59 protein-coding genes (2 of these 59 only partly in view) are annotated in these 57412 nt (G+C 51.4%); 11 read left to right on the forward strand and 48 right to left on the reverse strand.

The window, feature by feature from the left end; all coding sequences use genetic code 11:
* The 3 genes from FE848_RS02840 to FE848_RS02850 all read left to right on the forward strand — a co-directional run.
* On the forward strand, positions 1-334 hold the 3' end of the coding sequence (locus FE848_RS02840) for an SDR family oxidoreductase (RefSeq protein WP_200201203.1). It extends 428 nt beyond the left edge of the window; 334 of the gene's 762 nt are visible here — the last part of the coding sequence; the start codon falls outside the window, past its left edge; the stop codon is at positions 332-334.
* 71 nt (positions 335-405) lie between these two features.
* On the forward strand, positions 406-648 hold the full coding sequence (locus tag FE848_RS02845) for a helix-turn-helix transcriptional regulator (protein WP_200201204.1): 243 nt from the start codon (positions 406-408) through the stop codon (positions 646-648).
* Complete coding sequence (locus FE848_RS02850) at positions 638-1819, forward strand: type II toxin-antitoxin system HipA family toxin (RefSeq protein ID WP_200201205.1); 1182 nt, start codon at positions 638-640, stop codon at positions 1817-1819. The genes FE848_RS02845 and FE848_RS02850 overlap by 11 nt, the downstream gene beginning before the upstream one ends.
* Here the strand turns inward: FE848_RS02850 and FE848_RS02855 are convergent.
* From FE848_RS02855 to FE848_RS02865, 3 genes are read right to left on the reverse strand one after another with little or no spacing between them, the layout of a single operon-like run.
* On the reverse strand, positions 1779-2096 hold the full coding sequence (locus tag FE848_RS02855; protein WP_200201206.1) for an MGMT family protein: 318 nt from the start codon (positions 2094-2096) through the stop codon (positions 1779-1781). The two genes, FE848_RS02850 and FE848_RS02855, sit on opposite strands and share 41 nt — an antisense overlap.
* Before the next feature lie 5 nt (positions 2097-2101).
* The gene (locus tag FE848_RS02860; RefSeq protein ID WP_227715085.1) at positions 2102-3487 is read right to left on the reverse strand and encodes an AmpG family muropeptide MFS transporter; all 1386 of its coding nucleotides are present in this window, start codon (positions 3485-3487) and stop codon (positions 2102-2104) included.
* A 39-nt stretch (positions 3488-3526) separates the two neighbouring features.
* Entirely contained in the window at positions 3527-4009 is a 483-nt protein-coding gene (locus FE848_RS02865) for a YajQ family cyclic di-GMP-binding protein (protein ID WP_200201207.1), read from the reverse strand.
* A 116-nt stretch (positions 4010-4125) separates the two neighbouring features.
* Here FE848_RS02865 and FE848_RS02870 point away from each other — a divergent pair, with 116 nt between their 5' ends.
* On the forward strand, positions 4126-5097 hold the full coding sequence (locus FE848_RS02870; RefSeq protein WP_200201208.1) for a response regulator: 972 nt from the start codon (positions 4126-4128) through the stop codon (positions 5095-5097).
* 320 nt (positions 5098-5417) lie between these two features.
* Positions 5418-6443, forward strand: a complete 1026-nt coding sequence (locus FE848_RS02875; protein ID WP_200201209.1) for an AraC family transcriptional regulator — start codon at positions 5418-5420, stop codon at positions 6441-6443.
* A gap of 30 nt (positions 6444-6473) precedes the next feature.
* On the opposite strand, the gene FE848_RS02880 is transcribed toward FE848_RS02875, so the two are convergent.
* The 7 genes from FE848_RS02880 to FE848_RS18940 all read right to left on the reverse strand — a co-directional run bounded on the left by FE848_RS02880 (position 6474) and on the right by FE848_RS18940 (position 13176).
* The gene (locus FE848_RS02880) at positions 6474-6830 is read right to left on the reverse strand and encodes a type II toxin-antitoxin system PemK/MazF family toxin (RefSeq protein WP_200201210.1); all 357 of its coding nucleotides are present in this window, start codon (positions 6828-6830) and stop codon (positions 6474-6476) included.
* Entirely contained in the window at positions 6805-7005 is a 201-nt protein-coding gene (locus FE848_RS02885; RefSeq protein ID WP_200201211.1) for a DUF2281 domain-containing protein, read from the reverse strand. The genes FE848_RS02880 and FE848_RS02885 overlap by 26 nt, the downstream gene beginning before the upstream one ends.
* A gap of 222 nt (positions 7006-7227) precedes the next feature.
* Positions 7228-8439 (reverse strand): argininosuccinate synthase, encoded by a 1212-nt coding sequence (locus FE848_RS02890; RefSeq protein ID WP_200201212.1) that lies wholly within the window; start codon positions 8437-8439, stop codon positions 7228-7230.
* Between the two features lie 183 nt (positions 8440-8622).
* Positions 8623-9024: a flagellar export chaperone FliS gene (gene fliS, locus FE848_RS02895; RefSeq protein WP_200201213.1), complete on the reverse strand. Its 402-nt coding sequence runs from the start codon at positions 9022-9024 to the stop codon at positions 8623-8625.
* A 33-nt stretch (positions 9025-9057) separates the two neighbouring features.
* Positions 9058-11019: a flagellar filament capping protein FliD gene (fliD, locus tag FE848_RS02900; protein WP_200201214.1), complete on the reverse strand. Its 1962-nt coding sequence runs from the start codon at positions 11017-11019 to the stop codon at positions 9058-9060.
* A gap of 170 nt (positions 11020-11189) precedes the next feature.
* Complete coding sequence (locus FE848_RS02905; protein WP_200201215.1) at positions 11190-11624, reverse strand: flagellar protein FlaG; 435 nt, start codon at positions 11622-11624, stop codon at positions 11190-11192.
* A 70-nt stretch (positions 11625-11694) separates the two neighbouring features.
* Complete coding sequence (locus tag FE848_RS18940) at positions 11695-13176, reverse strand: flagellin (RefSeq protein ID WP_200201216.1); 1482 nt, start codon at positions 13174-13176, stop codon at positions 11695-11697.
* Positions 13177-13562: 386 nt separating this feature from the next.
* Between FE848_RS18940 and FE848_RS18945 the strand changes: the two genes are divergently transcribed.
* Positions 13563-15422, forward strand: coding sequence for a flagellin (locus FE848_RS18945; protein ID WP_200201217.1), 1860 nt, complete (start codon positions 13563-13565; stop codon positions 15420-15422).
* A gap of 95 nt (positions 15423-15517) precedes the next feature.
* Here FE848_RS18945 and FE848_RS02920 read toward each other — a convergent pair whose 3' ends face one another.
* From FE848_RS02920 to FE848_RS02930, 3 genes are all read right to left on the reverse strand, one after another.
* Entirely contained in the window at positions 15518-15760 is a 243-nt protein-coding gene (locus FE848_RS02920; protein WP_200201218.1) for a DUF2442 domain-containing protein, read from the reverse strand.
* Entirely contained in the window at positions 15741-15971 is a 231-nt protein-coding gene (locus FE848_RS02925; protein ID WP_200201219.1) for a DUF4160 domain-containing protein, read from the reverse strand. Before FE848_RS02925 ends, FE848_RS02920 begins: the two co-directional genes overlap by 20 nt.
* 98 nt (positions 15972-16069) lie before the next feature.
* Positions 16070-17476 (reverse strand): plasmid pRiA4b ORF-3 family protein, encoded by a 1407-nt coding sequence (locus FE848_RS02930; protein ID WP_200201220.1) that lies wholly within the window; start codon positions 17474-17476, stop codon positions 16070-16072.
* A 93-nt stretch (positions 17477-17569) separates the two neighbouring features.
* Here FE848_RS02930 and FE848_RS18995 point away from each other — a divergent pair, with 93 nt between their 5' ends.
* Positions 17570-17746 (forward strand): DUF2281 domain-containing protein, encoded by a 177-nt coding sequence (locus FE848_RS18995; RefSeq protein ID WP_227715125.1) that lies wholly within the window; start codon positions 17570-17572, stop codon positions 17744-17746.
* A gap of 70 nt (positions 17747-17816) precedes the next feature.
* On the opposite strand, the gene FE848_RS02940 is transcribed toward FE848_RS18995, so the two are convergent.
* The 3 genes from FE848_RS02940 to FE848_RS02950 all read right to left on the reverse strand — a co-directional run bounded on the left by FE848_RS02940 (position 17817) and on the right by FE848_RS02950 (position 18818).
* Entirely contained in the window at positions 17817-18071 is a 255-nt protein-coding gene (locus FE848_RS02940; RefSeq protein ID WP_200201222.1) for a BrnA antitoxin family protein, read from the reverse strand.
* Between the two features lie 92 nt (positions 18072-18163).
* A complete protein-coding gene (locus FE848_RS02945; RefSeq protein ID WP_200201223.1) occupies positions 18164-18505 on the reverse strand; it encodes a DUF86 domain-containing protein in 342 nt (113 codons plus the stop codon).
* Complete coding sequence (locus FE848_RS02950; protein WP_200201224.1) at positions 18495-18818, reverse strand: nucleotidyltransferase family protein; 324 nt, start codon at positions 18816-18818, stop codon at positions 18495-18497. Before FE848_RS02950 ends, FE848_RS02945 begins: the two co-directional genes overlap by 11 nt.
* Positions 18819-19005: 187 nt before the next feature.
* On the opposite strand from FE848_RS02950, the gene FE848_RS02955 reads away from it, so the two are divergent.
* Positions 19006-21006: a hypothetical protein gene (locus FE848_RS02955; RefSeq protein WP_200201225.1), complete on the forward strand. Its 2001-nt coding sequence runs from the start codon at positions 19006-19008 to the stop codon at positions 21004-21006.
* Positions 21007-21194: 188 nt separating this feature from the next.
* Here FE848_RS02955 and FE848_RS02960 read toward each other — a convergent pair whose 3' ends face one another.
* From FE848_RS02960 to FE848_RS02970, 3 genes are all read right to left on the reverse strand, one after another.
* Entirely contained in the window at positions 21195-21551 is a 357-nt protein-coding gene (locus FE848_RS02960) for an endonuclease domain-containing protein (RefSeq protein ID WP_200201226.1), read from the reverse strand.
* A gap of 235 nt (positions 21552-21786) precedes the next feature.
* On the reverse strand, positions 21787-23229 hold the full coding sequence (sbcB, locus tag FE848_RS02965) for an exodeoxyribonuclease I (protein WP_200201227.1): 1443 nt from the start codon (positions 23227-23229) through the stop codon (positions 21787-21789).
* A 48-nt stretch (positions 23230-23277) separates the two neighbouring features.
* On the reverse strand, positions 23278-24177 hold the full coding sequence (locus FE848_RS02970) for a hypothetical protein (RefSeq protein ID WP_200201228.1): 900 nt from the start codon (positions 24175-24177) through the stop codon (positions 23278-23280).
* Positions 24178-24453: 276 nt separating this feature from the next.
* Here FE848_RS02970 and FE848_RS02975 point away from each other — a divergent pair, with 276 nt between their 5' ends.
* Positions 24454-25485, forward strand: coding sequence for a response regulator (locus FE848_RS02975; protein ID WP_200201229.1), 1032 nt, complete (start codon positions 24454-24456; stop codon positions 25483-25485).
* 3 nt (positions 25486-25488) lie between these two features.
* On the forward strand, positions 25489-26463 hold the full coding sequence (locus FE848_RS02980; RefSeq protein ID WP_200201230.1) for a GGDEF domain-containing protein: 975 nt from the start codon (positions 25489-25491) through the stop codon (positions 26461-26463).
* Between the two features lie 85 nt (positions 26464-26548).
* On the opposite strand, the gene FE848_RS02985 is transcribed toward FE848_RS02980, so the two are convergent.
* The 11 genes from FE848_RS02985 to FE848_RS03035 form a co-directional block, all read right to left on the reverse strand.
* Positions 26549-26917, reverse strand: coding sequence for a histone-like nucleoid-structuring protein, MvaT/MvaU family (locus FE848_RS02985; protein ID WP_200201231.1), 369 nt, complete (start codon positions 26915-26917; stop codon positions 26549-26551).
* Between the two features lie 172 nt (positions 26918-27089).
* Positions 27090-28496, reverse strand: coding sequence for an MBL fold metallo-hydrolase RNA specificity domain-containing protein (locus tag FE848_RS02990; protein ID WP_200201232.1), 1407 nt, complete (start codon positions 28494-28496; stop codon positions 27090-27092).
* A gap of 77 nt (positions 28497-28573) precedes the next feature.
* Positions 28574-30514 (reverse strand): polysaccharide biosynthesis protein, encoded by a 1941-nt coding sequence (locus FE848_RS02995; RefSeq protein ID WP_200201233.1) that lies wholly within the window; start codon positions 30512-30514, stop codon positions 28574-28576.
* 15 nt (positions 30515-30529) lie between these two features.
* Positions 30530-31303 carry a glucosamine-6-phosphate deaminase gene (gene nagB, locus FE848_RS03000; RefSeq protein ID WP_200201234.1) on the reverse strand — a complete coding sequence of 258 codons (774 nt, stop codon included), beginning with the start codon at positions 31301-31303 and terminating at the stop codon, positions 30530-30532.
* Positions 31304-31313: 10 nt separating this feature from the next.
* Entirely contained in the window at positions 31314-31871 is a 558-nt protein-coding gene (locus FE848_RS03005; protein ID WP_200201235.1) for a sugar transferase, read from the reverse strand.
* A gap of 4 nt (positions 31872-31875) precedes the next feature.
* Positions 31876-32826, reverse strand: coding sequence for a UDP-glucose 4-epimerase family protein (locus tag FE848_RS03010; protein ID WP_413785002.1), 951 nt, complete (start codon positions 32824-32826; stop codon positions 31876-31878).
* A gap of 8 nt (positions 32827-32834) precedes the next feature.
* The gene (locus FE848_RS03015) at positions 32835-33971 is read right to left on the reverse strand and encodes a glycosyltransferase family 4 protein (RefSeq protein WP_200201237.1); all 1137 of its coding nucleotides are present in this window, start codon (positions 33969-33971) and stop codon (positions 32835-32837) included.
* On the reverse strand, positions 33968-35230 hold the full coding sequence (gene tviB / locus FE848_RS03020; RefSeq protein ID WP_200201238.1) for a Vi polysaccharide biosynthesis UDP-N-acetylglucosamine C-6 dehydrogenase TviB: 1263 nt from the start codon (positions 35228-35230) through the stop codon (positions 33968-33970). The genes FE848_RS03015 and tviB overlap by 4 nt, the downstream gene beginning before the upstream one ends.
* Positions 35231-35278: 48 nt before the next feature.
* Positions 35279-36301 carry an NAD-dependent epimerase/dehydratase family protein gene (locus FE848_RS03025; RefSeq protein ID WP_200201239.1) on the reverse strand — a complete coding sequence of 341 codons (1023 nt, stop codon included), beginning with the start codon at positions 36299-36301 and terminating at the stop codon, positions 35279-35281.
* 2 nt (positions 36302-36303) lie between these two features.
* A complete protein-coding gene (locus FE848_RS03030) occupies positions 36304-36480 on the reverse strand; it encodes a hypothetical protein (RefSeq protein WP_200201240.1) in 177 nt (58 codons plus the stop codon).
* A 239-nt stretch (positions 36481-36719) separates the two neighbouring features.
* Positions 36720-37829 (reverse strand): EpsG family protein, encoded by a 1110-nt coding sequence (locus tag FE848_RS03035; RefSeq protein WP_200201241.1) that lies wholly within the window; start codon positions 37827-37829, stop codon positions 36720-36722.
* A gap of 141 nt (positions 37830-37970) precedes the next feature.
* On the opposite strand from FE848_RS03035, the gene FE848_RS03040 reads away from it, so the two are divergent.
* Positions 37971-38933 (forward strand): IS30 family transposase, encoded by a 963-nt coding sequence (locus tag FE848_RS03040; protein WP_068351505.1) that lies wholly within the window; start codon positions 37971-37973, stop codon positions 38931-38933.
* 16 nt (positions 38934-38949) lie between these two features.
* On the opposite strand, the gene FE848_RS03045 is transcribed toward FE848_RS03040, so the two are convergent.
* The 18 genes from FE848_RS03045 to rfaH all read right to left on the reverse strand — a co-directional run.
* Positions 38950-39504: a hypothetical protein gene (locus tag FE848_RS03045; protein ID WP_320159496.1), complete on the reverse strand. Its 555-nt coding sequence runs from the start codon at positions 39502-39504 to the stop codon at positions 38950-38952.
* A 205-nt stretch (positions 39505-39709) separates the two neighbouring features.
* Positions 39710-40603 carry a hypothetical protein gene (locus tag FE848_RS03050; protein WP_200201243.1) on the reverse strand — a complete coding sequence of 298 codons (894 nt, stop codon included), beginning with the start codon at positions 40601-40603 and terminating at the stop codon, positions 39710-39712.
* A gap of 67 nt (positions 40604-40670) precedes the next feature.
* Positions 40671-41729, reverse strand: coding sequence for a glycosyltransferase family 2 protein (locus tag FE848_RS03055; protein WP_200201244.1), 1059 nt, complete (start codon positions 41727-41729; stop codon positions 40671-40673).
* Positions 41719-43209 (reverse strand): oligosaccharide flippase family protein, encoded by a 1491-nt coding sequence (locus FE848_RS03060; RefSeq protein WP_200201245.1) that lies wholly within the window; start codon positions 43207-43209, stop codon positions 41719-41721. Before FE848_RS03060 ends, FE848_RS03055 begins: the two co-directional genes overlap by 11 nt.
* A gap of 121 nt (positions 43210-43330) precedes the next feature.
* Positions 43331-43564, reverse strand: a complete 234-nt coding sequence (locus FE848_RS03065; protein WP_200201246.1) for a phosphopantetheine-binding protein — start codon at positions 43562-43564, stop codon at positions 43331-43333.
* Positions 43565-43575: 11 nt separating this feature from the next.
* A complete protein-coding gene (locus FE848_RS03070; protein WP_200201247.1) occupies positions 43576-44505 on the reverse strand; it encodes a ketoacyl-ACP synthase III in 930 nt (309 codons plus the stop codon).
* A gap of 25 nt (positions 44506-44530) precedes the next feature.
* The gene (locus FE848_RS03075; RefSeq protein WP_200201248.1) at positions 44531-45103 is read right to left on the reverse strand and encodes a hypothetical protein; all 573 of its coding nucleotides are present in this window, start codon (positions 45101-45103) and stop codon (positions 44531-44533) included.
* Positions 45104-45116: 13 nt separating this feature from the next.
* Positions 45117-46061 carry a DapH/DapD/GlmU-related protein gene (locus FE848_RS03080; protein WP_200201249.1) on the reverse strand — a complete coding sequence of 315 codons (945 nt, stop codon included), beginning with the start codon at positions 46059-46061 and terminating at the stop codon, positions 45117-45119.
* Complete coding sequence (locus FE848_RS03085) at positions 46058-47158, reverse strand: DegT/DnrJ/EryC1/StrS family aminotransferase (RefSeq protein ID WP_200201250.1); 1101 nt, start codon at positions 47156-47158, stop codon at positions 46058-46060. The genes FE848_RS03080 and FE848_RS03085 overlap by 4 nt, the downstream gene beginning before the upstream one ends.
* A complete protein-coding gene (locus FE848_RS03090) occupies positions 47159-47677 on the reverse strand; it encodes a histidine phosphatase family protein (RefSeq protein ID WP_200201251.1) in 519 nt (172 codons plus the stop codon).
* Positions 47678-47690: 13 nt separating this feature from the next.
* Entirely contained in the window at positions 47691-48677 is a 987-nt protein-coding gene (locus FE848_RS03095; protein WP_200201252.1) for a nucleotidyltransferase domain-containing protein, read from the reverse strand.
* Between the two features lie 18 nt (positions 48678-48695).
* Positions 48696-49751, reverse strand: a complete 1056-nt coding sequence (locus FE848_RS03100) for an HD domain-containing protein (RefSeq protein WP_200201253.1) — start codon at positions 49749-49751, stop codon at positions 48696-48698.
* 18 nt (positions 49752-49769) lie between these two features.
* The gene (gene rfbA / locus FE848_RS03105; protein WP_200201254.1) at positions 49770-50645 is read right to left on the reverse strand and encodes a glucose-1-phosphate thymidylyltransferase RfbA; all 876 of its coding nucleotides are present in this window, start codon (positions 50643-50645) and stop codon (positions 49770-49772) included.
* Positions 50642-51775, reverse strand: coding sequence for a dTDP-glucose 4,6-dehydratase (locus tag FE848_RS03110; protein WP_200201255.1), 1134 nt, complete (start codon positions 51773-51775; stop codon positions 50642-50644). Before FE848_RS03110 ends, rfbA begins: the two co-directional genes overlap by 4 nt.
* Positions 51772-52746, reverse strand: a complete 975-nt coding sequence (locus FE848_RS03115) for a Wzz/FepE/Etk N-terminal domain-containing protein (RefSeq protein ID WP_200201256.1) — start codon at positions 52744-52746, stop codon at positions 51772-51774. The genes FE848_RS03110 and FE848_RS03115 overlap by 4 nt, the downstream gene beginning before the upstream one ends.
* On the reverse strand, positions 52746-55238 hold the full coding sequence (locus FE848_RS03120) for an SLBB domain-containing protein (protein ID WP_200201257.1): 2493 nt from the start codon (positions 55236-55238) through the stop codon (positions 52746-52748). Before FE848_RS03120 ends, FE848_RS03115 begins: the two co-directional genes overlap by 1 nt.
* Before the next feature lie 76 nt (positions 55239-55314).
* Complete coding sequence (locus tag FE848_RS03125; RefSeq protein WP_200201258.1) at positions 55315-56805, reverse strand: capsule assembly Wzi family protein; 1491 nt, start codon at positions 56803-56805, stop codon at positions 55315-55317.
* 202 nt (positions 56806-57007) lie between these two features.
* Positions 57008-57412: the 3' portion of a transcription/translation regulatory transformer protein RfaH gene (rfaH, locus tag FE848_RS03130; protein ID WP_200201259.1), read on the reverse strand. 75 nt of this gene lie beyond the right edge of the window; the window shows 405 of its 480 coding nt (coding positions 76-480); its start codon lies beyond the right edge, outside the window; the stop codon is at positions 57008-57010.

The raw sequence follows: 57412 nt of genomic DNA on the forward strand, positions 1-57412 counted from the left end.
AGGCGCCATCATCAACATCGCCTCCATTTCCCGCGCCGGCAACATGGGGCAAAGCAATTACTCTGCAGCCAAAGCCGGCGTGTCTGCGCTGGTGCCAGTATGGGCTAAAGAACTCGCCCGCCACGGCATCCGCTGCATGGGCATTGCACCTGGCTTCATCGAAACAGAAATGACCGCCTCCATGAAACCGGAAGCACTGGAGAAAATGACCGCAGGTATTCCGCTGAAGCGCATGGGTAAGCCAGAAGAGATTGCTTCAACAGCCGCGTTTATCTTTGAAAACGACTATCTGTCTGGCCGGATGATTGAAGTGGATGGCGCTTTGAGGCTCTAAAGTGACTAAAATACTTTACAAAACTGAGAAAAATGCTAAATTGTGAAGTATATTGGACACATGGCGGCAATATGGATTACCAGACTCTAGGGCAGACTATCTCAACTTTACGCCAGCAACACGGGGTGTCTCAGCAAAAAATGGCTGAACACCTCGGCATGTCCCGAGCCACCATCAATGCACTGGAAAATGGCCGTTCGGGCGACATTGGCATACGCAAGGTAATGAAAATTCTGGATTATCTGGGCAAGGAACTCAACATTCGAGATAAGTCGCCTTTCCCTACGTTTGAGGAGCTTAGGGATGAGCAGTGAGCTGGACGTATGCGTAGATGGCCATCAAACGGGGAAGCTGTTCAAGGAAACCGCGGATATTGTTTTCAGCTATGGTGATAGCACCTCCCCGGATCAGTTTGTATCCCTCACTATGCCGGTGCGCCGAAAGGAGTACAGCCATCGCTACCTTCACCCAATCTTTGAAATGCACCTGCCTGAAGGTTACTTGCTCTCTACCATCAAAAAGCAGTTTGCTAAAATCACCGATACTGACGACCTGGGCCTTCTGAGACTACTCGCCCCATCAATCCGTGGGCGCATCGAGTACAACCGCCAGGATCAATCTGAAAGCAACCCGCTTCATCTCAATACGCTCTTGCATTCAGACAACCCAGGGCTATTTGAAGAACTGGTTTCACGTTTTGCGTTACGCTCAGCGCTCAGTGGCGTGCAACCCAAAGTGCTGGCTCAGCTGGAGAACAAAGCGACGTTGCGCCTCGACGATTTCATTGTCAAAGCCTGGGGGCAAGACTACCCCGCACTTGCCCTGAATGAATACTGCTGCATGCTGGCCTGCAAATACGCAGACATTCCGGTACCGGAGTTTCATCTCTCTGATGACGAATCTCTGTTTATCATGAAACGGTTTGATCTGAATGAAGACGGCAGTGCGCTGGGCTTTGAGGATATGTGCGTCCTCCAGGCAAAACAGCGGGACGACAAGTACACCGGAAGCTATGAGCAAGTTGCAAAAACAATAAAAACCTTTGCAAGCCCAGTGAGTAAAAGAGCGTCACTGGAGCAGTTCTTCAAAATGATTGTGCTCAACAACGCACTGCAAAATGGTGATGCACACCTGAAAAACTTTGGCCTGACCTACAAGAACACTGACTCAATCAGGCTGGCCCCTGCCTACGATATAGTATGCACGACGGTTTATATAAACCGGGATATCCCAGCACTAACACTTGCCGGCAGCAAAAAATGGATGCCTCGTGCAAAGCTTGAACGCTTCGGAGTGCAGGCCTGCGAGCTGACAGGAGCCAGGGCCACGGCACTTTATGAAGAATGTAGAAACGCCCTGAGAGAACTACTGCCTTACCTAACTATGCGGCTTGCCCAAACCCCTGACACAGACCAAAGAATGGTACTGGAGCACCTGCAAACTCTTATTGCCACCGAAACCGGCGCATCGCTACCCGGCCGTTGACCACTTCCACGCCTTCGGCTTGCAGCCGGCTAACCTGTTCCTGGTAGATTTCCGAACCTTCCGGGAATGCAATCTGGCCATTGCTTCGAATTACCCGGTACCAAGGCACTGAGTGGCCTTTCGGCAGCTTGCCAAGTGCGCGGCCAATGTAGCGGGCCTGCCGGCCAAGTCCCGCCATGTCTGCTACCTGCCCATAGCTGACGACCTTGCCCGGCGGAACAGCCATCACTACCTGCCAGATTTTTTGATCTTTAGTCGGCTCCTCTTGATACCCCATAGCGCCTAACCACCTATTGGTTGGGGAGTATCGGGCTCGTCGCTCCCCGAATGATCCGGCGCCAGTGCATCCAGCCTCGCGCCTTGTCGAATCAGGAACATAGCCAGAAGAATGGCGGGAATGCCCATCAAACCGGCTATAAGAAAGAACTCCGCATAACCATAGCCCGCCACAACCATCCCCGAGAAGCCGCCCAGGAACTTACCCGGCAGGGTCATCAAGGAACTGAACAACGCATATTGAGTGGCCGTAAAAGACGCACTGGTCATACTGGAAAGCCAGGCAATCAACGCCACATTGGCAATACCACCACTGAGATTATCGGCACTCACCACAACCGCCAGGGTTGCCAGATTGGGCGGATACTGCGCCAGAAACACGAACAAAAGATTCGTACTGGCCGTGAGTATGGCCCCCGCCAGCAGAATCTTTCGGGTGCCGTATCGTACAACCAGAACACCACCCGCGAGGGAGCCTGCAATGGTCATAAAAAATCCGAAAATTTTCGTGACATCTGCAACCTGGGTTTTGCTGAAGCCCATAAAATTCAAATAGAAGGGGTTGGCCATCACACCCATGGCAATATCGGAAATACGGTACACCGCCACCATCAACAGAATCGCAATGGAAAGCTCTTTATAACGGCGAAAGAAATCCAGAAAAGGCCCCGCCACAGCAGCATAAAACCAGCCAGCGAAACGGGCTATTCGAGGGCTGAGGTGAGTTCGTTTTGCCGCTTCCTGCTCAATCTTGTGGGCAATATCCTGGGCGGCTGAGAAGTGATTCACCGCCGGCTCCTTCACAACCAGCACCGTTATGGCCCCCACCCCCACCAACGCAGCCATAACCTCATAGGACACCTGCCAAGACCAGAACTCCGCAAGATACAGAGCCCCAGCGCCTGCCACTAAAAGCGCCAGCCGATACCCAAAAATATAAGTAGCTGCCAGCGCTGCCTGAAGTCGCTCTTCGGCAATCTCAATGCGATAGGCATCAATGGCCACGTCCTGAGTAGCAGAGGAAAACGCCACCAGCAGGCCGCACAAGGCCATGGTTTCCGGAACGGCGATCGCATCTACATGAGCCATCAGATACAAGCCGGTGGCGATACCCACTTGAGCGAACAGTATCCAGCTGCGGCGTTTGCCCAGCAGCCTGTCCAGCACCGGCAATTTCAACCGATCCACAACCGGCGCCCAAAACACCTTGATGGAATAGGTGATCCCCAGCCAACTGAAAAAGCCAATAGTGGCCGTTTCTACACCCACATCGGCAAGCCGGGCGTTCAACGTGGAGAAAACCAGCAAAAACGGCAACCCGGCAGAAAAGCCGAGAAACAGCAGAGCAATGACCTGCCAGCGCGTATAGGTGTGTAGCGTGTCCCGGATCAAATCCAGACGGGTGCCGGTTGAAATGGTGGAGCCTCCGAATCAGTCGCGGAAATTATTGAACTGCAGGGGTACGTCTAATTCGGTCTCACGCAGCAGGGCAATCGCAGTTTGCAGATCGTCCCGCTTCTTGCCGGTTACCCGCACTTTGTCACCCTGAATGCTGGATTGCACTTTCAACTTGGCCTCTTTGATCAGCTTCACGATCTTTTTTGCCATATCGGTTTCAAGGCCCTGTTTCAGCACAAAATGCTGCTTGATCAGTTTGCCGGATTTGCTTTCACCGTTCTCTGCAAGTGCACGACCATCAATATCGCGGCTGGCAAACGCCATGCGCAGAATGTCGATCAACTGCTCAAGCTGAAATTCCTGCTCAGCACTCACAGTTACGCCCTTATCATCCATCTCGATATCCGCATCTACATTTTTAAAATCCCAGCGATTACCCAGATCTTTCTTGGCTTTGTCCACCGCATTGGTCACTTCGTGCATATCAATTTCAGAAACAATGTCAAAAGAAGGCATGATCGTTATTCTCCAGGAGCTGTAGCGAGTATACTCGTTGCTTGAAATTAAGGGCCAAGCATACCAAGCCCCGGAAATCCCCGCATCTGACAATGGACTGGTAAAAGTAGGTAACAATGCCGAATCTGGATCTCCCTATCCTCGTAGTAGACGACGCTAAATTCAGCAGTATGGTGGTTGGCCGAACTCTGCGAAATGCCGGGTATCGCGACGTACGCATAGCCAACAATGCCCCTGCGGCGCTCAAGCTGATGGAACAGCGTGCGGTAAGTGTACTGATTGCCGACTGGCTGATGCCCGAAATGGACGGGTTGCAACTAACCGACAAGGTACGCCAACTGGATGAACAAACGAACCACTACACCTATGTAATCCTCCTGACGGCACGGGAAAGCGTAGAAGCCTTGGCATTAGCGTTCGACCGAGGCGTAGACGACTTCATTTACAAATCCGACATGACCAAGCAGCTGATCCCCAGGATTTTTGCTGCGGACCGAATGGCAGATCGACAGAACACGCTACTGCGCGCCAATGCACTGCTCATTGAAAACAATCGCGAGTTGGAATCCAGCAACATCATTGATCTGGAAACCGGCCTGTGTAACAACCGCTACGGCCGTGACCGCCTCACCAAAATGCTTCGGCATGCAGAATCCCGGGGCGGCGCATCAGCCTATGTGCTTTGTGGCATTCGCAACTGGCAGGATTTGAAGCGCAAACACCCGCCCACTGTAATGTCTGAACTGGCGGTTGGCATTGCGCGCAGGCTGAGCACGCTTATTCGCCCTATTGATGTTCTCTGCCGTGTAGGCGATAACCAGTTCGCCCTGATTGCCTATTTCCCGAATAGCGACCATTGCACCACCACAGCCTTTCGCCGGGTATTCGATGGCATTAACCACAAAGCCCTGAAAACAACGGCCGGGTATATTTCAGTTGAGGCCGGCATGGTGCTTTGCAAAGCCGACGCCCAAAACGGCACGCCTTCCATTCGGGATATGGAACAAGCGGCTGTACACGGCCTTGTAGATGCCTACGAAACAAGGCGCTTTACTGAAACTGTGCCGGAGATAGGTGCAAACGCCTGAGCCGGGAACAATATGTAACACTGAGACACACATCACGCACAGACACAGGCAAGCGAAAGCCCTATTCTGAGATTGTGGATTTAAGCAGTATCCCCCATGGCGGAGGGGCCGTGTTGTACCTCCGCCGTCAAATGGGAATCCACCGAATTAACGAATTTTTCAGGCACTTTCGTTTGTTCTCTCTCTTTAGGCCAGCCTTTGCTGGCCTTTTTGTTTTTTGCTCCCCGCAAACCATTCGTTTAAGTTGTTCAGCACAAGTTTCGTTATACTCCCCTGATAACACCTAAAAACAACCGTGCTGTAATCGTGACAAACCCATCATGACAAACCTAGGAACCGCCTCCGTTGCTGCCCTGCGCCAGTATGTGCGCGCCGCCGAATCCATTGGCGCCGATACCTCCGAGCTTTTTACAAAAGCCGGCTTAGACCCCGCTATCCTGGATTCTGACGAAGGCCGCATAAACGGGGATCAGTTTCAGCAGTTCATTCTTCTACTCTGCGAACTCACCAACAACCCTATACTCGGGCTTGAAACCGGCGATTTTGTGCAGCCAGGCTCCTACAGTGTGCTGGGTTACATCACCATGAGCTGTGTAACCCTAGGGGAAGCCGTCGCCCGCATTGCACCCTTTGAAAAGCTCGTAGGCGACATGGGCACAACCGCACTGGCCATGGATAAGGATTCCATAAAGCTCATTTGGAACTGCAACTACAACGACCCGGTTGTGCGACCACAGGTTATCGACAACGTGTTTGCCTCCTGGATCAACTACGCTCGGTGGCTAGCTGATGATGAGACGGCTTCCCCCACCCATGTGCGCCTGATGCGACAATCACCCGGCAGTGAGCTCGAACAAGCCTACCTGAATCGTTGGAACTGCCCTGTGCAGTTTGGTGCTGACGTGGATTCCATCAGCCTCAAAAAGGAACTACTGGAAACCCGCCTGCGACAGCCAGACCCCATGCTGCGAAAAACCCTGGAAGCCCACGCCCTCACCCAGCTGGCTTCACTGGATACAGATACAGACCTGACATCGCAGGTAAAGCAAAGCATTCAACAACAGCTGATGCACGGCATAACCCGGCAAGACATGGTGGCGGATGATTTAGGAATAACGAGCAGAACCCTGCAGCGGAAGCTGAGCCAGGAAGGCGTTTCTTATCAAAAACTGCTGGATGAAGTTCGCCAGAAAATGGCGGAGGATTATCTGCTGAACAGTGACTTGAGCATTCCAGATATCGCATTGAGACTGGGGTACAGCGAAACCACTTCGTTTCACCGTAAATTCAAAACAGTAGCAGGAAAGACGCCCGGAGAGTTCCGGGCGCCAAAGGCTTCCGGTTGAACATGACGCTGTGCCCTCGCCTTCCTTATTTCAAGCTAGGTCCAGCACACTCTGAAGCAGTTCTTTGAGAATCAATTGATCGCTAACACCGAGGGAGCCCATTTTTTTGAGGACAATCTCTTGATCCACTGTCGCTATCAGGGGCTTGAATACCGAAGGCTTAATTAAACCTGCCTGTTTCCAGTCCGCTATCAAAGCCTCACCATAAGTCAGGGGGTCTCTGATCTGGCTAGTAATTGCCAACAATATAACGTCAGGGCGATAAGTTTGGTAAGAGGTAGAACTGAGGATCACTGCCGGGCGCTTCTTTATCGTTTTTAGACTCGTAAAGGGAAAGCCAACAAGCACCACATCCCCAAACTTATAACTCGTCGTAGGCTGAATCATCTTCGTTATCCCATACCTTTTGGAAAGAAGCCTCTGCTCCCTGCGCGAAATCCTTGCGCATACGATGTTCACGATCTTTCTGGCTCAAAAAGTCAATAAAGTCTTCGACTTCCGACAAACGATCTGACGGAAGATGCTCAAGCTTTTTGATCACCTGCTGAACCCTGTCTTCCATTATGACTCCTACCAACCTAACCACTCGTACTTAGTATCGCATAATGGGAGGTAAAACTCCCAAGGGGCTTCTGAGATCCACGCTAGCCTAGAACGACAAAGGCCGGTGCAGCCTCCCAGAAACGTGGAGCGCCAAGGATGGCGCGACCGAGCCCTACACGGATGTATTTACGGGCGTTTTCTGGGAGGCTGCACCGGCCTTGGTCAGGCACAGTGTCAGCTATTAAAGCTTACGACCTTTACCCGCAGCAATCCGCAGACGCAGAGCGTTCAGCTTGATGAAGCCTTCTGCATCCTTCTGGTCGTAGGCACCGTGATCTTCTTCGAAGGTCGCGATGGTTTCATCGAACAGAGAGTCGTCAGACTTACGGCCCACAACATCCACGTTGCCCTTGTACAGCTTCAGGCGAACAACGCCGTTTACGTATTCCTGAGTCTGGTCAATCAGTGCCTGCAGAGCTTCGCGCTCAGGCGACCACCAGTAACCGTTATAGATAACCTCAGCGTAACGCGGCATCAAGCTATCTTTAAGGTGCGCTACTTCGCGGTCCAGAGTGATGGACTCAATCGCACGGTGTGCGCGCAGCATAATCGTGCCGCCCGGTGTTTCGTAACAGCCACGGGACTTCATGCCCACATAGCGGTTCTCAACAATATCCAAACGGCCAATACCGTTAGCGCCAGCAACCTTGTTCAGGTTTTCCAGCACTTCGTGGGCCTTCATCTCCACACCGTCAACGGCAACAATGTCACCCTTGCGGTAAGTCAGCTCAATATAAGTCGGCTTATCGGGAGCAGCTTCCGGAGACACACTCCAGCGCCACATATCATCTTCAGCTTCTGACCAAGGATCTTCCAGGTTCATGCCTTCATAAGAAATGTGCAGCAGGTTGGCATCCATGGAGTAAGGCGACTTGCCCGGCTTCATATCCACCTGAATATTGCGCTCTTTGCAGTACTGCAGCAGCTTCTCGCGGGAGTTCAGATCCCATTCACGCCAAGGCGCGATAACCTTGACACCCGGCTTGAGCGCATAAGCACCCAACTCGAAACGAACCTGGTCATTACCCTTACCCGTTGCACCGTGGGAAATCGCATCGGCGCCGGTTTTGTTGGCAATTTCAATCAAACGCTTGGCAATCAAAGGGCGGGCAATAGACGTACCCAGCAGGTACTCGCCTTCATAAATAGTGTTGGCACGGAACATCGGGAACACGTAATCGCGCACAAACTCCTCGCGCAGGTCCTCAATGTAAATCTCCTTCACGCCCAAGGCTTCCGCCTTTGCACGTGCCGGCTCAACTTCCTCGCCCTGGCCGATGTCGGCGGTAAAGGTTACCACCTCACAGTTATAGGTATCCTGCAACCACCGAACAATAACGGAGGTATCCAGGCCGCCAGAATAGGCCAGAACCACCTTTTTAATATCAGACATATTTTATGCTCCAGACTGAACAGAATGGATGTATTGAAAAGAAGGAGCGTATTGTACGGGAGTGCGGGGGAGTTGGCTATTGCCCCCTCTCCCGCCGGGGGCGAGGGGCTAAAAAATTCAAGAACTCAGGCATGGGGAGTTATTCTCCCCTCTCCACTTGCGGGAGAGGGGCGGGAGGTAAAATCAGCCAACCTGAGCTGACTTCGAAACCACCTCTTCGCGAATCCCATCCCAACCATCTTTGATTGAGCGAAGAAGATCAGCAACTTCATCCAGCTTGGCCATATCATTCTTGGCACTGGCTTCCAGAAGGGTGCGTTCCATGTAATCGTACAAGCCTTCAAGGCGCGCAGCTAATTCACCGCCTTTTTCGAAATCCAGAAAGCTTCTCAGCCCGCCGATGATTTCAATGGCCTTACCAATCAGCTTTCCCTTGCCTTCATAGTCTTTGGCCTGCATGCGCGCCTTAGCCATATTGATCCGCTCCAGCGCACCGTTGTATAGCAACTGGATCAGCTTGTGCGGATCGGCATCAGTGATGCTGGTCTGGGTATTTACCTGTTGGTACGCTTTTAAGCCTTTCATCGTAAACCTCGTTTCTTTCCGGCCACGCCGGAATTACTTCTTGTTGAAGTTCTGTGGAGCCAGCGCGTCGAGCTGCTGGGTCACGTAATCCCGGGTGTTATTTAGCTGAGCGATCAGCGAATCTGCGGAGCTGAACTGAGCTACAAGGCGCGCCTGATAGCTTTCAATCTTTAAATCCAGCTTGATGCGATCTTCCTGGATTCGCTCCAAGTCCCGGTTCAGCGAGTCAGTACGCGAACTCAGTGCACCTTCGGCGCCAAGAATACTGGTAATGGTATCAACCGCACGCTCACTAACACCTTCAATAAAGCTAACCTGACCCCGACTCCCCAAATCACCACCAGTGATACGCACTTGCATACCGGCAGCTCTGTTGCCCGCATCATTGGCCAGAAAAAGCACCTGCCCATCGCCCTGCGCTGCCTGACCATTAATCGTACCCTGAACATCCAGGCCAGCGGTGCCAGTTCCCGTGCTCAAGCCTGTCACATTAGCTAGGCTTGTCAGGCTCACATTAGAGTCACCACCAAAACGGCCAGACGAAAACGTAAGCCCTTCGGTAGCATCATAGGCCACCTGAACAGAACGGTCTGCTGCATTCAGCGCCTGATTTTCTGCCAAGGCTGTTTGAATGGCCGCCGCAAAATCAGCGCCTGAATAGTTGCCAGCGGCAATCGATACAGTCGCGCTGGTTTCGCCATCGACTTGGAAGGTAAAACTGCTATCCGCTGCCACGTCAATCGAGGCAACAGGCGCAAAATTCAAACTACCCCGAGTCGCCATCTGGGTAACATTAATATCGTAACCACCCGGCACAGTGTTCGAACCACTGCGAACAAACTCCACTTGGGAATCTGTGGTTCTGCCCTGTTCGGCAAACAACGCAGTCACATCATCGGGGTTTTCACGAAGCTTCTGCTGAAACTTTTGGCTATCAAACTGCAACTCACCCGTACGGAAATCAGAACCAATCCCTACATCCGCCAAACTGCGCACGCCGGCATTTTCGAGCCCAGGAATAATACTGGTTAGCACGCTTTTCAGCTGATTCTGGATATTACGAACCGTGGAGTCGCCCGTCAGAATACTGCCCTGGCCTGTGTCGCTATTAAACGTCGAAAGTTCCCGGATTGTGCCTTGCAGCTCATTGAACTTATCTACAAACGCCTGAACACGCTCTGCCACCTTGGCCGTGTCCTGCTCAACCTTAACGGTGGATTGCCCGATCTCTTTCAGGTTAAACGTCAATCCATCTACAACGTTTTCTACGGTATTCGTGGCGCGAGTAATCAGCACACCATTAATCTTCATCTGCGCATCCGCAGCAGCAATGGTTTGCTCCATCTTGGGATTAGCGGCTGCATCTGCAGGATCAAAAGCAAAGCCTGCGAGCCCTTCGGCGCCCGCGTCTTCCGTAGCCGTTATTTTCACCGCGTTAGCGGTACCGGTTTCATCGGCGGAAAGCGTAAGCCGGTAGCCACTGCCCGTATCAATTACACCAGCAGACACTCCACCATTGGCCTCATTAATAGCGTTAGCCAAACCCTGAAGTGTGTCGTTGCTGGAATCAATGGTGATATTGGTGGTTTTATCGCCCACCTGCAGGGTGATGGTGCCACGACCAACACTGGTGGCGTCGCGGTCCGCAAAGGTTTCTGTGCTTGCCAGTGCTTGCGATTCAGCAAGGCCAACCACATCAACACTGTAGGAGCCCCTAGCTGCCTTGCCGGCATCAACCGACACTTCCATATTGCTACCGGATGACGTAGCAGAAAATGACTTCATCGCATCCGCAGAACCAAGCTGTCGCATTGGCAGTCGCAGCTCTGTAACGGCGCTACGCAGCATGCCGTAAGCCGAAATAAGCGCTTCAGTACGTTCTGTTTTCTGATCCAGCCGAACCTCGGTGGGCCTGCGTTCCGCCGCGACCAACTGATCAACCAGATCGGAGGTTAGAACCCCGGATCCAACGCCTAACGATGATATACCTGCCATAACCCTGCATCCTCATGGGAGCGAATTTCTATACTGTATAGTTTATCGGCAACGAACGGCAAAACTTTACCGCTAAATACAAATACCCATAAACCAGAACACCGCCAGCCCCTTTCGGAGTGGCGGTGCTGAAATACCGTTATTCTCAAACGCGCAAAAGCGGCAAGCTTTTACACTTTAATATTGAACAACGTCAGCGGTTCATCCTGCTGCAATTTTTCTGCCAACCTCAATGCTACTTCATCCGGCATCTGGCGAATCACTTCCTGGGTAGACTGGTCAACCACCTTCACAATGGTCTGACCGGATTCGTTATCCACCTCAAACTGAAGATCCCGCTGCACGTTCTGAACAAAATCGTTCAGCTGGCTCACCGCCTGGCCCAACTCTTCCCGTTGCGCTTCACTGCGCTCCTGCAGCCTTTCGGCTTTGGAGGGTTCGCTGGCAACTTGAGCCCGCTGAACCTGGCGAGTACCAGTAGATGAAGTAACAAGGTCAGGGGCTTTTTTGCCCTCGGCCTGAGATGACGACAGTGCCTTGGCCGGAGCCTGGGCACCAGGGCGCACCAGCTTTAGTTCCGGACTGTTCAGGTTAACGTCATTCATAGCTTTACCTCGCTATACTCAAACGGCGTAAAACCGGAACCCGAAGGTTCCGGCTACTACCGTTAATCCCTTACTGCAGGAGGGACAGAACCTGCTGCGGACGGGCGTTAGCCTGTGCCAGTACCGAGATACCTGCCTGCTGCAGTACCTGAGACTTAGCCAGGTTTGCAGTTTCTGCCGCGAAGTCAGCGTCCAGGATACGGCTGTTGGAGGCGCTGAGGTTCTCTACAGAGGTGCTCAGGTTCGCGATAGTGGACTCGAAGCGGTTTTGGATGGCACCTAAATCGCCCCGCAATGAGTTGACAGTCGTCAAAGCTGAGTCCATCCGACGGATAGCATCATTAGCGTTAGCAACATTGTCTACTTTCACATCAGACAAGGTCTTTTGGTCGACTGTAAGAGCGGTTTCACCTGCGAATCCGATATTTCCACGCTCACCGCCAGCCAAAGTGACAGTTTCTGCAGCAGTGAATGTCAACTCACCTTTGTAGGTGTCATCTACGTTATTACCTGCCCCTGTTGCAGCACCAAATGCTCCAGCGGCTGTAACTGCTGTGCCGCCGCCGCCATCCGTTATAGTTTCTTCAACCTGAATATCTCGACCATCAACGGATGTTAAAGTAATTTCGCTTGCAGTCTGGTCATACTTAGCTGTTACACCGCTTTCACCTGAAACTGCATTGATCTTTTGAACAAGATCTGCTGTGGCAATGTTTCCATCAGTAAAGTCATACCCTGACTCGACTACAACGCCGTTAATAGACAAATCATATGTGTCACCGTCAGCATTGCTACCTGCGACCGCGGCAGCGATACTACCAACTACTTCTTCATTTTTCGCCTCAACTGACAGTCCTCCGACCCCAGCAGAGTTGATAGCCTCAGCATACGCAAAAGCACTGTCAGCTGCCTGCCCTGCCTCGCCTCCTGCCGAGGATACGCCAACTGTTACAGCCTCTCCGTTACCTACTTTTATACTTAGATCACCTGTCAGCGCACCACCTGTACCAACGTCTGCACCCGTTCTATCAACGATCGATCCCATTTGACCAGCACGGGTACCTTGACTCAAATTGATATCGATCGTTTCGCCAGCATTTGCACCCACCTGAAAGCTAGAATTACCGAAGCTTCCGTCCAAAACCTTAAGACCGTTAAATGCAGTTTGGGTCGAGATTCGATCAATCTCTTTTATCCGCTCCTGAACTTCCGCATCGAGCGCGGCGCGATCGGAAGCGCTGTTAGTAGCGTTAGCCGACTGAACCGCCAGTTCACGAATGCGCTGAAGGTTATTGGTAATCTCATCCAATGCGCCTTCAGCCGTCTGCGCTAGAGAGATGCCGTCATTCGCATTACGGGTGGCCACATTCAGACCACTGATCTGGGACTGAAAACGAGTAGAAATCGCCATGCCGGCGGCATCGTCTTTGGCGGAGTTGATACGCAGGCCTGAAGACAAACGCTGCAGCGCCTGATCGTTCATGCTCTGAGACTTACCCAATTGGTTCTGAGCGTTCAATGAAGCGACGTTAGTGTTAATTCCGAGAGCCATTATGCTTCCCCTTCGACTGATGAGTCGTTATTTCATGGTTAAGGTCTGGCGTTCTCTTTTTTGGTTTGGAGCGCCGCCCTGTTACTTCACTTAACGGCACCTAATCCGGTTGCTTTAGGAAAAAAGGCAAGAACTTTGTAAAGGAATGTAAAAGCGGCAATTTGATACCGATCTTTTCCGCCGAAAATCTGGCGTCTCACGCCCATCCATCAAAGCCAAAAAAAATATTTCTCTATTAATTAGGCAGTTAAAGCTCAAAAGGAAGAACTGGCACACACTTCGCTTAGCTTCCCTACAAACGGCCATTCAACGAATTTATTGCCGGTATGCTGCCTCAGCCACTATTAAGCAGCGTGACCCGGCACCTCTGAGTAGGGAGATTAGATATGCCACAGGTCATTAACACCAACATTGCCTCGCTGAACGCCCAGCGTAATCTAAACGCATCTCAAGGCGCTGCCAACGTCGCTTTGGAAAGGCTGTCATCCGGCCTTCGCATCAACTCCGCCAAAGACGATGCCGCCGGCCTTGCTATTTCTGAGCGATTCCAGTCACAGATTTCTGGTCTCAACCAGGCGATGCGGAATGCGAACGATGGCATCTCCTTGGCACAAACCGCCGAAGGGGCGATGGATGAGATCACCAACAACCTGCAGCGGATTCGTGAATTGGCGGTTCAGTCGGCTAACGCGACTAATAGCATTTCAGATAGACAGGCGTTGAATCAGGAAGTTCAGCAGCGGGTAGAAGAGATCAACAGGATTGCCGCGCAAACCTCATTCAACGGCTTGAAGGTGCTTGATGGAACATTTGCAACCCAAACCTTCCAGGTGGGCGCAAACACTGGAGAAACCATTGCCATCAGCGGCCTTGATTCCCGCGGCAGTCAAATCGGCGCAATAATAGACAACACACAGAACCTCGGTATTTCCGTAATAGAGAATGCGGCTCCCACCGTAACCACAACGAAGGCATCCGGCCTCACGCTTGCAGCGGGTGGCCCTGTGGTCAGTGGAACCGTTACCATCAATGGCGTAGCTCTGACGGTAACTCCGCAAGCTTATGCAGACATTGGAACACTTCAGGGCGACATCAGCACACAGATTGGCAACCTGACCGGAGCAGATGCGGCTGCATTGGCTGATATTACGGTTGGGGTGGATGGTGACTCTCTAACCTTTACCAGCAACCGTAATGGGCCTGTTGATGCTATTGTTGATCTGAATAGCGGCGCTGTCGCTCCCGTTGCATACACCCCCGCAGACAACGCGACTGTCGCTGATGGGGCGGCCTATACAGTAGGAGATTTCTCCAGCTTCGATTATGACTCGGGCAATATAGCGGCCTCGGTAACCCTGAGCGATGGTACAACAACCGGCACATTGAACCTGGACACAACAGGCATCACTGATCAGGCAACCTTTCTGAGTGCGGTTAATAACCAGATAGAGGCGCTGGGATTTGCCTCCGGCCAGGTTGTGGCCAGCATTAGCGGCAACGATCTCATTCTTACAAATAATACCGGGGGTGGCACCACCCTATCGGTGACCAACGCCTCCTTCTCAGACGGCGGCACTCCTGCAGCCGATTTCGACCAAAACGTGGAAATCGCCGGCCAGTCCGGGGTAACACTCGCCGATGCGTTTGCTCGTGGCGATCAGATCGATTTCCAGGTGGATATAGATGGCGAAGTAATCAATATTCAAGGCGCCACATCGTTGGGCGATGTGATAGGCCAAATAAACGCCAAGAGCAATGATACCGGCGTGTCCGCAAACCTGAATGCGAGAAACAACGACATCGTATTCTCGTCCCAGTTTGGACAGGAATATACCATTACGCTAAGCGCCGACACAGATGGCGACGGCTCCTTTACCGGCGCGGCAGACTTGGCGCAGACGATCATTGGCACGGTTGCCGATGACACGGTATCAGCTAACGATATCGACATTTCTACGCCCGAAGGTGCTGATCTGGCCATGGTTGCTGTTGACTACGCTATCGACAAAATCAACGGCTTTCGCGCTCAACTCGGCGCCGTCCAAAACCGCTTCGAGTCCACAATCGCGAACCTGGCCACAACCTCAGAAAACCTCTCGGCCTCAAACAGCCGCATCCGCGATGCCGACTTCGCCGCAGAGTCCGCCGAACTGGCCCGCACCCAGGTGCTCCAGCAGGCTGGCCTCTCGGTATTGGCTCAGGCCAACGCACGGCCGCAGCAGGTGTTGCAGTTGCTGCAGGGTTAATAGAGCCCAGAACGAAAAAGCCCGATTCGAAGTTCCGAGTCGGGCTTTTTGCGTTTTATCTGTATGGAATTATTCGTTCACTACGCTTGCCTGAGTCAGGCAGCAGTTTGCCGAGCGTTGCCCGTCAGCATAGCTTCTATGTTGAGATGGTAGTCCAGACTCTCCCATTCGATACCCGTACCATCGCAAATAAAGCGATATTGACGAATCTCGGAAATCGATGCCTTCTCAAGTTCTTTGTACCAATGTATGGGCGTAGAAATTACGCGCCCATCTTGCAACTCCACATGCAAGTGGCGGTCGTCAACGTGAACGGATTTACCCTTGAAACCAGGCATGCCAACTCTCCAAAAATTCCGACCGGTGGTCTTTAACTATTGCCAAACACTGCTTTAGTTCTTGGTTTTTAAGCGTACTGTACTTCACACCAAGACTTTCCAATTCGATTTTAGCCCATCTCTCACCTTTCAGCACATGCACATGAGCTGGCAGGTGATCATTTGCATAAAAGAAAAATTTGAATCCGTTCAAATATAACAACGTTGGCACATACAACTCCTTCTGTATTGCAACACTAACCTCACATTATCGAGCCATCAAAAATTGTTCAACAGCCTACTGCTATTTGAGGGGTACGTCCTACAACCTCAGGCCCTAACAAACACCCCTTCAAACAACCCTGTCCGCCGCATCATCTGCTGATCTTCCTCTCGCATTAGCGTGTGCTCCGGGCTAAGTTCTATCAGCCCAAGCATCCGGCAAAGCCGTACCATTCGGAACTCCATCGCCCACTTTGCTTGCTGTTCCTGGCTTGTATAACTAACGGGGTGAGCTGCCAAGGGTAAGCGGGGAAAGGCTCTTAGCATATCGCTGAGGTAGTCCTGCACCGGCAACCACTGGCCGCCCTTTTCTGATAGCAACCAAAAGATAAAAGGGCCTACATATTGCAAATCGTCCATGCCTTCGCTGTGGTCCATCCAGGCCCAGTTGAACTTCGAAAGCGCTGCAGAGAGCACGTCCATATAAAAGGTGAGCCAGCCCTTGTTCTCAATGCGCTTGGCGGCGGTTTTTTTGAGCAGCAGGCGGCCTTTTTCCTTTTTTGTGAAACCGGCAACTTCCATCAGCACGCGGGTGAGGTGGACGCCCAAAACATTCTCTTCCGAGCGCGCTGCGCTGAAGCCCGCCATGGGGAACACAATGTCTTCTCCACCGGCTTCTATCATTGCCTTTACGTGCTTGAGTGGCAGGTTGCCCTTTCCGGTCAGGCGTATACCCTTGTCGCTCATATCGTGGATCAGTGCTTTGGCCATGCGCATCACCGGCGCGGTATCCAGTTCGCGGTTTACGGCTTCGGCATTAAACAAGGGTTTGAAGACTGAGGGGCAATTCAGCGGGCTTTGCAGTAACTCATGCACCTGGTTTGGGCTAAGCCCCAGGAAGTCGCTGGCTTGCGGCGGGAAATCTGGTTCGGCTTCGCTGAATAAGGTATCCCGCTCCAACAGGTCTTCGTTGATCTCGCCAAGGTCTACAAACTCAGAATCAAATTGCTCACCGCCGCACCACTCCCGCACGGCCACGTGTTCCGGGTGGGCGGCATCTTCCATGGCGTCGAGAAAATCATAGAACCCGGGCAAGCCGCCAACGTCTTCTGGCGGGCACTGGCGTGCTGCTTGTATACACTTGGGCAGCGGCTCTGCCTGTTCGCCGGGCAGGATCTTTTCAAATTTTACTTCGTGCTCCCAGCTATCCCCGAAATCGTATTCGTATTTCAGTTTCTGCCCTTCTTTATTCAGAACGCCGGAAACAGACATGGTGGTTTCATCCAGAAAATTCATCATGCCATCAAAGTCTTCAGACGGATCGCCAATCAACTGGCCGTTGCTCGCTTGGAACAAATGCAAGTGATACCCCTGCCAGCCCATGGCCACTTGAATAATTCGATGCAGGTCGTGGAAGGTGGTGTCCGGCTTAATCAGTATTCGCCGCCAGATGGGTGGTCGGGCTCCGGTGAGTGATACTTTGATTTGGTATGTGGTGTTGATCCGTGTGGGCATTCAGGCTCCGTTTTCTTGCGTGAGTAAACCAACTAACTACCAGACACTGGTTGTGGTAATGTAAACCTTAAAAGAAAACTGAGGTTTTTGATGATGCAACTCGACGAACTTATCAATAGAGTCAGCCAACTGCCTCCTTCAAAGCAACAGGAAGTACATGATTTTGTGGTTTTCCTGGAGCAACGGTACGCTGCAAAAAATCAAAGCTCGCCAACCAGTTGGACAGAGCAAGACTTCAACGCAATGAGCATTAACCAATGCTATGCGTGATATTGAAGACGAACCAGAACTCTACTCGCTGGAGGATGTTCGGGAACGGTGGCAATGAAGACTCCTGACATCACGGCTCTGTAACCTGGCTTTCCATATACTGCCTAAGCAGCTTATTGATTCTGGTCTGATACCCCTTCCCCTGCGCCTTAAACCAAACCAGCACATCTTCATCAATGCGCAAAGTAACCGGTTGCTTTGTCGGCAACCGAAGCTCGGCCTTATTAAAGAAATCATCATCCAGCTCTGCAATATCACTGGTGTCGATCGCTTCGTCTTCCATTTCGCCTAGCTGCTTCCAATCTGATCCAGTTATTTTTGTCATACGGTTTCGCCCCTCGTCTGGAGGCCATTGGGTAGCCATATTCAAGTAAACAAACTATTGGATCTTACGAAACTGAGGGGATTCAATAGTGCTCAAGAACCCTCAAGAATCGCAGATACCTGCTCAATCAAGCTTGCAAGATTGCTCTCAATCACGCCCCAGACGATGAATGGATCTATAGTTGCATAGCCGTGAATCAAAACGTTCCGAAAGGCGATCATCTTCCGGTAATCAGTAATGCTCTCCGCCACGCCCGAATCGGTCTTGTGCAACTTACTCATTGCTTCGCCGATTATCTCAAACTGTCGCTCTACAGCTGACTGCAACAGTTCATCAGCCATGTAGTCAGCTTCTGTTTTGCCTGCAACAAACCGTTGAACCCTTTCTGCAGCGGCCTTTATATCAAACGCATACTTCAAAACCTTACGCGGCATACAAAGGCTGCCTCTCTTCCATCACAGCACTGCGAAAATACGGGTTGGTCAGTGACGATGCGGTAATCAAATCAACCGATCGGGAGAACATGGCCTCCAGATCTTCCTTAAGCCCAAAAAATGATGTAGCCATATCACTCGCTGAAAGGGTTTCTTCGAAATCCACAAGAAAGTCTAAATCGCTCCCAGCATGAAATTTTCCCGTTGCGGCTGAGCCGAATACCGCCAACTGAGTTACTTTGTGCTTTTCGCACAGCAGGCGTATTTCATCGCGTCGATCCCGCAACACCTTAAGCATATCCAGATCTGGCATAGCGCTCTCCTTGAACAGATCCATTCATATTGAGTTTATCCCATGCCATTGGCAATGGAAATTGAGCCCCCCTCGCATGAAACTGGCACACCTTTCGCAACACCTCATACAAAGCACAGCAAACAACCAAAAACTGCAGGCCTTTGCCGCAATTTTTGAATTTAGCGGCAGGTAGATGAGGTATCCCATGCAAGCAAAACATCACATTCAGGAGTCCCTTTCCCAACAGGCGCAAGGGGCTAGGCTGCTTCTGCAGGCCAACCTTGCGTATGGCGAATCCAACAGCGGCGGGTTAAGCCATATTCAGCGCCTGCAGGCCCGGCAGGAATGCCGTGTGTACCTGGAAGAGGTGATTGCGCTTGAACCAAACAACGCCGTTGCTCTTGGGTTGCTGGGGCGCGTGGAGATGGACGACGGGCAGCTTGAAAACGCCCACGACCTTTTTAATGCCAGCCTGCAAGCTCAACCCGGCCAGGCGCAGCAATACGCCAACCTGGGTTACTGGGCTCTGAAAACCGAGCGCCCTGCTCTGGCAGAACAGCACTTCCTGCAGGCTCTGGACTGCGACCGACAATCCGCCGCCGCTTTCTGCGGTGTGGCCCATGCCAAACGGCTGCAGGGGCAGTTTGATGTGGCTTACCTGCATTACCGCAAACTGCTGGAAACCGGCGCTGAATGGGATTCTGTATACAGCGGCATGCTTTCTTGTGCTCAGCATCTTGAAGTGCACAAGGCAGATAGTGATCTGGCGCTGGACGCGATTTCCCTGCTTCAGCAGGAGGGCTTGCCCCATCAGGAAATCGGGCGTTTTGTGGGCGCGATCATTCGCCAGCAGTATGATCTTGATAACCCACAGGCCGAGATTTTCCTTGATGCCGCCAGCACAGACGAGCTGCTGATTCTGGCACTGCAAAAAACTCTCATGCCAGACCCAGCGGTGGAAGAACTGGTTGTAATGCTGCGCCGCGCGATTCTGGCGGAAGTTGCGCAAACCGTGGAGCTGCGCGATGAACTCCAACAGCTCGCCCTTGCCATAGCGCAATACGCAGACCGCACAGGCTACGCGCTGGCCGCGGAGGATGATGAAGAACGCTTGGTGGCTGCGGTGAATGACAGCCTCAAAGCCCAAATTGTAATGGGTGAATCTCAGGAAGCTTTGATTGGCTCGCTGATGATCAGCGCCATGTACGGTGCTTTGTTTCATCAGGATTTTGCCGTTCAGCTTGGGCAGTGGAATCTGGTGGACTGGCCCTTGGCACTTCAGCCGGTTCTAGCCGCCAGCTACTACCACCGCGCGGAAGAAGAAGGCATAAAGCAGTGTTTTGATGAGAAAGCAGAAGAGCTGTGCCTGGATAAAACCGACGTGCCCCAAGCTTGGCCCGCCTGGTCGAAACTGGCTTATCGCGCGGAAAGCAGCTTGAAGTCACTGATGGCCACAGAGCTGGGCTTGGCTACAGACAAGCTGCCCGACACCTTGCGCATAATGGTGTGCGGCGCGCAATCTGGTCAGCGTGCTATGGAACTGGCCAGCTACCTGGCTGATGTGGAAGTGATTGCTGTAGATGAATCACTGGCCAACATCGCCAAAGCCACCCGCATGGCTGCCGAATTCGAGATCAGCAACATCGTGTTCTGGCCCTGGTCCATCGCCCAACGATTTGTGGCCGACGGCCATCAAGTACATTGGGTTGAAGTGGGCCGCCTGCCCTCCCCGGCCATGACAGAACTTTCTCTGGCCGCGCTCGTAAACAACGCAGCCGGCTCTGGTGCCGTTGTGCATCTGCACACCTCCATCGCCGAACAAACCACCGGCGACAAGCAGATGCGCAAACTGATTGCAGAACACCGCTTGCAACCCACCCGCTCTACCCTGCGCCAGCTCCGTCGAATGGTTCTTACGAACCGACAGGATGCTACCTGGCAGGAACTCGCGCAGGAAGACGACTTCTACAGTTTGGGGGGCTGCCGCGACCGTTGGTTCAAGCCGCAGGATGAGGCTCAGCTGAAAGATCTGATGGCGATGGTGAGCAACGAGGTGGAATGGAAGCTGATCAAAGCCCGTGATGAAGATGGGCATAGTTTGGCAACCAAGCCTGTACAAACACAGATTCAGGCAGAGGCTCTGGGGAGTGAGGTGCAGAGTGTGATGGGGCAGAATTTGAGTGTGTATTTTCAAAGGAGAAGGTAGGGGCGTGCAGCCCATCCCCTCTCCCCAACCCCTCTCCCGCAAGGGGAGAGGGGCTTTTACTGCACTGGCCTCAGGGTTTGGCTATATGCCTCTGGCTTGGGGAGTTGCTCCCCTCACCCTTAACGGGAGAGGGGCTGGGGGAGAGGGTGCAGTACTGCTGCGGCCCTTCAGGGCCAACGTCCTTCTTTTTACTCTTCTGCAACCGCAACCCCCTCTCTCCTCTCCAATTCGTCATAAATCACAGAAAGCACCACATCAACCTGCTTCAAAATTTCATGGTTCCAAAATCTCAGCACCTTGAACCCCTGAGAGTGCAGCCAGGCATCTCTTTCCTTGTCGCTCTCCGAATCATTGTGCTGCCCGCCGTCGGCCTCAACAATCACCCTTGAGCCGAAATGTACGAAATCGACGATGTAAGGCCCAAGGGGTTGCTGGCGCCGGAAGCGTTTGCCGTTCAGGCGGTAGGCTCGCAGGTGAAACCAGAGTAGTTTTTCCGCATCGATCATGTTTTGGCGGAGGTGTTTGGCGAATTGGGCTTGGTTCATTTGGCCGTCCTTGGCTTGGGTGTTGAAGAATACCCCCTCTCCCCAACCCCTCTCCCGCAAGGGGTGAGGGGCTTTACTGCCTTGACCTCAGGGGTGGCTACATACCTCTGACTCTTGCGCAATCCCTCAGGCTTTGGGTGTGTAGCTCCCCTCACCCTTCACGGGAGAGGGGCCGGGGCGGTCCGACGTATCGGAGAGGGTGCATTACTACGGCGGCCCGCAGGGCCAACATCCTTTAAATATAAGGAATCAAAGACTCCCCATACAAATGCAAATCCTCCAAAACCTGCTGCTTCTGCGGCGTCAGTTCCGGGTCGCTGGCCAGTCGTTGTAATTCAAGCCCAAAGGCCTCCAGCGACAGCCAACCTTTTTTCGGTGCCATCAATCGCTGAGTGCGGAACTGCTCCCACCTTTCTGCCTCTTCACTGGTCAGCGAATCCGGGTAGTTCCGGGCGCGGTAGCGGAACAGCAGTTCCTGCAAGCGTTCGTCTTTAAAGTTGAAGGTTTCCTCCACCAACAACTCCGGCGGCGTTTGCAGTACCCGGTTCAGCTCACTGCGATCAGCTGGGGATATGAATCCGCCAGCGTAGAGCTGTTCGTCTGGATCTGTCAGGTCGCTTTGGTGCGGTTGATCAAATGCCTCTGCAATTCGCTGCGCCAACCCTGGGGCTTTTCTCAGCAGTGCCAGATTAGCGCGAAGGGTGTCGCCGTCCAGTTCAAGCTCTTTCAAACGTTCAGGAGAAAGCGTGGTAAGCATGTTCGCAGGTGCCAATACCGGGCACTTATTCAGTTGCACGCCTTTCAGAGGGAAGCGCTTTTTATCACCCAACTCTGCTTGAGAGGTAAATACCCGCTCGCGGATTTGTTCTGGCGTGGCGTTTATCAGTTCGCTTGGGTCTTCCCGCAGGTCGTACACAATCACCAGGTTTTTATTGCTGGGATGATCTGCAACCGGCGCAACCATGGCACAACAACCACGGGTGGCTGGGTATTTGGCGGAGATGTGGAGTACGGGCTTCATGGTCGCCGTATCCAGCATGGCGCGGGCGGAGTGTTTGTCTTTGTTGTTCAGAACATAATCAAACAGCTTCGGCTGCTTTTCCCGAATCAGCTTTGCAACAGCCAAGGTTGCTTCCACATCTGACATGGCATCGTGGGCGGCTTCGTGGATTATGCCGTTGGCGACCGTGAGCTCTTCAAGCTTGAAGCTGGGGCTACCGTCTTCCTTGCGGGGCCAGTTGATGCCTTCCGGGCGGAGCGCATAGGTCAGCCGCACCATATCTATAATGTCCCAGCGAGAATTGCCGTTCTGCCATTCACGGGCATAGGGATCGCGCAGGTTACGGTACAGGGTGTGGCGGGTTACTTCGTCATCAAACCGCAAGCTGTTGTAGCCCACTACGCAGGTGCCCGGCTGGCTGAAAGCTTCATTTATCTGGCCGATAAATTCGGTTTCCGGATAGCCTTCTTCCATCGCCTTTTGAGGCGTAATGCCGGTAATCAGGCAGGCTTGGGGTGATGGCAGGTAGTCGTCGGTGGGTTTGCAGTAAATAACCAGCGGGTCTTCAATAATATTAAGATCCGCATCGGTTCGCACACCGGCAAACTGAGAGGGCCGGTCGTGCACCGGGTCTACACCAAAGGTTTCGTAATCGTGCCAGTAAAAAGAGCGGATCAAGGGAAGACTCCTGCCTTGTGAATCATTAGGTTCAGGAGTCTAGCAAAATCAAAACAGGTTAGTACCCATGTCGACCTGATGCGTGCGCAAGCGGTCAATGCCCGCACCGGTAAGTTTTTGCAGATCGACGGTCATGTTAGTGGGCAAATTAATGAACACACCTTTGCCAACATCGATCGTATTCAGACCATCAAGACTTTGCCATTCCATATTGTCATCCCGCTGAAAGCCGATGAAGAAGCCATCAGTAAAACCAACAGTTCCGTCAGTGGCGCCTGTATCTTCACCAACAATTATGGATCGCAGGTTGGTTAACGGCGCACAGTTGGCCAGGGCGCCATCAACATTACAGCCCGCCGCCTGGCCCGGGCTGCTGGGGGCAAGGCCTATGTGGGTAGCGCGATTGTTCGTTGCTGCACCACCTACGCCACCAAACAGCATAGCGTCGTACACTTGGCCGGAATCGCTAATTTTCATACCTATATCACCACTAAAGCTGGTGGTATGGGATGAAACCGATCCGCGAGCTTGTTCAAAACCCATGCGAAAGCCAGCCAGGCCAGCGCCATCTTCAGCTAATTCTATATAAGGTTTTTGGGCTTCGAAGGGAATGGCGTCGCCTGCATTATAGGTAACGCCATTGAATTGCTCACCATCAGTACGGGCAATATGGCCCAAGGCTACATGCTGCCCGGAAAAATCCGCACCACCGCCAATCTGGCCAAGCTGCACATCATCAATATTCACCCGGGTTTCCACATCCATATTCAGGGTCATGCGGGTATATTCGTGATTCGTGCCGGTGTTGTTCACAATCTTCATAAACGCCTGCCCTGTTATATCTCCCATCGCAGATTCAGAAATGGGGTCCAGTTCAGCTTGGGCAACAGGCACAATACCTAGGCTTAAACTAAGGAGGGCGACGCATCCATACGCGTGATAATCCATAACATAGCCTCTCTTAATCGGGTCAATCACTGTCAGTTTCGATTTTACCGCTGCAGGCAGACAGCCTATACTTGCAATTTACATCTTTATTTAATTGCCGAAACGCCACTATATCGGAGGCCCCAAGGCCAATGAAGTGTGCTCAGTCACAAACCTGAATAACAATTCATTACATTTCATCAATTTGAAGCAGCTAAAAGGTGTCGTTTACGTGTACATATTTTGGCGCAATGCTATAATCAATGGATATTTATTCAATCGTTTCCGGGCACAATCATGACCACCCGCATTCTTATCTGCGATGATTCCGCCCTAGCCAGAAAACAAATGGCCCGCGCGCTCCCTGCCGGGCTAGCCGACACCATCCTTTTTGCCAATAACGGCCTGGAAGCGCTAGATAAGCTACGCGCTGGCGAAGCCGACCTGATGTTTCTCGATCTGAACATGCCGGAGATGGACGGCTACCAGGTTCTGGAGCATGTTCTGGCCGAAGACCTCCCCATCATGACCATCGTAGTGTCTGGCGACATCCAGCCCGAAGCGCGGGAGCGGGTCCGCAAGCTTGGTGCGATCGATTTTATAAAAAAGCCCACAGATATGGGGGTTGTCCTCAGCCTGCTCGCAGAATACGGGTTCTACCGCCCTGGGGAGCTTGAGAACACCGCGCTTAGCGATGGCACCCTCACACCCGACGATATCTCGCAAACCCAGGAAATTTCAGTTTCACTGAACGACTACCTGCAGGAAATCGCGAACGTCGCCATGGGGCGGTCGTCAGACTTGCTCGCCCGACTGTTGCGAGTCTTTGTCAAGCAGCCCATCCCCAAGGTGGCCTTTATTGCCAACTCCGAGCTTCACATGGCTATTTCTGCGGCCCACGACAGCGACACCTATTCCGCCGTATGCCAAGGTTTCACCGGTGCCGGGGTTGCCGGGGAGGCGCTTCTGCTATTCGCTGATGCAAGTTTTCGTGAAATGGCGGATTTGCTCCATTACGAGAGCATTGAAGGTGAATCGGTAAACGTGGAAGTGCTGATGGATATGTCGAGCATACTGTTTGGCGCCTTTCTCAAGGGCATAGGTGATCAACTGGATCTCGAACTCAGCCTCAGCCATCCCAGCGTGCTTGGGCAACACCGGCAGATCACAGATTTGCTTGAGCACCAGAACTCCCGGGAGGAGCAACTCCTGTGTATTGAGATCAGTTACACCCTGGAAGACAGGAACATTCAGTGCGACATGCTGGTGCTGCTTACGGAAGATTCTGTGCCCTTCCTTGAGCAACGTCTCCAATATCTGGCGGACTAAACCATGGCCATAAACGAACTTGAAGCCCAATCCTTCCACTGGCTGGTGGATATGCTGGAATCCGTTGAGGTTGGCCTTGTGGTGCTGGATTTGGACTTTCGTGTACAAGCCTGGAACGGCTTTATGGAAAACCACAGTGGTATTACTGCCAGCAAAACACGCAATCAGTTGATTTTCGAGCTGTTCCCCGACATTCCGGAAGCCTGGCTGAAACGCAAGGTAGATGCCGTAACATTGCTTAACACCCGCGCCTTCACGTCTTGGGAGCAACGGCCTTACCTGTTCCAGTTTCGCAATACCCGCCCTATTACCGGAACGGAAGATTATATGTTCCAGAACCTCACCATCAGCCCGCTTTCAGGCAGCACCGGGCAGGTGGAGAAGATTTGCATCATGGTGTACGACGTAACCGATATAGCCACCGGCAAACGCGCCCTGGAACAAGCGAATGAGCAGCTGGCCAAACTCAGCATGACCGACCGATTAACCGGGTTGCTGAATCGCGGTACCTGGGAGAACCTGGTGGATGCGGAGTTTGAGCGCTTCCGCCGCTATGGCCAGTCAACCTGCCTTGTAATGTTTGATATAGACTTCTTTAAAAAGGTAAACGATGCTCATGGCCACCTGGCTGGGGATGAGGTGATCAAACACACCGCGAGAACAGCGAGAGAGTGCCTGCGATCATCCGATAGTATTGGCCGCTATGGTGGTGAAGAGTTTGGCATTATATTGCCAGAAACCGATGCCGAAGGGGCCCGCATTATATGTGAGCGAATTCGGGAGAGTATCGAACAGAGCATTGTGCAAACCAGTGTGGCCCCCATCAGATACACAGTAAGCGTGGGAATCTCGCAATTAAGTGGCAGCCCGGAAAATCACATGACCTGGATGCAGCAGGCAGATGAAGCTCTGTATGCAGCAAAGAAAGGCGGCAGAAACCGGGTAATTGTTTACGAAAACCTTGATTCGCCAGATTAGGGATCACAGTAGAATCATCAATTAGTGCAAACAAAAAGGGGCCGAATGAATAATCATCCGGCCCCTTTTTTATATCTCTGGCTGATCAGTCTTGCTGCCAGCTCTGCACCGCTTCTTTACCGTGCTTTTTACGCCACTCGTTAAGCGTTTTGTGATTGCCGCCACGAGTCTTAACCACTTCACCAGTGTGCGGATTGGTGTAGGTTTTCATGGGGCGCTTGGCACGAGTGCCAGTGCTGCCTTGTGCTTTTTCGGTCGCGATAGAAGGATCAATCGCGGCCAAAATCCGGAGCACATGCTTCGGCGACTTGTCGTACTCTTCCATGAGCTCACGAATGCTGCTTTCAAAGGCCAGTTCGCGCTTCAGAGACTGGTCCTGCTCCAGCTGGTTGATCTCGTTTGCAAGCTGTTCCATTAGCTGCTTTTTCTGATAGTAATCGTTAATCTTTGCCATGGAAATAAAACCTTATAGTTTCTGTGGGCTCCAGAACTTAAACCGCGTCAATTCAAACGCAAGCTTAAGGGCTTGCCAAAATACAGAGGCATAATAAGTCATAGATTTATATATGGCAAAGACTATTCATTTAATAACCGTTAATACATCGCAATATAGATTTGATGTAAATTTAATCTGGTATCAAAACACTTGGATAATTCAGGTACTCAAGGCGCTGCTTAAGCACCTGTTTTGCAGATGCATCACCATGCACAATACGAATCTCAGCAGGTTTACCGGGAATGCCTTCAATAAAGCGAATCAAATCCGATTGGCCAGCATGTGCTGAGTAACCACCCACTTGGTGAACGCTTGCCCGTATATCAAACCGCTCGCCATCCAGCTCCACCCAACCGCCACGGGGGCCATAAGTAAGAATATCCCGCCCGGGTGTGCCCGCTGCCTGATAACCCACAAACAACACATCGTTTCTGGCTTCACCAAGCATAGCCTTCAAATAATTAACCACCCTGCCCCCAGCACACATACCAGAACCCGCCAGCACTACACAGGGGCGATGGGAGCGGGCAAGATAGTCCACTGCGTTTAAATGATTCTCGTGGGAATTAATCACAGTTAGCTGCTCAAACGAGAGCGGGTGCCGGCCCTGCCGAAGCAGATCAGCCGCCTCTGCATTCCAGAATGGCTTTAACTGACGATAAATACCAGTGAACTCCGCCGCCAGGGGCGAATCCACCACAATTTCCAAATCACTCCAGGCCAGTCCATCAGTTACACAGTCATTTCCAAACTCGTGTATCAGCCCCTCAATTTCGTAGAGCAACTCCTGGGTACGGCCAATACTGAACGCTGGAATCAAAACCGTGCCACCATCCGCCAAAGCCCGCTCCAGAATGGCCTTCAAGCGATAACGCCGAGTTTCCCGGCTCTCGTGGTCCTTATCACCGTAGGTGCTTTCAATCACCAGGCGATCTGCCCGCTCAGGTGAGGCAGGTTCCTGCAACAAAGGCGCATGGGGCGCACCCAAGTCACCACTGAATACTATCCGCTCGCGCTCATCACCTGAAACTGCATCACACTCAACATAGGCCGAGCCCAGAATGTGCCCCGCTCGCTGCAATCGTACCGAAAGAGAACAGCCCGATTCTGCAAATACCTCATGCCACTGCCCATAAGGCACAGGCACAAGCCGGGAACGAATCAGCCCGAGCACTCGCTCAATCAGCTGCCTGTCTCGAGTGAAGCCGATCTTCAGCGCATCTTCCAGAATTTCCGGAAGCATGATGGCGGAAGGCTCGGAACAAATAATTGGCCCCTCAAACCCCGCCGCTAATAGATACGGAATACGGCCTACATGATCGATGTGCACATGGGTTACAACCAGGGCACAGATATGCTCAATGGGGAAATCGACGGAGAGATCAGAAGCGCTGGCACCCTCGACTTTCTCCTGCCCTTGGAAGAGGCCGCAGTCGATCAGGATACCAGCTGAGGCGCCCTGCTCAGAACCTAAGGTAAGTTCGTGGCAGGAGCCAGTAACGCCCGTGGTGGCGCCGTGGTGGGTTATGTTAATCATGCTCAACAATCCTTGTTGTATTTAGCTCCCCTCTCCCCCCGCGGGAGAGGGGCCGGGGGAGAGGGGGCATCCCCTTACTAAACTGGCAAACGATGAACCTTTCCGGTGCTCTCCCCATCCAGCGGTCCAATCTGTTTGCCATTGCACCACACCAAATCCGCCACATCGCCATTGGGCGCAAAGCCAGTCGGCGCTTTTTTCAGGGTGTCGACAATCAAACGGCAATCAAAATCCTGGCTGGCACGGGACAATTTATTGAGCACGACCTCCAGCTCCTCCCAGAGCATGGATACCTCTCGGGCCATCATAATACGAGGGTGGGAAGTGCCCTGGGGATCGTCGCCAATGAGCAATTCCTCGTAGAGTTTTTCACCGGGGCGCAACCCGGTAAACACAACTTCAATATCACCCTCAGGCTGCTCTGGCGTTTTCTCCATAAGCCCCATCAGGTGAATCATCTTACGAGCCAGATCAGCAATTTTCACCGGCTCACCCATATCCAGCACAAACACCTCACCCCCACGGCCCATGCTGCCTGCCTGCAACACCAGCTGGCTGGCCTCGGGGATGGTCATGAAGTAGCGGATGATATCCTTATGGGTAACCGTAATAGGCCCGCCGTCGCGAATCTGATCGCGGAACAGCGGCACCACAGAGCCAGACGACCCCAACACATTACCAAACCGAACCATGGAGAAAATCGTTTTACTCTGGCGCTGCGCCAAACCCTGCAACACCAACTCCGCCATGCGCTTGCTTGCGCCCATCACGTTTGTTGGCCGCACGGCTTTATCGGTAGAAATCAGAACAAAGCGCTCAACCCCCGCCGTAATGGCTGCCTCTGCCGCGTGCAAGGTGCCGAACACGTTGTTCTGAACACCTTCAATCACATTGTGCTCAACTAATGGCACATGCTTGTAGGCAGCTGCGTGGTAAACGGTTTGAATGCCAAAGCTGCGCATCACCGTTTCACAGCGGCGGCGGTGCACGACACTGCCCAGCAGAGGATGAATCTCCACATTCAACCCGTCAATCCGGTTAATGGCCTGCAGCTCGCGCTCAATGGCGTACAAGGAGAACTCGGATTGCTCAAACAACACCAGCACTCGAGGCCGATGGTGAATAATCTGCCGGCAAAGCTCAGAACCAATGGAGCCACCTGCCCCGGTTACCATCACCGCCTTGCCATACAGACTGGCCGCCACCTGCGCGTTATCCGGGCGCACGGGGTCTCTCCCCAAAAGGTCTTCAAGCTCCAGGTCGCGGATATCGTTAATACGGGCCTGGCCCGCCACCAATTCACTCATGGAGGGCACGGTTTGAACCGGCAGCTTCAAAGTCTCCAGCTGATTAAGGAGCTTGCGGCGGTCAATCTTCTCATCCGCATCCAGTGCCAGAAGTAGACGTTTTACGCCATGCCCTCGCACCACCTGCTCCAGATGGCTCAGAGCAAACACGGGTAAACCTGCGATCAGAGCCTTGTGGTTGGCTGGTATCAAGCCAATGAACGCCACCGGGTGATACTCGGTACCCTGCTGCAGTGCTTTGGCCAACTGAGCTCCAGTTTCACCGGCACCCACAATGGCCACACACTCCTTGCCACGGTTGGTGGTGTGATGCACCAGCATCCGCACGCCCATGCGGCTCCCGCCAACGAAAATAAAGGCTAGAGCGGCGTAAATCACAGGAACAGAGCGAGGAATCTGAACTTGCAGGCTGTAACCCAGGAGAATCAACAAAAGAGCCGAAATGCCGACACCGGTAATAATGGTGAGAAACGCCCGATCGCTCATATAACGGACAACGGCACGGTACAGGCCAAGGCGAATGAAAACGCCCAAGGTGAAGACAACCGTAAGGGCAGTGATCAGAAGCTGTCCCTTGGTGGGCAGCCAAAGCGTCTCTTCCAAACGCAACGCAAAAGACGCCCAAAGGGCAAATGAGAGCGCTACGGCATCTACCGAAAGGGAAACAAGTCGCTTCTGAAAACGGGGCAGGCCCAAGAATTGCGTAAACATATTATGCGTAATCCCTCATAGTCGAACTCCTTCCCCCAAACCCACAACTCCATTAAACGCATGCTGTGGAAGTAAAGAGGCAGCGTCGCAATCCAATACTATCGTTACATCAGGGTGTTGCTTCAACGCCGATGCCGGCAAAGCCTCGTCCACAGTACTGTGGAACAAATCCGCCATAATGGCCGCTTTTTTCATGCCCGTCGCCAACAGAATAATCTCTTTAGCTTCCAGAATATCCTGAATGCCCATAGTGATTGCGCGGGTGGGCACTTCCTTCTTATCGACAAAAAAGCGACCGTTGTCCAGTCGAGTTTGCTCAGACAGCTCAATTACATGGGTTCGGCTGGAAAAACAGGTACCAGGCTCATTGAAGCCAATATGACCATTGGATCCAATGCCCAAGAGCTGCAAATCCAACCCGCCTGCTGCACGGATTGCTTCAGAATAGGTATTGCATGCCCGATCAACATCCATAGCTTTGCCATCTGGAAGATTTATTCTCTCTTCCGGGATGCTCAGTTTGTTGAACAAATGTTGGTGCATGTAATAGCGGTAGCTCTGAGCATGCTCCCCACCCAACCCAATATACTCGTCCAGATTAAAGGTAGTGAGCTGGGACAGATCGACAGATTGGCGCTGTAAACACTCCAACAACCGGTGATAAACGGGCTCCATGGTGCTGCCGGTTGCCAAGCCCAGGTTTGCGCATGGGTTGGATTGAATCCGGGTTAAAAGGCGTTGTGCGGTGTAGTGGGATGCTTCTTGGGTGGTGTTGAAGATTTTGTACATAATTAGAGGCTCAATCCTTGCTTGGCACCCGGTCGCCTGAACCTTTGCCTGAAACGGTCATAAGAATGTATTTGAAGTAGGCCGCTAAATTCAAGCTGGCCAGCATTTTGGCATCCGTTTCCGCCAACAGTTTTGGCGTAGACATATCAATATCGTTTACCTGTGCCAAACCGGTAATACCCGGGCGAGCCTTTAGCACTCCGCGCTCTTCACGCTCTGAAATTAACTCTTCCTGACTAAACAGACAGGGGCGCGGGCCCACTAGGCTCATCTCTCCTTTTAGCACATTCCATAGCTGGGGCAGTTCATCCAGCTTAGTTTTCCGAAGAAAATGACCAAACTTGGTGATGGACGAACTGCTTGCCAAGTGGCTGGCTACGGAAGCAGTGTCTACGGACATGGTACGGAACTTCACCAAAGTGAAAGGCTTTTTAGCCCGCCCAACTCGTTGTTGCTTGAACACCGGAGAGCCTGTGTCAAACAAACCAATCACATACAGGATGAGCAGAACCGGAAAACCAAACACCAATCCCAGCAACGAAAATATAAAATCCAATAAACGAATCACAGCTTCAATCCTGATGGTCTGGGAAACAGCGCTGCAAGCCCTGCTTTACCGTTAAGGGTGGCGTCCAGTTCAACGTCTTCTGGGTATGGCTGATATCAACTTGAAGAGATCCTAATAGGCGCTGGGCTACGGTCTTTTTTCCAAGGAGTGTCGCGCCAAATTGAATCAAACCTGCGGGAACAGGTAAAAGCCTTGAGGGTCGGCCCATGGCTTCAGCAACACCTTTAAGCAGTTGCGTTGTAGACAGATCCTCACCGTCGCTAACCAGAAACGTTTGATTGGCTGCGCCAGGATGACCTATACAGGTGATGATCAAATCAACAAGATTATCCAAAGCAACCAAGGAGCGTTTATTGTGGACAGCACCCAAAGGCAATGGCAAACCTTTGCCAACCAGCTTTATCATACTGGCAAAATTGCCTTTCACACCTGGGCCGTATACAAGAGGAGGTCGGATAATAACGACTTCCATACCCGTTTCGGTTGCCAGTTTCCGCAACCCCTGCTCTGCTTCGTGCTTGGAAATACCGTAGAAATCTTCGGGTGCGGGTGTGTCCTGCGAGTAGAAAGGTTGGTCTGTGGCGGTTTGCTCACCGTTCACTTTAATCGAACTTATAAAGATGAAGCGTTTTACACCTGCCGCGGCAGCTTGCCGGGCTAGGTTGAGCGTGCCAGTTGAATTAACCGCTCGATAAGCCGAAAGAGGATCAGCGGATTCGTCTTTCATTATGTGGGCACGGGCTGCTGTGTGCACAACAACGTCTTGGCCTGAAAGTACGGATGACCAATTTACGGGCTTATCCATATCCCCAATGGCAACAATATTCTCTATCGCATCTACATGCACGGAGCCTGATCTCACAACGCCCACACATTCAAGTTTTGGGTCATTGCAAAAACGGTGAAAAAGCGCCCCGCCCACGAATCCATTCGCACCGGTTACAAGAATCCGCAATCTATTCGTCATGGCTTCAGTAAATCTCGATAGATCTCAATATGCTGCGCCACAATACGCTCAATCGCAAACGCCTCTTCAGCGAGTTTTCTGCCTTCCCGCCCCATTTTATGCCTCAACTCTGGGTTCTGGATAAGGGACTGTAGAGCATCAGCTAGCCCTACAGGATCTTTTGCAGGAACAACTACCCCCGTTACACCAGGAGTAATTGCATCGCGACAGCCTGGCACATCGGTCGTCACTACGGCTCTACCACAAGCAGCGGCTTCGACAAGACTTTTTGGCAATCCTTCCCGATAAGATGGCAAGCAGACAATATTGGCTGCCGCGTACTGCTCAGCAATATCACTACGATACCCGAGCAGTTCAACCACCCCGGCTTGCTTCCAGCTTTCTAGATCAGGTTTGGAGACACTTGTTGGATTTCCAGGGTCTGGCGATCCTACAAGACGCATGGTCACAGGCACGCTCCGCTCAACTAATAGTTGCGCAGCCTGAACAAACTCGAAAACGCCTTTATCGCTTAATAAGCGTGCCGCCATGACCACAACCGGCTTGCCCTCAGGCTCAGGCAGACAAGGGTAATCATCCAGATCCACACCAGAACCGCGGATCATTCGTGTATCAGCAAGTTCCAAGGCAACTAGGCTTTGCAAAGTGTTGCGATCATCCGGGTTCTGAAAAATAACAGCGAACCTTTTCTGCTTAAATGCTGCCGCATACAATCGTTTGACCAACCACCGGCGGGCTTTTGCCGCAATTGAAGATGCAAGAAAAACCGTACCCAGCCCAGAAACAGCAGACACGACAGCATTCACGCCAGAGAATCGTGCTGCGATACCCCCGTATACAACCGGTTTAATGGTGACAAGGTGAACCAAGTCCGGCTTGAGACTGCGAAACAATGCAATTAACTTCAATATCGTTTTCAGCTCACTGAGTGGGTTTTGCCCCCTCCTTGCGAATGGTACAACATGGTGGGTAAATCCCTGCTTTTCAATTTCGCCGACCTTTGCTCCAAATGCCGAGGCAATATGCACATCATAGCCTTCAGTTTTCGCAGCTTGAGCTATGGGCAGGCGATGCGACAGAAAAAACTCTGGCGCATTCACCACGAACAAAATTCTAGTTGGAGCTTTAATCAAAGCCGCAAATCCGCCTCTCCCAGAGGCAATAAACCCTTGAGGTCATAAAGCACTCCGTCATCTTTCAGATAACCTCGAAGATCATCCGAGCTCATCGCAGCATATTCCTTATGCGGTACTGCAACTATCACACCGTCGTATTCGCGCTGCCCTGGCTGTTCGGTCAGGCTGATTCCATACTCGTGCTCTGCCTCAGCGCTGTCAGCCCAACAATCAGTTACATCAACTGCACAGCCGAATTCCTTCAGCTCATTCACCACATCAATTACTCGGGTGTTGCGCAAGTCCGGGCAATTCTCTTTAAAAGCGAAGCCCATTATCAGTACACGCGCCTTGGCTATAGTGTGGCCTGATTTTATCATCGCCTTGACCAGTTCTGCCGCCACATAAGGGCCCATGCCATCATTTACCCGGCGTCCTGCAAGAATGATTTCCGGGTGGTAGCCAATAGCCTGAGCCTTATGGGTCAGGTAATACGGATCCACACCAATGCAGTGGCCGCCTACCAAGCCGGGCTTGAACGGCAAGAAGTTCCATTTAGTACCAGCTGCAGCTAGCACTTCGTGGGTATCAATCCCTAACCGGGCAAAGATCATCGCGAGCTCGTTTATTAAGGCAATGTTGAGATCTCGCTGGGTATTCTCAATCACCTTGGCAGCTTCTGCTACTTTGATGGAGCTAGCCTTGTGGGTACCGGCGGTAATGATGTCCGCGTATAGGGCATCCACTTCATCGGCAATGGCTGAAGTAGAGCCAGAGGTAACCTTCATAATTGTAGTTACGCGATGCTCCTTGTCCCCTGGGTTAATCCGCTCCGGGCTATAACCCGCATAGAAATCCGCATTGAACTTCAAGCCAGACACCCGCTCCAATACTGGCACACACACTTCCTCAGTGGCACCGGGATAAACCGTAGATTCGTAAATTACGATATCGCCTGCCTTCAACACCTTGCCCACACTCTCACTAGCCTTTATCAACGGCGTTAGGTCTGGGGTTTTGAAGTCATCGATAGGCGTAGGCACTGTCACAATGAACACCGTACAGTCTGCAATGTCATCCAGCGAATCAGTAAACGATAATTGAGGCGCTGCACCCAGCTCCTCTGGTGTTACTTCGCGAGTGAAGTCTTCGCCGTTGTTGAGCTCGGCAATGCGCTTAGCATTGATATCAAAACCAACAACCTCGCGTTTCTCACCAAACGCCACAGCCAGAGGAAGGCCCACGTAACCGAGGCCGATGATTGCGATTTTTTTCATAAAATAAATCCGTTGATAGACGTGGCAAGTTACTAAGGGTGAGGAAATTCAGCTTTTGTGATCTAGATACCAGGGCATAGCCTTGGCAATTCCTTCTCTAATTCGATATTCCGGCGCATACCCAAGCTTACTGGTTGCCTTACTAATGTCTGCTTGGGAATGCCGCACATCTCCCGGCCGGAAATCGCGGTACACTGGCTCTTTCTCATAAACGACGCAGTTCTCTGCCAATGCCTCTTTCAATGAGGCGAACAAGATATTCAACGTGGTGCGATCTCCAACCGCCACGTTGTAGACCTCATTCTTGGCAGATTCATCCGCAGTAGCGGCAAGCAGGTTGGCCTGAACGGCATTTTCAATGAAGCAGAAATCCCGACTAGTTTCGCCATCGCCGTTGATGAACACATCTTCACCACTGACCATAGCCGCAGTCCATTTCGGGATAACCGCGGCATAGGCACCGTTGGGGTCCTGGCGCTTGCCGAACACGTTGAAGTAACGCAGGCCAATAGCCTTGAAGCCGTAACTGCGGGCGAACACCTCTGCATACAGCTCATTCACATACTTGGTCACCGCATAAGGCGACAACGGCTTGCCAATGTTCTCCTCCACCTTCGGCAACGCCGGGTGGTCGCCATAGGTAGAGCTGGACGCCGCATAAGTGAAACTCTTCACCCCCGCATCCCGCGCTGCGACCAGCATGTTCAGAAAACCGGTGATGTTGGCTGCATTGGTGGTGGTGGGATCATTCAAAGACCTGGGCACCGAACCCAGTGCGGCCTGGTGAAGCACATAATCCACACCCTCACAGGCTTGCTGGCAATCTTCCAGGTTGCGGATATCGCCTTCGATGAAGGTGAAGCGAGACCACTGTTCTGGCGAGACCAGGGACTGAACTTCATCGAGATTGCTTTGGTGGCCGGTGGCGAAGTTGTCCAGGCCGACCACTCGTTGATTAAGTTTGAGCAGGTGCTCCAGTAGGTTGGAGCCGATGAAGCCTGCTACGCCAGTAACCAGCCAAGTTTTGGTTTGCCTCGGCATTTCAACTATTAAGTTCTGATATGCAGTCATGATTACAGCCTCAAATCGATTTCTTCTGCGGAGAATAGATACTTCATAATCGCAAAGCACATGATTACCCGTACCGACGCCCGGATGGCATCAATTACCATATTTCGGTACTGGTCATGGTTAACAGCAAGAACAATGGCATCAAAGGTACCGGTTTGTGACTCGTTAAGCGGCGACATACCATATTTACATGCTTCATTAACGTTAACTAAAGAGACAATTTTAACCGGCTCAACAACATCCCCCTCAAGCTTGAAAACAATGTCCACCATACGAGTCGGAAAAAACAACGTAGCCATGCTGAACGATATCGATTTTTACACCCAGAAGATTAACACTTAATTGCGATATAATATGAATTTAAATTCATTATCGGAACCGCTTAACTCCAGAAAACTCATACTGAAGAAAAATAAAACTAAAAAAAATAAAGGTAAATAGGAAACAGAAACTTAACCGCGATGCCAAACAACAAGACCATCATAATAATAACACTTAACAAATAACCTCCTCTTAAAAAGAAAGAAAAAACAAAAAAAGAGAGGATAGCCTCAAAAATTATAGAGTAAGAATAAATTCTGGAGATAACACCCAACCCGCTAAAGACAACATAAAAAAATAGTGAGCCAAGACAAACATAAAAAACATATCTAATAATATTCACATCATACTCAACCCCATTCATCTCAACTCGGACGCGGCCCCGCAATTTACGAAACATTAACAAGGACAAAACAAGCAGCATCGCACTTAACAGAACCCCAACACCAACTCCGGAGGAACTATTATCTGAAAGATACGTCTCAAGCCTATCGTGACTTTTACCAGTAATGCCGGAAAACTCAAAAACAGATAAAACAAAACCAACATTCAGATAAACAAAAACAACCGCAAAAAATAAAAAAACCAAAGCAGGAAGAACAATATAAAATTTTCTATTATGAAGCATTTTAGAGTACATTAAAATCAATAGAAATGCTATAGAGGTTACATGAAAAAGAGAAGCAGCAACGCCAGCAACAAAAAAACCAAAGTACTTCGACTTATAAAGGTAATATGATGCAGCGAAAATAAAACTTAATGACAACCCTTGTCGGTAAATATTAGAATACAGGCTCAACAATGTAGAGCTAAGCACAACAAAAGAAATCACAAAAAACTCATTAACCTTCAGCTTCCTGGAATAGACCACAACAACAAATAGGAAAATAGCGCTTGAAAAAAACACAAACAAAGGAAAATTAAATCCAATTTGCTTAAAGAAAGACATGAGCAAATTATAACCAAGCTCAAAGTTATTACTTACTTCAAACCCAATCAACCCTGTCGCGCCCCTATATGCGCGCAGGTACGCTTCAGTATCCGTCCCAAATTCAACTGGCCTACTTGCAAGAAAAATCGAGTACAGAACGACCACAAAAACAGATAAAGAAAAGGAGCTATCTTTAACGCCTCTCAAGTTAAAAACTGAGACCAAAAATATCAATAGCGCAGAAAAAAAAGTAAGATATAAAACGGAGCTATACATAACCTAAACCGAGAACCAAACATAGATTTAATTTTATTCGTGAATTCAGATAATAACTGCAGCACTTTGGTGTAACCAGGTAGAGATGGGAGGGCCGTTGCCGGTACCCTCACGGACTTTACCGACCAAAGTGAAGCAGTGATGAAGTACCGACAACTGACCCAGACACAACGATATCAGATTTCGGCCTTGCGTGTGGCCGGCAAAAGCCAACGACAGATCGCCGGAATAATCGGTTGCCACAGCAGCACCGTTAGCCGTGAGTTAAGGCGAAACAGCACCTCGGGCTATGACCCCGAGCACGCGCAGCAACAGTCGAACGCCAGGCGCAGCCGAGCCTTTAAATGGCACAAAAGATTGCAGTGGCTGACAGAGTGGGTCAGCACACGATTAAAGCAACACTGGAGCCCTGAACAGATCGCCGGCTTCATGAATCGCATGAAGACGCCGGTTCGTGTCAGTCACCAGTGGATCTATGATCTGATCCATCGTGACCGGCTCAGCGGCGGCAATCTCTGGCGCTATTGCCGGCACAGAAACAGCCGCGGTCGTAGGCGCAATGCCAAGGATGCAGGCTTAGGCAAAATACCCAATCGCACGGGCATTGAACATCGCCCGGAAGAAGTTGAAAGCCGCGGCGCGCTGGGGCACTGGGAAGGCGACACAGTTCTTCAGGGCCACAAGCAATCTGGTGTAGTAACTCTGGTTGAGCGTCGGAGCGGCTACTTGCTTGCAGGTCGTCTACCCGAGTTCACGGCCAAACAGACAGCGCGAACCGTGATTCGTCTTCTGCAGCCGATTCGGGGCGCGGCTCAAACTTTGACCTTGGATAACGGCAGTGAGTTTTCAGAGCATGAACACATGGCCAAAGCGCTGAACTTGGACGCCTATTTTTGTGATCCGTATTGCTCGGGTCAGCGAGGCACCAATGAGAACACGAATGGTTTGCTACGCCAGTACTACCCGAAAGGGACGAACTTCGCCAAGCTGTCCCAAACTCATATCAATCGAGTGGTTGAGCAGCTGAATAACCGACCCAGGAAACGGCTGGGTTACCGGACACCGGCAGAGGTGTTCTGGGGTGAATATTCCGGGGCACTATAAATGAGCGGTGCTGCGGTTATTGGTTGAATCCACGATAAATGCTGTAAGGCGCTGGTATGTAACAGTGCCGCAACAAAAGGGTTAGTGCGTCACGATCCACTTCCGCATTAAAACCTGGATGGGCTTTCAACGCCTTCGATTCAGACCCAAACAGCAGAACATCACCACACCAGCCCCAGTACAAAGGTTTCTCACCCATTCTATCCCGGGCTAGCGTTAACTCTTGTTCTTGTTTATCCCACAAGGCAAATGCAAACATTCCTCGAACTGCTTGCAAAGTTGTTTCTAATCCCCAAACTGCAAAACAGGCGAGCAAAGTTTCGGTATCGGATTGGCCACGCCAATTTGGCTCGGCAGTCTGCTCAGATAATAGACTCCGCAACGCCAGATGGTTGTATATTTCACCGTTAAAAACCAGAACGTATCTGCCGCATTCAGAGTGCATGGGCTGATGACCTGCAGCAGACAAATCCAAAATCGATAAACGCCTGTGCCCTACAGCCAGCATTCCGTCGTCAGTTTGCCAATATCCTTCGCTATTTGGCCCTCTGTGGCTTATCTGATCGCACATCCTCTGAATTACATTTTTCCAGCACCATAGCCGCAACCTGAAAATCCACACATAGAATAAAAAAACTTTCCCAAATAATCGAAACTAATTTGTAAGAACTATAGAGATGAAGTGGGATTCAAACAGCAAATCATGATCCATCAACATCAAAACCATAGATCAGACCTAACCACGTTTCGATAACCCTATTAACAGCTATGAAACTCTAAAAGTTTTTAGAAAACCTGTTATCAGAGGGTGCAAGTTTTGCAGAAATCTTTTCAAACATGCTATCAACAACAACGTCCCACTCAAGCTCTGAAACATCTGGAACAACATATTCATAATCAAAAATATCAGAACTGTGTGCTATTGAATCTAACGATATAAACTTACCATTCCACCTACGTTCAAATTCATTAACCCAATAGTACCTGTTAGTTATGACGCCAATGCCAGCACCACAATACTCTATAACTTTGGTAGAATCCTGAATATTTAATGGAAAAACATCTGGAGTATAATTCAAACCAAAACGTGAATTATTAACAACATCCCCTGCATCTTTTGAGCTCAGCCTACCAAAAAATTTAACATTTTTAATCTCTCTGTCAGAATAAAAGCCAACAACCGCAATTTTAAGGCCGAGCCTTGCAAGTTTCTCGACTTCTCTTACAACGCCTGCTCGTTCACTTCCACAGTATACAACATCAAACTCTCTTGACTGAAAATTTTTTGATTTCCTAGCTGAAGGATAAAACCCCATACCTCGAAAAACATGATTATCAGATTCTGAAAACCACATTAAATCTCTAACTTCTTTGTTTAAGAAAACCAGAAAATCAGCCTTAACATTTAAAATACGTTTTATTAAATCCTTAACCCTTGAAAACCTACCAACACTAAGAGAGTGATATTCACCTATAATAAATCGAGGATACTTCTTCCAGAACGGATGAAATCCATGAAAAAGCACCACCGCATCATAGCTATCTGGAGTATAATCATCCTTAGGAACAATATCACATTTAAAGCCTAGGCTTAAAAATCGTTTTTTGTAAACATGAGCCTCTGGGAGAAAAGACTTACCTGAAACTTCAACTGCGATCTTTATCGACATAGTTAACCCCATCTCCCAAAACAACTAGAACAAAGCTTTCCACTTGACTTCTTTCACACTCAATAGTTCACCGAAAAACAAAAAACTTAGCTAAAAACTTAGCGAGAACGGGGAAGTCACGCAGGAACCAAAATAGTCGGCAACCAAAGGATCTATATCTATACTCCACACTAACCTTTTCAATAAGTTCTTTATAAAAACCCCATTCGTTAATCCATAAAAACCTAATCGCACTATGGTAAAAAACACCATCACTCATAATAGTTAGAGCGTCTCTATCTAAACATGGAAGAGAGTCAACAAGTCCCTTTACTCCGATCAGTTGACGAGTTAAAAAATCTTGCTCTTGACCTAAAGATGGCTTCTTCTCGCTCCAACTTCCGTTAGCAAACTTCCGATAGACGCAATAAGGCTTGGCAAGAAAATAGGCGCCAGTGGCAGCCGAGCAGTATGCTTGTATGTACAAATCACCTACCGGGGCTTGTAAAAACCATGGCTCACCGAACAGGACGTTCAGTGCTGTTCTATCGACGAATACAGAGGCCGTGGGACAGAAAGAACCACCACCCCGAATAACCTCTTCTAATGGCACATGGGCGTCGTTAAGGGCCATCTGACCTGTCAGCCCTTGGGTTTTAGCCCCGCTAAGGGCCACTGCCGGGCAATAGACTAAGCCAACACTCTCTCTTTCAATAGTGTTGAACTGATCCTGCAGTTTATGAGGACATATCCAAAAATCATCACCCTCACAAAGTGAAATATAGTCTCCAGACGTATAAGGAAAACTAACCACAGAAGGCTTTCGCCCCTGACTATACTGATTCTCCTCCTGAAACACAGGCTTAATAATACTCGGATACTTCTCAGCGTAACTCTTTATTATTTCCGGATTCCGATCCGTAGAAGCATCATCATTAATAATCACCTCAAACGGAAAATCCGTTTCCTGTATCAAGAAGCCTCGAATGGCATCCTCAATATACATTTCCTGGTTGTAAGTGTTACAAATAACACTCACTACAGGCTTATCCAGGTCACCGGTCCAACCGGACATGATCTCCTGCTCCGAGGGCAATGGCCGACTTCGAAACTCGTCCAAATCAAAGTTGATTTTTTTACGAAACACGACTTCTCCTGAATACAGATCGAAACACCCAAGCCGCAGGAAGCAAGGTTGCGCAGGTGCACATTATTGCCAAAGCCAAAAACTGTAGAGAGCGACTGGCTTGTTCCACGTTTTCAATCACCACCATACCAACGAAAACGACACCAAATACCAACATTAGTGGGGTTAAAACATCCTTCAAAAACCAGACCCTATTCAAACCTGGCGCAAATCGACTGTGGATGAAGGGAACCCACACTAATAGCGACAAAGCCCTAAACCCTAACCACAACCAGGCCACCCCTATTGGGCCATATTCAACCGCCAAAAATATAATCAGAGGCACATTGGCCAGCACAGAAAACGTATTGTACCTAACGTGATATTTCAGGTTTCCATACACATATTGCAAGTAATACTGAAACGCCACTACGGCCAGGATCGCCGCGCCCAGTATGAACAGCGGGAGGATCTGTTCACCCCAGCGTGCGGCCTCTGCATTACCAGTCCAGGCGAAAAGCACACTGTAGGGCAGGCAGGCGATGGTAATGGCTATTGGCATTACCAATATTACGATCAGTCGCGTTGATTTCCGGTAAAGCTGGATCATCTCGTCCTTCTTGCCCTCTGCAAGCAAGGCAGTCATCCTGGGCAGAATCGCCTTGCTTACCGGGCCAGAGAGCATCATAACGCCCGAGGAGACCGTAGCAACCAGTGTAAAGTAGCCATACTCAGACAAGGTCAGTGTTTTAGAGAGCACCAGTTTGTCCAGCTGGGTCAGCAGCACCCAAATGGCCGTGGTATAGCCAATGCTGATGGCAAAGGGGGCGATGCGTTTTAATTCAGGCCAGCTAAAGCGTGAAGCCTGCACAACTGGCAAGAGACCGCGTAACTTTCGGCGAAGAATAAGAAATTCGATCCCGACCACGGCCAGCTGAAAATAGAAATACGCCAGTACATCGCCATCAAGCCATATCACGAGCAGCAGTGCCACCGGAAAACGCAGGGTGTTTATCACAACTTCAAAGATATTGAGCCACACCTGACTCTCAAAGGCGTTAATCCCACTGCGATTAAGACTGGACGCCCACCGGACGGCTACTGTGATACCAATGATTGCCACCGCAGTTTCTACCGTGGCCAGATCTAACACCTCCACGGTGAGCCAGTTTGCTGACAGCCACTCCCGACATACAACCATTGAAAACGCCACAATGCCGGCGATGATCACAAACACCACTTCAAGGGAGTTAACAATACCAACCAGCCGAGCAGACTCCGAAGGCTTGGTTCTAAGCCGGGCCACTTCGCGGCCAATGGTTGGCGTCATGCCCAGGTCTACTAGCGACATCCAGGCCTGGACCAGAGTGTAAAACCCGATCAGGCCGTACGCTTCTGCACCCACGTGCTCAAGGAACAGGGGCAGCACGAGGATGCCAATGAGTGTGGAGTAGAGTTGGCCGCCGTAGTTGAAAATTACATTTTTTTTGACGCTTGCCATATTAAGCAACTTCAACTATGGGGTAAGATTCAACTGAGGGCCGGGGGGTAAAATTAACGCAGCCAGAACACTATTTAGACTAAAGGGCACACCCACAAACCTGTACATGCGCCCAAAACCTTTACTGACAAATAAACTCAACAATTTTCTCGGGTGTATCTAGGCTCTCTGCCTCATCATCACTAATCGCAACGCCTGCAGCCTCACCCACATCCATAATAACCAGCATCAAATCTAGAGAATCGACACCAAGATCAACAAGAGTCTTGTCCATCTTGTCTTCTGACATTTTTAAGCCTTCAACATTTTTTTCCAACATGGAATTAACGATTTTTACAGCTTCTTCACGGTTCATAGTGCTTCCTATTAGTTCGGTTTTACTTCTTCATAGATTGCTGTCGCCCAGGACAGTCCAACACCGAAGCCTGACATAAGTATTCTTCGGGGTCTGTTATCCAATTCTGCTTCCAACAGGATCGGGATGGACGACGAAACAGTGTTTCCGGTTTCGGAGAGCCTGATGGGGGCTTTTTCAGCAGGGATTTCAGCTCGCTTTATAGTGTTTTCCAGCATAAAACGACTGCCCTGGTGCAGAAGGAACAGGTCAATATCTTCAGCAGTTAATTCCGCGGATGCCAGCGTACGCTTGATCTGCTTGGGTACATCCTGCAAAGCAAAGTTGAACACAGCCCGGCCATTCATTTCCAGGCCATGGTCTGTTTTCTGAAGCGCCTCACTGCCAGCACCTTTTGTGGAGAATTTTGCAGTGGCAAGTTTGTAGCGCGGTGTGTCGCTGATAAACGTAGCAGATGCAGCATCACCAAACAGAAGGCAGGTATTCTTATCTTCCGGGTCAAGAATCCGGGAATAAGGGTCACAGGTGAAGAGCAAACCCTTTTTCATTCCGTTCGCAGCCATAAAAGACTGAATCACGCTTAAACCATAGACATACCCGGAGCATCCCAGCCCGATATCGAAGCAGGCGCAGTCTTCTGGCAGTTCCAAAGCAGCATGAATCAGAGCTGAATTGTGCGGTAGGCCACCTTTGTCCGGGTTTTGAGTACACAGAACCACGCACTCAATCTCTGACTTCTCGATCTGCACGTTTTCGCACAGGCGGTTGAAGGCTGCTGTGCTCGCACTTACAACGCTGTCGGTCTCTTCAAACCGAGGCAGAGTGGCTACACCGATTTTCTGCTCGACGAACTCACGATCTGTTTCAAACCGATCGGCCTGCTTCAAATTATCGACTCGACCTTTCGGCAAATAACTCGCTACCGACTGAATCCCTAACATGAGTGGCTCCTGTTGTTTTAATGTGTCACGAAAAGTACATGTCAGCGATTTTCTCGCCATTGACCAAAACATCACTACAGGTTAGCCGTGTGCCCACCTGTTTGGTGATGCGAAGTTCCACCTTATCCATCTCGGGGATTGGAAACTGGCCGTCATACCGGGAAAAGACCCATTTTTTTGAACTATCCACACACTCCTGGTGCATTTTCTTACAGAGTGATACCAGTAGTTCAATCTTGTCCCCATGATGAGGGTTATCCTGAACAACCGATTTATCGCCAACGATAGCGCCACGGCAAGCTTCTGGCTCATCAAACTCCTGTCGCACAGCTTCTTCGGTTTCAGTCGCTGCATTAATGCACAGGAAATGACTCTCACCGTCGGTTCCAGCTATTTTAGCGACTACCGCATCGGCTGCTGTTGGCGCACGTTCGTCCAGAATGCAAACCGGATTGTGAATCATGTGCTTGAATGACACATTAATCTTGCCTTCCGCCGCCCCTCTCTGACCAGCTACCTCAACCAAGGCATTAAACAAACTGGTTCCTTGGACATAGTTTCGGTTGCCCTTGAACACAAACTTCAGCACTTCCGACATAACAACTCCTGACCTATCGTTTGGGGCCGGTTTTCAGGCCAACCATTCGCTTGGCGGGATTACCGAACATCGAATGGTTCGGCTCAACATTTTTAACCACAACACTGCCCATACCCAGCGATGAGTCTGCGCCAATCACCAGATTGTCCCGAACACTAACGCCCATTGCGATGGTCGCTCCGGCGCGCACCGTGGTATGGCCTCCAAGCAGTGCCCCAACGGACATCCAAACCCCATCCTCGACAACTGCGCCATGGCCTACGTTGCACAGGTTGCCGATGACTACATCGTTCCCGATAAACGTAGTGGCAAGAATGCCCCCGGCAATCACAGCATTTGCACCAATTTCAGTGTTGTCGCCAACAGACACGCCACCCACATGGGGAAATTTCAGCAATCGACCGTCAGCTGCCCGGTACACCGTCACTCCGTCGCTTCCAATCACCACATTTTCCCGAATGATGGTATTCCTGCCAATCCGCGAACCACGTTTGATAACAGCACCAGCACAGATCACGCTGCCCTCGCCTATTTCGACGCCAGGCTCGATAACGGCTGAGCTTGCAACCTGCGCTTCGCTCGACACCGCAGCCTCACCGGTGTAGCCACTCCAATGGGCATCTACGCCTGTTGAATCAATCAACCACGTAAGCACGTCCATAAATACAGCTCTGGGGTCTGATACCACACAGAATTGATTGGAGCCTTTGATTGATTCATCCGGCAATTCATCCGTTAAAACAAAGGAGCCTGTTAACTCTGCACCTTTGCCAAAATGCTCCGCGTTAGCAAAGACAAGCTGATTATGACCACCGGTACGGGAGTCACAGGTGCCTGTTAATTCCAGGCCTTCGGCACCGGCGAGCTTAATAGGGCCGACCAGCTCCTCAATAAAGGCAACGATTCTTGAAGAGTTAACCGGCTTTCTAAAAAAGGCGCCCGTTGGTCGAGTTTTCACTGAGCAACCTTTAACACTTTCTTGGATATCATCTCAATCTCTTCAAATTTCAAACCGGAATAAATTGGCAAACAGACAATGCGTTCAGCTAGTTTTCTGGATTCCGAACAGGCCGTTGAAGTTGCCTCCAGAGCGGCTACTGAATCCAGTGATGGATAAAAGTAACGACGCGCAAGGACGCCTGAATCACGAAGGGAGGACATAAGTTCGATTACCTTCGCCTCGCTTTCCAATGCTGCCGGATAGTAGGCATGGTTGTAGCTCGCACCCGCTTGAATGCGCTGTTTCTGGAGCTTGCCGTCAAGAAAGTGATTGTAAGTCTCAGTAACGGCTTGACGATCTGCGCTGATTTGTTCGTTCTCATCCAGCACACACAGCCCTATCGCCGCCTGCAGTTCATTCATTTTGGCATTAATGCCCAGCTCATCGATGGTATCCGGCCCGGTAATCCCGAAGTTAATCATGCTCTTGGCGCGCTCAAGGTCTTCTTTACGCTTGAACACAATGGCCCCGCCCTCACCCGTGTGGAACAGCTTGGTGGCGTGGAAGCTGAGGGTGGCGGCATCGCCATGCTTGAGCAGGCTTTCACCTTTGTACCGAACACCAAAGGCGTGGGCGGCGTCGTAAATCACTTTCAAGCCGTGTTCTTCGGCGATGCTGCCTATAGCCTCTACATCACAGGCGTTACCGAACACGTGTACCGGGACAATGGCCCGGGTGTTGGGCGTAATGGCCGCTTTGATATTGGCGGGGTTCAGGCACCAGGTGTTTGGGTCTATATCTGCAAATACTGGCTGCACCCCCTCCCATTTCAAGGAGCTGGCGGTGGCGATGAAGCTGAACGGGGTGGTAATGGCTTCCGGCTGTGCGCCGGGTGTTGCGTCGCTCACCCCTAAAGCACGATAGGCGATTTGCAGCGCGAGTGTGCCATTGGAAACCAGCAGGAGGTTTTCAACGCCCAGGTAGGCTTCCAGCCGCTCCGTTAGCTGCTGCACCAGTTGGCCGTTGTTGGTTAGCCATTGGCGTTCGTAAATGCCGTCGATGTATTGATTGAGTTTTTCGCGGCTGGGGAAATAGGGTTTGGTTACGGGGATCATTCAATACTTTCCACAATGGAGTGTCAGTGACACAAACTCTGCATTCTTCAAGCTGCACTGGTTGCTGGTGCTTTGGTATCCAAGGCTATCCACCAAGCACCGATAAACTCCGGAGTGCGAGACAATCAGCAAATGTTCTTGGGTATTGGATACATTCTTTAGGGCTGCAAGCCGTTTGGTAAGGCTTTCCATAGATTCCACACTGGTGGATGCGTTCATGGCTATTCGGTTGGCACTGGTTTTCTTCATCCCCTCATACGGACCAAAGTCGCGTTCAGTCAGCCAATCGGCAATGCGCACAGCCGGTGATCTTGGGTGTTGTTGTGCTATAAGATCAGCAGTTTGCCGTGCTCTGAGTAGCGGGCTGGTCATGATTATCGCTATGGGTAGCTTGGCAAGTTGCTCGGCTGCGGCTTTTGCCTGATCAATACCGGCTTGGCTCAGAGGGAGATCTTTTCGCCCCATCCATACATTTTTTCGGTTATCGTCGGTTTCGCCGTGCCGGATAAAGTAAAGCAAGATTTTTTTCTGGCTAAAACAGCAACGCTTGATGGATTTGGTGTTCTGGCGAGTACTGCTCTTTCAGCCAACCCGTCAGAACGTTTGAAAGCTCAACACCTTTCTCGCGAAGTTCGCAGTATGGCTGGCAGCTTGCCCTGTCCTCTTTGTTCAACTGCTCCAGATTCTGGCGGATTTTCCGGTCAGAAATTTGTGCCAGAAAGTGTTCATAAAGTTCCAGCACTTGCCGGGTTTCCTTCAGGGCCGGTGCAGCCTGGTAGATTCGTTCCAGCCCCTGATAATCAAACCAGTCGTTGATTTTCTCTAGTGTTTGCTGCTGAGGCAAGTCGGCCGTTTCTGCCACCGCAACAATGCCGCTGAAATATAAAATCTTGCGAGAGAAACGAAGTTTTACCTGACGCAGCCCCCATTCTTGCTTCTGATCGCTTACTTTGTGCTCGAAGTCTGTCGCTATGGTGCGGTAGTAGCGGATGATGTCGTTTAGCAGGAAGCGGGCAAGTTTGCCGTCTGAGCCGTTAGGTTTGATGTACCGGGCTAAAAGATCCAGGCGATAACTGCGAAAACGTTCTTTACCGTACAACCATGTGCCTTCCAGTAAAAACAGTAGCCTCCGGGTGATATCGGCATTGGTGTCGTCTTTCCCGCCGATATTACTTTGGATATCGGCGAAACGAACACACACATTTGCGCCAAACGTGCCAGTACTGCCGGTTTCATTGGGCACAAGGCCATCGAGTACTCGCTTTATCCTGATTAACTCATCGGCAATAACGTCCTCTGCATCTCTATCTGAATTAAAAAGGATGTACAGATCCAGATCAGATGATTCCGAAGCTTCCCCACGACCGTAGGAGCCAACGGTTACGATGGTAATTTGCTCTTTATGGGGGCTGTCCTGTAGCTCCGAACTCAGAGCACTTCGAATTTTGTTCAGCTGCTGCTTGGTATATTCGCTGGCTTCAAGTAATGCGGGATAGTCTGTTAGTACTCGCTTATACACTGATTGCATCCATGCTTGTTATTTGATGATCACGAACTGAAGTTGGTGGTTACTGGTTGAAAAGTCGGGCAACAATGTGGTTGCAGCACTTTTGGCACACTGGTACCGAGCGCGCCCCCGCTGACTTTCATCGAGGTAGTAACAACGGTTGATGTAGCTAACTTTTGCACCTGACATCCAGTGAACACTCAGCTTTTGCTTGTTAATGCCCTGCAAACCTTCGAACAGGGTAGCGTAGCGCTTTTTCCAATACTTTTCGGATGTGAAAATATCTTGCTCTGACAAGCTGTGGCTTTCGTGCTGAAAATACAGCTGTGAGAGCTTATCTGCTACCAGTCCGCGCTTGCTGGTGATCAGCCCTGCATAAACTTGATGCTTCATTTTCCAGAACTGATCCAGCTTTTCCCATGGGTTACGGACTTCCGGCAAGAATGATGCGGCTGCGATGTCTATTCTGTTCCTGCTTAGGCTACCTTTGGCGGTGCGACTGAATACCTGATGACTGCGTGTTATACCCTCAATAGTATCGATATTGATAGGACTGCTGAACAGGTCGCCGCCATCTATATCAAGGGCGTTCTGATCGATCAGGCTGATCAAAAACGAAAGATCCGTGTTCTCACTCAACCATTTGTTAAGCGCCTTCCCCAACTCATGCTGCCCTTTCAGAATTTTCTCACCGGCATGGTGGTGGCCGTAGCCTATGTGCTTCTTGATGAAGGGCTCTGCGCTGTGGGATAACGGCGGATGACCGATGTCGTGCAACAACCCGGCTACGATCAGATGCTTTTTTAGCTCCGGTGTATATTGGCGGCGAGTGGCCACAAAGTTGGCGAGTGCTGCTACATTCAACGAGTGTTCAGCACGGCTGCCGGTATGCGCCTGTTTGCTACCTACCGCATAATCCAGAGCCCCAAGAAACGAGATGCCTTTCAGCCGTTGAAAGGCCTGGCTTTTCAGTACCGGCTGATAGAAGGCATCGTGTTCGATATCCGCACGCCAGTAGTCCAGCGTTTGCTCTGGCGCTTCAAGCGTTTCGTTTATCGTATTTTGGAGCAAGCTGCGCTGTTCCATACTCTTTGCCGTAGTTTGCTACTCGTTTATCAGGTCGCTGAGGTAGCTTCCGTAACCATTTTTTCTGAGCTCTTTAGCCTGCGCTAATAGCTGTTCTTTGCTAAGCCATCTCTGATTGTATGCGATCTCTTCCAGACAAGCGATTTTGTACCCCTGGCGCTTTTCAATGGTTTCCACAAACTGCGCCGCTTCCAGCAGGCTTTCGTGGGTGCCGGTGTCCAGCCACGCGAACCCCCGGCCCAACAATTCCACGTTCAGGTTGCCTTGCTCTAAGTAGGCGCGGTTTACGCAGGTAATTTCCAGCTCGCCCCGGTGGCTGGGTTTTACCTGTTTGGCGATTTTCACCACTTGGTTGTCGTAGAAGTACAGGCCCGTTACGGCGTAGTGTGATTTTGGCTTGGCGGGCTTTTCTTCGATGGAGATGGCCTGGTGGTTTTCGTCGAATTCCACCACGCCGAAGCGTTCCGGGTCTTTAACCTGGTAGCCGAATACGGTGGCGCCTTTACCGGATTTGGCATTTTCAGCGGCTTGTTTCAGCTTGGGGGTGAAGCCCTGGCCGTAAAAAATATTGTCGCCCAGTACCAGGCACACGCTGTCATCACCGATGAACTTTTCGCCTATGATGAAGGCCTGTGCGAGGCCGTCGGGGCTCGGCTGGATTTCGTAGCTCAGGTTGATGCCAAACTGTTCGCCGTTGCCCAGTGCGCGCTGAAAACCGGCCTGATCCTCCGGGGTGGTGATAATGAGGATGTCCCGGATGCCCGCCAGCATGAGTACAGAGAGCGGGTAGTAGATCATGGGTTTGTCGTACACGGGCAGGAGTTGTTTGCTGGTGCCGAGTGTTATGGGGTACAGGCGGGTGCCGGAGCCGCCTGCCAGGATGATGCCTTTCATACCGCTGCTCCGAGTCGCTCTCTTTGATAGCTACCGTCTTGCACCCGCTGGCACCAATCAAGGTTATCCAGGTACCACTGTACGGTTTTGCGAATGCCGGTTTCGAAGGTTTCTTCCGGCGCCCAGCCGAGTTCTTTCTCGATTTTAGTGGCGTCTATGGCGTAGCGGCGGTCGTGGCCGGGGCGGTCTTTTACGGTGGTGATCAGATCGCGGTAGCTGGTCGCCTGCGGGCGCAGTTCCTGGAGGATGTCGCACAGGGTGTGGACCACTTCGATGTTCTGTTTTTCGTTATGGCCGCCGATGTTGTAGGTTTCGCCGATTTTGCCTTCTGTAACCACTTTATAGAGGGCCCGGGCGTGGTCTTCTACGTAGAGCCAGTCGCGGATTTGGTCGCCTTTGCCGTATATGGGGAGTGGCTTGCCTTCCAGGGCGTTCAGGATCATCAGTGGGATGAGCTTTTCCGGGAAGTGGTAGGGGCCGTAGTTGTTGCTGCAGTTGGTGACCAGTACCGGCAGGCCGTAGGTTCGGTGCCAGGCGCGGACTAGGTGGTCGGAGCTGGCTTTGCTGGCGCTGTAGGGGCTGCTGGGGGCGTAGGGGGTTTGTTCGGTGAACAGTGGGAGTTCGCCTGCCTTCCCCCTCTCCCCTGGCCCCTCTCCCGCGGGGGGAGAGGGGAAGGACTCCCCAGGCTCGAATGAATCATTAGGGTGTGGGAGGTCGCCGTAGACTTCGTCGGTGCTTATGTGGTGGAAGCGGAAGTTAGCTTTCTTTTCGACTTCCAGTGACTGCCAGTATTGGCGGATGGCTTCCAAGAGGGTGTAGGTGCCGACGATGTTGGTTTCTATGAACTCTGCAGGGCCGTCAATGGAGCGGTCTACGTGGCTTTCGGCGGCCAGGTGCATGATGGCGTCTGGTTGGTGTTGGGCCAGAACGCGGTCTAGTTCGGTGCGGTTGCAGATGTCGACTTGTTCGAAGCAGTAGCGTTCGCTGTCGCTCACTTCTGCCAGGCTTTCGAGGTTGCCGGCGTAGGTGAGTTTGTCGAGGTTGACCACTTCATCTTTAGTCTTTCGAATGATGTGGCGAATAACTGCGGAGCCTATGAAGCCGGCACCGCCGGTTACTAAGAGTTTCATATTTCTGCTCTATCTGAATTTTGTTCTTTGCCGGAGCGGACAAAGGCTATTACAAATACAGTAAAGACACCCAGCATGCCGCCGAGCATGGTCGCGACTACGCATATCAAAGCGCGCTTGGGTTCGCTTTTTTCCTGTGGCACCACCGCCGGGTCTATAGTTTTGAACACGTATTCGCTTTGAGCGTTTGCCAGCATCACGGTGCGGGTTTCACTTTCAATCAACTGGTAGAACACCTGCTGCATTCCAGCGATGTTGGTTTCGCGTAGTTTGTTTTCGAGGTAGGCAATGCGAGCTTCGGCTTCTGCTACGTCTTGCTCGCGCATGTGTTCGTTAATGTCGTGGACTAACTTTGCTGCCCAGTCTTTGGCGGCGGGTGGCGCGAGGTTCTTCACGCTCAGGGTAATCATGCCGCTGTCTTTGTTCTCAGATAGGCTTAGGTATTCTTCCTTGAACTTCTTAACCATATCCCAGTCTGTCGGTTTCTGGCTTTTGCCGTCTTTATCGTTAAGCCACTGATTGGTTTCCGGGTTATATTTCTCTAGATCGATAATCCATTTCTCGTTTTTCTCATCCCAGCCCTCTGCTGCCATCAGCGGCACCGACAGGTTGTGGCGGTGAATGAAGTCTGTTAGAAAAGCGCGGGTCTGCAACACCTCTTTTGCTATAAGGGTGGGATTTGCTCCACCTCCACCACCAAGGCTGATGCCTGCCAGGCTGGCTAGGCCGCCAAGCTGCCCTCTAAGGCCGCCCGCGCCACCTTCATCCTGTGCCGGGGCCAGCAACACGCTGGCTTGGTATATGTTGGGCTTGCTCAATGCGTAGAACACGCCTGCAGCGGCGAATACGATGGTAAACAGAAGGATAATCCACTTACCTCGCCACAGAGTGTCGAAGAGTTCACGTAGGTCGATTTCATCATCCGGATAGTAAGGCTGTTCGGCCACTTGATTCACCACAGGCTGATTCATTACAAATTACCCACTGCGGCAGCACCAAGGGCCATCTGGTAAACAATCTGGCTTACGTTGGTCCAGAGTTCCAGCTGGTTCAGGCGGTCAACATCGATCGGCATAATCACGGTATCGCCTGGCTGCAACTGCTGGCTACGACCACCAAACCATGCGCTTTTCTCAGGTAGCATTACGGAGCCATCGGCTTTTACCACGTAAACACGGCTTTCGTCTGCCTGGCGAGTGGGGCCGCCGGAGCGTTCGAGGTAGTCGTCTACAGTTAGGCTTGGCTCATGCAGGTGGCTTGTAGGGAATTGCACTTCGCCGAAGACTGACACCGCTTGAGGGATGGTTGGTATGGTGAGTGCATCGCCGTCTTGCAGGCGGATTGACTGGTACTTTTCATCACTAAGCACAGAGGCCAAGTCTATGACCATGCGGCCAACCGGACGGCTGTTTTGCACGTCGTCCAGCAGGCTTTCCACTTGCCTTACCCGCTCCGCATTCTGACCACCGAAGTTATCGCCTTCCAGTTGAACCCCCAATAGATCCCCTTGCAGCCGTTCTTCAGCTTCTCTCAGGCGCCGGGCCTCCAGTTGGCGGAGCTTTTCACGGGTGAATACCGCGCCTCTCGGGAAGGCGTTGTCAGTGAGACCGCCCGCTCGTATCAGGACATCCTTCAGGGTTTCTCCATCGCGGTAGGTATACTGGCCGGGATACCGCACTTCCCCGCTGAGGGTGACAGTTCTGGTTTGAGCAAACTGAGGGATAGACTTAATCAAAATGGTGTCGCGGCTGTGCAGCTTGAGAATACTCTTGCCAGCCATGGCTTCCGCGAGATTGAGGTTGATGATTTGAGTTTGGCCAATGCCGTTTTCGTCGGTGGTATAACGGGCCACTTCTGCCTGCTGCAGGGAGGCCGCGTCTTTCAGGCCGCCGGCTACAAAGATAGCATCTGCTACGCTGCGGGTGGCGGGTAGTGGGTATTCTCCGGGGTAGCGTACCGGGCCGCTGATGCGGATGGTTTGCTGGGGCGCGCCGGGCTTGGCTTGGGCTGTCAGGCGCTGGAGTACAGGAGCAAACAGGCTTTCGCGTGTGTAGTTACCGCCGCCTTCGCCGCCGCTGATTTTACCAGCATCTGAGAACACCAGAATTTTGTCTTTTTCTTCTAACTGCAGGTCGTATTCACTACCCGGCTGAGTGATGGCTTCGCGGAGGCGCAGATTCAGTACCGATACCGCGTCGGTGTTTGGATTAGTGCGTACAATGGCTGCGTAGCGTTTGTCAGCTGCTGGCACCAGGTCGGCGTCCAGATCCTTAATGATGGAGCTCACTCGCATGCCCGGAATCCAGGCGAATTTTCCCGCCCTGGTGGCGGCACCACGGATTTCCACATATTGGCCGGTGATGTCGGAAATCGATGGAATGGTTATCGAATCCCCAGCCTGCACTTGGGCATTTCGGCCCTGCGGCTGGGTGTAATCTGCTTCGGCAATCACCCGTAGGAAGTCGCTATTGGTTCGGATGATGTTGACACGCTGTGGGTATGCCTGCGGGGTAAGGCCGCCCGCAATCTGCACCAGCTCTGCTAATCGGGTTTCGTTTTTCAGTTCATACAACGCGGGGCGGTACACTTCGCCGCCAATACCCACGCGCTTGCCGACTGGTGGAATAAAGATCACGTCCCCAGGTTGTATGCGGTTGTCGGCGCTGCTGTCGCCTTTGAGCAGGAGGTCGTATAGATCTAGCGTGCCCACCAATTTGCCATTGCGCTTGTGCTGGATGTTACGCAAGGAACCGGTGGTTCGAATACCTCCAGACACGAACAAGGCGTTGGTGAGGGTAGACAGGGAGCTAACGGTGTAGGAACCAGGATTACGGGCCTCACCTAGTACAAACACCCGCACGCTGCGCAGCTCGCCCAACGAGACACTGGCCTGCACACCTATGTATTGCTCCGTTACCTTGTTGCGGATTTGTTCCCGGGCTTCGTTGAAGCTGAGGCCCGCCACGCTGAGAGGGCCTGAGTCGGGGAAACTGACGCTGCCATCGCGGCTCACCGGGAGTTCAAGGTTGCGGTTTTCTTTACCCCAGAGTTGAACCCGCAGTACATCACCAGGGCCCAGGGTGTATTCAGAGGGTACGGGAATTTCAGTAACCGGTGCGAAGGTGGTGGGGTTGCCGGCGAAGAGATCGTAGCCGTAGGGTTTCAGGCCGCCATTTTTTTTGGTCTCTTCAGTTTCAGCTTTTGTCTCTGGCTCGTTTCCGGATTCTGCCGTTTGCGGACTACGAATAGGTTCAATTACCTGCACCGGCTGGGGCCGCTGGTTCGTGCTTTGGCCAACCCCGCCCAGGGCAGTCAGATCAACGCCATATTGGCTGGCCAAGGCTTCTTGCTGGGCCTTGGGGAGGGATTTGAACTGCTCGATCTGTGCCGGCGTTATGGACTGCGCTTGAACTGCTATGGGGAGCAGAAATGTTAAGGAAAGCAGGAGATTCTTTAGATTCACGGTTTTGGGGTCCGGTTTATTGCTTAAATTGGTTGGTTTTGGGAGAGGGGCTATTGGCGCTTGCTTTGGCCGGGAGCTAGAAGCGGTAACGCCAGCTGGCACCGACTGACCATTGGCCAGATTGGTTTTCTGCCGGGTTCACAAGCTCAAGTTTTTTATCGGCAAACTGGGCACTCACATCCAGCCAGCCATTTAACGCTTGGGTGCCGTAGCCGATTTTGGCGATGATTTGTTCTGCGTTCTCGGCAGGTACCATTAATTTGATTCGCTCATCGACAACGGGCGTTCTGCTTGCGCCGTCTTTATTGAATTCTACAACGCTCACGCTTGCTGTAAGGTTTCGGCCATCGTCAAAAAAGTGAAAGCCACCCAATGTAATGGCTTCTGCATCGCCACTGAAGCTGGCACCCATGGTGCGACCGTTATAACGATAGCCGCTGTGATAGCGGGAGTGATCATAGGTGATGTTGGGCATGGCATCACCGAGGAAATCGTCCGCCAGGGTATTCGCGTACTCAATGAACCACTGTTGCTCGCCGTTGAACAGCTGACTTGTCCAATCGGTACCGAGTAGCCAGGATTTCCGCGCCGGGAATGCGCCGGCTTCATCTTCACCCATCATTTGGGCGTACAGCCCCATTGACTGTTTACCAATTGCGAACCCATAACGCGCATCTACGCTAGCAAGCTGATTGCCTGGGTCGTCTTCTTCCAACTGGCCGTTGTCCCTGCCAATCAGCGCATTCCATAGTGTGGAACCGTTTTCAGGCCGGCCTTGACCGCCGAGCATAATCGCCCTTGAGAAACCAAGCTCTAACCCGTCCAGCGGGCGCAAATTCAAACGCATACCGATCAATTTGGCCTCGGGGATTGCGCGCTCGTGTTCATACTGCCCTGCAAGCAGTGTGAGCTGCCAAGGGCCAATCCAACTCAACCATTTACTTTCAGGTGCAGAGGCATCTTTGCGATTCAACCATACGGAGGGCATGGGCCGAGCGTTGCTAGATAGGATAAGGCTGGATTGCCAGCCTGGGCCCCACCAACGATCAATCGCGCCCGCGCCAAATACCCAGTTACCTGCAGTTGCCGCAAGGTAGGAGCCGTCAAGGCGGGCCTCTTCGTTATCGTCAGGATTGTGAGCGTAGGCAGGGCTTAGCCCAAACGCCCAATTTTGTCCTTGCCACTGAAGAGTTAATTTCGCTGCAGCTTCTGCCATTGGGCCGCGTTCGAACCCTTGAACCATGGCCACTTCATTGGTGCCAGATACTTCAAACTCAGCCCGAAACCCAGGCTTGGCTTGCTGAACACGTTCAAATTCAAGATAGCTGCGAGCCAAGCCAGTTTCAGAAGCAGGCTGTTTGCCGGCTTCATCCATCCCATTGCTTATGGACCCCCACATGATGGGCCAACTGGTAACCGGCCTGGCGAGCTGCCCCCTGTCTGCCAGTTTTTGCACGGCATAACGCGCTCGCACATCTCCGGCCTCTAGCCATGGCGCTGCTGTCGCTATATTGCTGCTCAAGCACGCTACCGCCCCACCGACCAGGGCCCAGTGTTTTAAGGTCATAGATATAAATTGCCAGCAATGACAGAGAGACAACCAAGAGGGGAAGATACGCTCCCAACTGCATCCCTGTCAGTGTGTGAATGTTCCATGTCTGAAGCGCGGCGATTTTACGCCTTCGAGGAAGACAAGCAAGGGTCAAAAGGTCTTGCATCTTCTATATCAGTGGGTTACGGCCGTTAAGAATTGTTAAAGTACTAGACTACTAAGGCTTGAGCACAGATACCGGCACCCTCACCCGCTGCTGCTTCTGCATAAAGCTGATCAGCACAATTGCCCGCTCCTCGCCATCATACGCCTGAAACACCGCATTAATACCCTCAAATGGCCCATTGCTCAACTGAACCACCTCTCCACACTTTAGCCCACCCTGCTGAACAACGGAGCCCAGGCTGTCTTTGATGTGCTGTATCACGCCGTCCGCGATAGCGGCAGGTTTGTTGGCAAAACTCACAATTCGAAGCACCCCACGGGTGGATCGCAGTTTTGCCCAAGCTGGGTCTGTTTGTTCCAGATTTATAAACAGGTAGCCGGGAAACAAAGGCTCCAGCTTTTGGGTACGCTTTCCGGCTTTGATTTTCTCTACCTGTACTTTCGGGTAGAAGCAGGC

Source organism: Marinobacter sp. 1-3A (assembly GCF_016597775.1).
In the GTDB taxonomy this organism is placed as follows: Bacteria; Pseudomonadota; Gammaproteobacteria; order Pseudomonadales; family Oleiphilaceae; genus Marinobacter; species Marinobacter xiaoshiensis.

What these genes read in the sequence shown, in the direction of transcription:
- FE848_RS03065 (WP_200201246.1), bottom strand. Translation starts at nt 43,564, where the DNA reads ATGAACCGTGAAGAAGCTGTAAAAATCGTTAATTCCATGTTGGAAAAA.
- FE848_RS02975 (WP_200201229.1), top strand. Translation starts at nt 24,454, where the DNA reads ATGACCACCCGCATTCTTATCTGCGATGATTCCGCCCTAGCCAGAAAA.
- FE848_RS03025 (WP_200201239.1), bottom strand. Translation starts at nt 36,301, where the DNA reads ATGACTGCATATCAGAACTTAATAGTTGAAATGCCGAGGCAAACCAAA.
- fliS (WP_200201213.1), bottom strand. Translation starts at nt 9,024, where the DNA reads ATGAAAGGCTTAAAAGCGTACCAACAGGTAAATACCCAGACCAGCATC.
- FE848_RS02845 (WP_200201204.1), top strand. Translation starts at nt 406, where the DNA reads ATGGATTACCAGACTCTAGGGCAGACTATCTCAACTTTACGCCAGCAA.
- FE848_RS02850 (WP_200201205.1), top strand. Translation starts at nt 638, where the DNA reads ATGAGCAGTGAGCTGGACGTATGCGTAGATGGCCATCAAACGGGGAAG.
- FE848_RS02950 (WP_200201224.1), bottom strand. Translation starts at nt 18,818, where the DNA reads ATGCCAGATCTGGATATGCTTAAGGTGTTGCGGGATCGACGCGATGAA.
- FE848_RS02890 (WP_200201212.1), bottom strand. Translation starts at nt 8,439, where the DNA reads ATGTCTGATATTAAAAAGGTGGTTCTGGCCTATTCTGGCGGCCTGGAT.
- FE848_RS03085 (WP_200201250.1), bottom strand. Translation starts at nt 47,158, where the DNA reads ATGATCCCCGTAACCAAACCCTATTTCCCCAGCCGCGAAAAACTCAAT.
- FE848_RS02985 (WP_200201231.1), bottom strand. Translation starts at nt 26,917, where the DNA reads ATGGCAAAGATTAACGATTACTATCAGAAAAAGCAGCTAATGGAACAG.
- FE848_RS03070 (WP_200201247.1), bottom strand. Translation starts at nt 44,505, where the DNA reads ATGTTAGGGATTCAGTCGGTAGCGAGTTATTTGCCGAAAGGTCGAGTC.
- FE848_RS03050 (WP_200201243.1), bottom strand. Translation starts at nt 40,603, where the DNA reads ATGTCGATAAAGATCGCAGTTGAAGTTTCAGGTAAGTCTTTTCTCCCA.
- FE848_RS18940 (WP_200201216.1), bottom strand. Translation starts at nt 13,176, where the DNA reads ATGGCTCTCGGAATTAACACTAACGTCGCTTCATTGAACGCTCAGAAC.
- FE848_RS18945 (WP_200201217.1), top strand. Translation starts at nt 13,563, where the DNA reads ATGCCACAGGTCATTAACACCAACATTGCCTCGCTGAACGCCCAGCGT.
- FE848_RS02870 (WP_200201208.1), top strand. Translation starts at nt 4,126, where the DNA reads ATGCCGAATCTGGATCTCCCTATCCTCGTAGTAGACGACGCTAAATTC.
- FE848_RS02865 (WP_200201207.1), bottom strand. Translation starts at nt 4,009, where the DNA reads ATGCCTTCTTTTGACATTGTTTCTGAAATTGATATGCACGAAGTGACC.
- fliD (WP_200201214.1), bottom strand. Translation starts at nt 11,019, where the DNA reads ATGGCAGGTATATCATCGTTAGGCGTTGGATCCGGGGTTCTAACCTCC.
- FE848_RS03125 (WP_200201258.1), bottom strand. Translation starts at nt 56,805, where the DNA reads ATGACCTTAAAACACTGGGCCCTGGTCGGTGGGGCGGTAGCGTGCTTG.
- FE848_RS03030 (WP_200201240.1), bottom strand. Translation starts at nt 36,480, where the DNA reads ATGTCGCCGCTTAACGAGTCACAAACCGGTACCTTTGATGCCATTGTT.
- FE848_RS02995 (WP_200201233.1), bottom strand. Translation starts at nt 30,514, where the DNA reads ATGTTTACGCAATTCTTGGGCCTGCCCCGTTTTCAGAAGCGACTTGTT.
- FE848_RS02955 (WP_200201225.1), top strand. Translation starts at nt 19,006, where the DNA reads ATGCAAGCAAAACATCACATTCAGGAGTCCCTTTCCCAACAGGCGCAA.
- FE848_RS02920 (WP_200201218.1), bottom strand. Translation starts at nt 15,760, where the DNA reads ATGCCTGGTTTCAAGGGTAAATCCGTTCACGTTGACGACCGCCACTTG.
- FE848_RS03110 (WP_200201255.1), bottom strand. Translation starts at nt 51,775, where the DNA reads ATGAAACTCTTAGTAACCGGCGGTGCCGGCTTCATAGGCTCCGCAGTT.
- FE848_RS02905 (WP_200201215.1), bottom strand. Translation starts at nt 11,624, where the DNA reads ATGAATGACGTTAACCTGAACAGTCCGGAACTAAAGCTGGTGCGCCCT.
- FE848_RS02990 (WP_200201232.1), bottom strand. Translation starts at nt 28,496, where the DNA reads ATGATTAACATAACCCACCACGGCGCCACCACGGGCGTTACTGGCTCC.
- FE848_RS03060 (WP_200201245.1), bottom strand. Translation starts at nt 43,209, where the DNA reads ATGGCAAGCGTCAAAAAAAATGTAATTTTCAACTACGGCGGCCAACTC.
- FE848_RS02880 (WP_200201210.1), bottom strand. Translation starts at nt 6,830, where the DNA reads ATGATTCAGCCTACGACGAGTTATAAGTTTGGGGATGTGGTGCTTGTT.
- FE848_RS02930 (WP_200201220.1), bottom strand. Translation starts at nt 17,476, where the DNA reads ATGCCCACACGGATCAACACCACATACCAAATCAAAGTATCACTCACC.
- FE848_RS03040 (WP_068351505.1), top strand. Translation starts at nt 37,971, where the DNA reads ATGAAGTACCGACAACTGACCCAGACACAACGATATCAGATTTCGGCC.
- FE848_RS02885 (WP_200201211.1), bottom strand. Translation starts at nt 7,005, where the DNA reads ATGGAAGACAGGGTTCAGCAGGTGATCAAAAAGCTTGAGCATCTTCCG.
- FE848_RS18995 (WP_227715125.1), top strand. Translation starts at nt 17,570, where the DNA reads ATGCAACTCGACGAACTTATCAATAGAGTCAGCCAACTGCCTCCTTCA.
- FE848_RS02980 (WP_200201230.1), top strand. Translation starts at nt 25,489, where the DNA reads ATGGCCATAAACGAACTTGAAGCCCAATCCTTCCACTGGCTGGTGGAT.
- FE848_RS03075 (WP_200201248.1), bottom strand. Translation starts at nt 45,103, where the DNA reads ATGTCGGAAGTGCTGAAGTTTGTGTTCAAGGGCAACCGAAACTATGTC.
- FE848_RS02960 (WP_200201226.1), bottom strand. Translation starts at nt 21,551, where the DNA reads ATGAACCAAGCCCAATTCGCCAAACACCTCCGCCAAAACATGATCGAT.
- FE848_RS03045 (WP_320159496.1), bottom strand. Translation starts at nt 39,504, where the DNA reads ATGTGCGATCAGATAAGCCACAGAGGGCCAAATAGCGAAGGATATTGG.
- FE848_RS02875 (WP_200201209.1), top strand. Translation starts at nt 5,418, where the DNA reads ATGACAAACCTAGGAACCGCCTCCGTTGCTGCCCTGCGCCAGTATGTG.
- FE848_RS03115 (WP_200201256.1), bottom strand. Translation starts at nt 52,746, where the DNA reads ATGAATCAGCCTGTGGTGAATCAAGTGGCCGAACAGCCTTACTATCCG.
- tviB (WP_200201238.1), bottom strand. Translation starts at nt 35,230, where the DNA reads ATGAAAAAAATCGCAATCATCGGCCTCGGTTACGTGGGCCTTCCTCTG.
- FE848_RS02945 (WP_200201223.1), bottom strand. Translation starts at nt 18,505, where the DNA reads ATGCCGCGTAAGGTTTTGAAGTATGCGTTTGATATAAAGGCCGCTGCA.
- FE848_RS03100 (WP_200201253.1), bottom strand. Translation starts at nt 49,751, where the DNA reads ATGGAACAGCGCAGCTTGCTCCAAAATACGATAAACGAAACGCTTGAA.
- FE848_RS03035 (WP_200201241.1), bottom strand. Translation starts at nt 37,829, where the DNA reads ATGTATAGCTCCGTTTTATATCTTACTTTTTTTTCTGCGCTATTGATA.
- FE848_RS02970 (WP_200201228.1), bottom strand. Translation starts at nt 24,177, where the DNA reads ATGGATTATCACGCGTATGGATGCGTCGCCCTCCTTAGTTTAAGCCTA.
- FE848_RS02940 (WP_200201222.1), bottom strand. Translation starts at nt 18,071, where the DNA reads ATGACAAAAATAACTGGATCAGATTGGAAGCAGCTAGGCGAAATGGAA.
- nagB (WP_200201234.1), bottom strand. Translation starts at nt 31,303, where the DNA reads ATGTACAAAATCTTCAACACCACCCAAGAAGCATCCCACTACACCGCA.
- rfbA (WP_200201254.1), bottom strand. Translation starts at nt 50,645, where the DNA reads ATGAAAGGCATCATCCTGGCAGGCGGCTCCGGCACCCGCCTGTACCCC.
- FE848_RS02855 (WP_200201206.1), bottom strand. Translation starts at nt 2,096, where the DNA reads ATGGGGTATCAAGAGGAGCCGACTAAAGATCAAAAAATCTGGCAGGTA.